The organism is Roseinatronobacter domitianus, assembly GCF_023336755.1.
Taxonomy (GTDB): Bacteria; Pseudomonadota; Alphaproteobacteria; order Rhodobacterales; family Rhodobacteraceae; genus Roseinatronobacter; species Roseinatronobacter domitianus.
In genome coordinates this window covers 57,672-114,439 of record NZ_JALZWP010000005.1, presented here as the reverse complement: position 1 = coordinate 114,439, position 56,768 = coordinate 57,672, and the positions used below count along the sequence as shown (strand labels likewise).

The window sequence follows — 56,768 nt, the reverse complement described above, 5'->3', positions numbered from 1 at the left end:
TTTGGCCAACCTGTTCGATCTGATGCTCGTCATTGATGCGGCGCGTGGCCTTGAAGAAGGGCTGACCAACGGAATTTTCCTGCATGAAATCACGCACGAATTTGCCCTGCTGAATGTCGGTCAGAACCGCTTTCATGCGCGCCTTCGTCTCGTCATAAGGCAGAATGCGCGGGCCGCTGACATATTCACCATACTCAGCCGTGTTGCTGATGGAATAGTTCATGTTGGCGATGCCGCCTTCATAGATCAGGTCAACAATCAGCTTCACTTCGTGCAGGCATTCGAAATACGCCATTTCCGGCTCATACCCGGCTTCGACCAGCGTCTCGAACCCCATGCGGATCAGCTCGACCAAGCCACCGCACAGAACGGCCTGCTCGCCGAACAGGTCGGTTTCGCATTCCTGACGGAAGTTGGTTTCAATAATGCCCGAACGCCCGCCACCGATGGCAGAGCAATAGGACAGGCCCAACTCCATCGCGCGGCCAGTCGCATCCTGATGCACCGCCACAAGGCAAGGCACGCCGCCGCCCTTGGTGTATTCGCCACGCACGGTGTGGCCGGGGCCTTTAGGCGCCATCATGATAACGTCCACGCCGGGCTTCGGCTCGATCAGGCCAAAATGCACGTTCAAACCATGGGCGAACGCAATCGCCGCGCCGTCTTTCAGGTTGTCATGCACATATTTCTTGTAGGTTTCGGCCTGCAATTCGTCGGGCATGGTAAACATGATGAGGTCGCACCAAGCCGCCGCCTCGGCAATGCCCATCACCTGCAAGCCCTCGGCTTCACATTTCTTGGCACTGCTCGACCCTTCGCGCAGCGCGACAGCCACGTTTTTCGCCCCCGAATCGCGCAGGTTCAGCGCATGGGCATGGCCTTGGCTGCCATAGCCCAGAATGGCGACCTTTTTGTCCTTTATCAGGTTCACATCGCAATCGCGATCATAGTAGACGCGCATGGCCGTCCCTCCATTGGTGTTGCATTGTCGCGTAGCATAGGGGTTTTGGCCGAAAATACGTTTCAAACTTCTGATTATTCTGTATATATCTGCAAATATCATTCTTAATATGCAGAAAACTGAAATATCCATGCAAATAGACGATACCGACCGCCGCCTCATACGCCAGCTTCTGGCCAAGCCAATGGCCACGACCGCCGATCTCGCCTCGCGTTCTGGCGTCACAGAGGCCACCTGCTGGCGCCGCCTCGACCGCTTGCGCGCGCGCGGCATTCTGCGCGGACAACACGCGGTCATAGACTGGCGCGCGCTTGGCTTTCAGGTCGAAGTCTCGCTGCGGGTCACCTTGGACAAAACCAACCCGCGCGCCTTTGACGAATTCATCGCGCAGGCCCGCCTTGTCCCTGAAGTTCTTGAAATACAGACCTTTCTGGGCCGGGTCGACCTGCGCCTCAATATTATCGCCCGTGACATGGCGCATTATCAGGACATTTACCGCGACCGCATCTTGACCCTGCCCCATATCGCCGATCTCGAAGCGCTGATGCACCTATCCGACATCAAATCCGACGAAAGCCTGCCAATATGACATTCATCTTGCCCGAAATACTCCGGGGTGAATGGGCCGCGCATGCGGTCCAGAGGGGCAGCGCCCCTCAAGCACGCCGGGTCACACTATGATTGCACTCGATAATCTCGACCGTCAGATGCTGCGTCTTCTGGCCGGGGATGCGACCCTGTCGGCGGGGGCGGTGGGTCGCCGCCTTGGCCTCAGCCAACCCGCTGCGTGGCGCCGCCTGAAGCGCCTGCGCGACGCCGGCGCGATCGCGCGCCATCGGCTCGACCTCGACCTCCCATCTCTGGGCTTCGGTGTGACGGTGTTTCTTGGCATCACCCTCGCTGCCAAGGGTCGTGTCAGCCTTGCAGATTTCGAACGCGCCGTTTCCGCCATCCCAGAGGTGCAGACCGTGCAGCATGTGCTGGGCCTTTATGACTACCGCTTGCGCGTTGTTGCCCGCGACCTGTCGGATTTCGAGCGCGTCCTGCGCCGTCGCATCATGACCTTGCCGGGGGTGGGCGCGGTCGATGCGAATGTGCTTCTGAGCGAAGAACGCCTCCCCGGCCCCTTGTAGGCAATTGACCAAAGCGCGCCCTTGGGGCATGACGCCCCTATGCTGATCTACAAGATATTCCGCCGCCCCGAATGGGATGATCTGAAAGCCAAGGGGGAAACCCTTGGCGCGCCCATCGACCTTGCCGATGGTTTTGTCCATTTCTCTACCGCCGAGCAGGTGATGGAAACCGCTGCCAAGCATTTTGCAGGCCAAAGCGACCTTGTATTGGTCGCGGTCGATCCCGACCAACTTGGCGCGGCGCTGAAATGGGAGGTGTCGCGCGGTGGTGCACTTTTCCCACATCTTTACCGCCCATTAACCATGGCCGATGTCGTCTGGGATACCTCGCTGCCCCTGGGCGCAAGCGGCCATATCTTCCCAGAGGGGCTGATATGAGCGTGCTCGAACGCCTAGGGCTTGCCGCCCTGCGCGCCTTCGATCCTGAAACCGCGCATGGTTTCGCTATCGGGGCACTGCAAACTGGCGTCGCGCCCCTGCCGCGCCCGGTCACATCGCCCCGATTGCACACCCGCCTTGCGGGCCTCGACCTGCCAAATCCCGTGGGCTTGGCGGCAGGTTTCGACAAGAACGCGCAGGCGCTGAATGGCTTGTCGCGCGCGGGCTTCGGCTTTGTAGAGGTGGGTGCAGCCACGCCACGCCCGCAGGCTGGCAACCCGCGCCCGCGCTTGTTTCGGCTGCCAGAGGATCGGGCTGTCATCAATCGTTTTGGCTTCAATAATCAGGGCGCAGAGGTCATCGCCACGCGCTTGGCGGCGCGCCCAAAGGGCATGGTTCTGGGGCTGAACCTTGGCGCCAACAAGGACAGCGCCGACCGCGCCGGCGATTTTGCACAAGTGCTCCGCCATTGCGGCGCGCATGTCGATTTTGCCACCGTCAATGTGTCCTCGCCGAACACCGAGAAACTGCGTGATCTGCAAGGGGCCGCAGCCCTGACGGCGTTGTTGCAGGGCGTGATGCAGGCGCGCGCAGACCTTGCGCGCCCAATCCCGATCTTTCTGAAAATCGCGCCCGATCTGAAAGCGCAGGAACTGGCCGAAATCGCTGGTGTGGCGCAGGAAACCCAAATCGACGCGATCATCGCCACAAACACCACGCTCGACCGCAAAGGTTTGAAAAGTGACAGTGCGGGCGAAAAAGGCGGACTTTCCGGGCAGCCATTGTTCGAAATGTCCACGCGCGTTTTGGCGCAACTCTCAAAGCTGACCGACGGTAAAATCCCCCTCATTGGCGTTGGTGGCGTTGGCAATGCGGAGCAGGCCTATGCCAAACTGCGCGCCGGAGCGTCTGCCGTGCAGCTTTACTCGGCGCTGGTTTATGAAGGGCTGTCGCTTGTTCCTCGGCTGAACCAAGGCCTGCTGGACCTGATGGATCGCGACGGCCATGCAACCGTGGCAGATGTGATCGGCACTGGCCGCGCGGACTGGCTCTAGTCATTCATCCTTGTAAAAATATCCTGGGGTGAATGAGGCCAACGGCCTCAGAGGGGCAACGCCCCTCAAACGCCCTCGGCTACCCGACGCTCAAGCCGTGGATAGAGCGCGCCCAGGAACACTGCGCGCAACAGGTTCAGGAGCATCAGTGCCGACCAGAGCGCGGGATTGCCGTATTCCGGAACAAACACCCAGATTGCGAGCGCATAAATGACCACGGCCAGCACGACGGTATTGCGCATCTCGCGTGTTCCGGTCGCGCCAATGAAAATGCCGTCCAGCATATAGGCAGCGCAGCTTGTCAGCGCCAAGGCCGCGACGAAGGGCAGGTAGGCGATGGCGGCGGCCTGCACATCGACATCACGCGCCATCATTGCGATCACGCTTGGCCCGCCCAGCAGGTAGACCACCGCGATCAGCCCGGCCATGACAAAGCCCCAAAGCCCAGCCCTTAGCCCTGCGCGGCGCATATCTGCCACGGCCCGCGCGCCCACGGCTCGGCCCACCAGCGCCTCGGCGGCGAAGGCGAACCCGTCCAGCCCATGGGAGATAATCATGAGGAATTGCCACAATATCTGGTTGGCCGCCAGCTCCACATCACCAAACCCGGCAGAGGTGAACAAAAACCCTGTCATTGCCCCTTGCAGCGCTACCGAGCGCAACATGATGTCGGAATTGACAGACCACATCCGTTTCAGTCTTGCGCGATCAAAGACGCGCGCCCAGTCGCGCCATTGGTTGCCCGCGAATGCCGCGCGGCACAGCCACAGCCCCAAACCAAGCGCCGTGACCTCGGCGATCAAGGTCGCCGCCGCCACCCCCGGCACGCCCCAGCCCAGACCCAGCACAAACCACAGGCTAAACGTTACGTTCAGCCCACTCATCCACAATTGTAGCGCCAGCACGCTGCGCGTGCGTTCCGTGGCGATCAGCCAGCCGTTCAGCGCATAAATTGCGATGGTCGCGGGGGCGCCCCAGATGCGGATGGACAGGTAGTCGCGGGCCAATGCTTCGACCATGTCGCTGGCGGGTGCGATGAGGAACGCGGCCTCCATCAAGGCGACTTGGCCCAGCACCATGACAAGCCCGGCCCCCAGCCCGATCATCACGCCGCGCGTCAGGATTGCACCGCTTTCCGCCAGATCGCCCGCGCCGGTGGCCTGCGCCACAAGCCCCGTGGTCCCCATGCGCAAAAACCCGAATATCCAGTAAATGCTAGTCAGGATCACCGCGCCCAGACCCACGGCCCCGATCGGCGCGGCCTCTCCCATTTGTCCGATAATGCCGGTATCGACTGCGCCCAATAGTGGTACAGCGATATTGGCCAGCATGATTGGAGCGGCGATGCGTAAGATGCGTCGGTTGGTGATCGGCTGCATGTCAGCCCGTCTGTGGCATCAGGAAATGCCCCGTTGCCTGTGCAAAGAGCCGCGCGCGATTGTCCTGCCATGCTTCGACATGAACGCTGGCATAGCGCCGCCCAGAGCGGTTGACGCGTGCGCGCGCATAGCCGTCGCGCGGCAGGCCCGAGCGCAGGAAATCCACAGTGAAATCAATTGTTTTTGGTAGGCGCGGCAGGTTTTGCGCCATATCTTCCGGGGTCACGCGCCCTGCTTCCAGATCGGGCCAGATGGTGGCCCAGCTTAGTTCGATGATCGCGGCCACTTCCAGAAACGACGCTATCACGCCGCCATGAATGGCGGGTAATTGCGGGTTACCGATCAGCTTGTCGTCATAGGGCAGGATCGCGGTCAGCTCGTCGCCATGGCGCTCAAAGTAGATGCCAAGGAATTGCGCATAAGGCACTGCGCCGACAAGGCTGGCCAGCGCGCTGTCGCGGCGTTGCTTGATGGCCTGCACGGGTTCGGGGGCAGTCATGGCTTAGCCTCTGTTGTGGCAAATGTGAAAGCCCCTGTCGCGCTGGCCAAGGGCGTTTCACCGCCGTCATGGGCGGTGGCGCGCACGAAAGCGACGTTTCGGGTGACATGGTAGCATTCGGCCTTTGCCACGATCCGCGCGCCCGGTGTCGCCGCGCGCATATAGTCTATGCGCAGGTCGATCGTCGCCGTTGTGGTCGCGCCGGGGTAGGACAGCACGGCCGCCCCGCCGCAGGTATCCATCAGCGCAGAGACCGCGCCACCATGGATAACCCCGGTCGCCGGGTCGCCGACGAACCGCGCATCCCACGGCATGGAGATTTCGGCCCGTCCGTTACCCAGGTCGTCCAGCCGCATGGCCAAAGCCTTGGCGAAGGGCAGTGCGTTAATGAAGTTTTGGGCATTCATGGCCATGCTCCGCGAAACCTGACCTTATCTGCACGCGCAAGGCGGGCAAAAGCAAGGGGCAGCGGTTGACGTCACGTTGCCCTTTACGTTAACGTCAACCCATGATGTTCTGTAACTCTTACAGGGTGCGGAGCGTAGGCCTTAGCATGATTGGGATCTGTCACATGCCTGAAGAGTTCATGACCATCCGCCAGATGTGCGCTTTCTTTGGCGTAACGCCCCGCACATTGCGGTTTTATGAGGCCAAGGAGCTGTTGTTTCCGCAGCGCGATGGGCAACATCGTCTGTTTACTCGCCGCGACCAAGCCCGGCTAAAGCTGATCCTGCGTGGCAAACGCTTCGGGTTCAGCCTGGAGCAAATTCGCCAGTTGCTGGAAATGTATGACCGCGACGACAGCGAATTGAAACAACTGCGCAAAACCTATGACATTGCGCAAGAGCGCCTGGCCGATATGGAGCGCCAGCGCGCCGAGTTGGCAGATGCAATTTCAGAGTTGAAGCAAGACCTTGCTTGGGCAGATGACGTGCTGTCTCAGGCCGACCGACCGCGCGCTGCGGAGTAACGCCGCGCATTAAGGGAGAGAGAGAATGCCAAGCTACACGGCCCCTGTGGTGGATATGCAATTCGTGTTGCATGACGTGCTGAACATCGCGCAAAGCGATATCCCCGGCTATGACGATCTGGACCGCGAGACGACTGGCGCAATTCTGGAAGAAGCGGCTAAATTGGCCGAAGGTGCGTTGGCCCCTGTCAACGCCACCGGCGACCGCGAAGGCTGCCGGTTGGAAAACGGGGTGGTGCGCACGCCCACGGGCTTTGCAGCGGCGTTCGAACAGATCAAAGCAGGCGGCTGGAACGGTTTGGACCTGCCCGAAGAATTCGGCGGCCAGAACCTGCCTTACGTCATGAATTCGGCCACGGGCGAGTTTTTCGTGTCGGCCAATATGGCGCTGAACATGTATCAGGGGCTGACGCATGGCGCGATCTCGGCGATTCTCGCGCATGGCTCTGACGCGCAAAAGGCGCAATATCTGCCCAATATGGTGTCGTTGGACTGGACCGGCACCATGAACCTGACGGAACCGCATTGCGGCACCGATCTGGGCCTGATTCGCACCAAGGCCGTCCCGCAGGACGATGGCAGCTATGCCATTACCGGGCAGAAGATTTTCATCTCTGCCGGTGAGCATGACATGGCAGAGAACATTATCCACCTTGTGCTGGCCAAAGCCCCCGGCGGCGGCGCGGGCACCAAGGGCATTTCGATGTTCATCGTCCCCAAGTTCCTTGTCCATGAGGATGGCAGTCTTGGTGCACGCAATGGCGTCAGCGTTGGCAGCATTGAAGACAAGATGGGCATCCACGGCAATGCGACCTGCGTCATGAATTATGACGGTGCCACGGGCTATCTTGTGGGCGAGTTGCACAAGGGCATGCGCGCCATGTTCACCATGATGAACGAAGCGCGCGTTGGCGTGGGGTTGCAAGGTTATGCGCAGGCCGCCGTCGCCTATGAAAACGCCGCGGCCTATGCCAAGGACCGGCTGCAAGGCCGCGACGTGACCGGCACTAAAAACCCCGATGGCCCGGCCGACCCGCTGCTGGTGCATCCCGATATTCGTCGCGTGCTGATGGACCAGAAAAGTTTTGTCGAAGGTGCGCGCGCCTTTACCATGTGGGGTGCCAGCCTGATCGACCGCGCCCACCGTGGGCAGGACCCGCAGGCGGATGGGCTGATCTCGCTCCTGACGCCGGTGCTCAAGGGCTTCCTGACCGACAAGGGGTTTGACATGTGCGTGCAGGCGCAGCAGGTCTATGGCGGGCACGGTTATATCGAAGAATGGGGCATGTCCCAATTCGCCCGCGACGCGCGCATCGCCATGATCTATGAGGGCGCGAATGGCGTGCAGGCATTGGACCTTGTGGGCCGCAAACTGGCGCAGGATGGCGGCAAACATGTCATGGCCTTCTTTGCGCTGGTCAAAGACGAGGTCGCGGGCACGGATGACCCTCGTCTGACCGACCTGCAAGAGGCACTGAAAGCGGCGTCAAAAGACATGCAGGCGGCGGCGATGTTCTTCATGGAAACCGGCATGAAAAACCCCAACGACGCCTTGGCGGGTGCGAGTGATTTCATGCATCTGTTTGGCCATGTCTGTTTGGGGCTGATGTGGCTGCGCATGGCGCGCGCGGCCTATGCGGAGCTGGATGCGGGCACGAGCGATGTGGCGTTTTATGAGGCAAAGCTTGCTACAGCGCGTTATTACATGGTCCGCCAACTGCCCGCCACGGCGCTACATCTGGCGCGTATCCGCTCTGGCGGCGAAACCGTCATGGCGCTGGCAGAGGCTGAGTTCTGAAAGGATTGATTATGCCCAAACGCTTACGGCTGACCCGCCGCTTCAACGCCGCCATGACCGAAGACGGCTACCGCCGCTTGCGCCGTTTTGCGCAGGAAGCAGGGTTGGAGGAAGGCGAGGCGTTGTCCTTCATTTTCGAGAATTTCGATTCCGTTATGGAGGCCGATAATCTTGGGCACCGATTGCGCCTGTTCAACAGTGAGCTGGAGGCGCGCAAGAAGTGACAAGCCTTGGCGCAAACGGACGGGACGGGAGCCTCCGGCGGGAGTATTTTCGGCAAGATGAAGGCAATGCGCCCCGCTCCTCGGCAGATGCGCGTCATCGGACGCGGGGCGACTTCACCTTGCGCGGTCATCGGCTCTCCAGCCTGTCCCGCGCCTTCAGGCTAGCGCATTAACCTTAACGGCCCGTTACCGAGGATGGGCTTCATCTTGCTAAAAATACTCACGACACGACATTGGCCAATCTTGGTCCGAGGAGGGAAACCATGACCGACGCTTACATCTTTGATGTTGTGCGCACGCCGCGCGGAAAGGGCCGCGCAGATGGCAGCTTGCATGAGGTCACATCGGTGCGCCTGTCCGCTGGGGTGCTGGATGCCCTGAAATCTCGCAATGATCTGGACACGCGCGCCGTAGAGGATGTGATCTGGGGCAATGCCACGCAAGTCGGCGAGCAGGGTGGCTGCCTTGCACGCACCGCCGTTCTCGCGTCCGAGTTCGATGAGCAGGTTCCGGGCCTGTCGATCAACCGCTTTTGCGCCAGTGGGATGGAGGCGGTGAACCTTGCCGCCAACCAGGTGCGCGGCGGCGCGGGCGAGGCTTATGTCGCCGGTGGGGTCGAGATGATGAGCCGCGTGGCAATGGGCTCTGACGGCGCTGCGGTGGCGGTTGACCCGAGTGTGGCGATGGAGCGGTATTTCGTACCGCAAGGCATTTCGGCCGATATTATCGCGACTGAATATGGGTTTACCCGCGCTATGGCCGATGCGTTGGCGGTTGAAAGCCAGCGCCGCGCAGCGCATGCGTGGTCCGAGGGGCGCTTTGATCGATCCATCGTGCCAGTGCGCGACATGAATGGCCTGACCATTCTGGAGCGCGACGAATATCTGCGCCCCGGCACCGATATGCAAAGCCTTGGCGCGTTGAAGCCCGCTTTCAAGGACATGGGCGAGGTGATGCCCGGCTTCGACAAAGTGGCGTTGATGAAATATCCGCACCTTGAGAAAATCGAACATATTCACCATGCGGGCAATTCATCTGGCATTGTCGATGGGGCTGCGGGCGTGCTGATTGGTAGTAAGGCCTTTGGCGAAAAACATGGTTTGAAACCAAGGGCTAAGATCCGCGCCACGGCCAAGATTGGCACTGATCCGACGATCATGCTGACCGGTCCTGTGCCTGTAACAGAGAAGATCCTGCGCGACAGCGGTATGCAGATTCCCGACATTGACCTCTTTGAGGTGAACGAGGCTTTCGCCGCCGTGGTGTTGCGATTCATGCAGGCTTTTGAAGTGCCCGACAGCAAGGTGAACGTGAATGGCGGCGCGATTGCCATGGGCCACCCGCTGGGCGCGACCGGGGCCATTATTATAGGCACGCTGCTGGATGAGATGGAGCGCACCGGACAAGGCACTGGCCTTGCCACTTTGTGTGTTGCGTCTGGAATGGGCGCCGCGACCATCATCGAGCGCGTGTAAGGGAGGGGACGATGCAGGAATTTACCTACAAAGCCGATGCCGATGGCGTGGCGACCATCACATGGGACGTGCCGGGAAAATCCATGAACGTGCTGTCGCTGGAAGGGTTCGCGCAGCTCGACAGGCATATTGACACGGCACTGGCCGATGAGGCGGTCAAAGGCGTCATCCTCACATCCGGCAAACCCGATTTTGCCGCTGGGATGGACCTGAATATTCTGGCGACCGGAAAAGGCGTGGTTAATGAAGACCCGGCCAAGCAGATCTTCGAGGCGATCAACGGTATGCATGCGATCCTGCGCAAGATCGAACGTGCTGGCATGGACCCGAAAACGCTTAAAGGTGGCAAACCTATTGTTGCGGCGCTGCCGGGCACGGCGTTGGGCATTGGGCTGGAGCTGCCCTTGGCCTGCCACCGCATTTTCGTGGCGGATAACCCGCGTGCCAAGATCGGCCTGCCAGAGATCAAGGTCGGGATTTTCCCAGGTGCGGGGGGCACAACGCGGCTGGCGCGCAAGCTGGGGGCGATGGGCGCTGCGCCTTTCTTGTTGGAAGGCAAACTGGTCGACCCGAAGCGCGCGAAATCGGCCGGGTTGATTGACGAGATGGTCGCGCCCGAGGACTTGCTTGCCCGCGCGAAAGACTGGGTGCTGGGCGCGAAAGATGCCGATCTGGTCAAACCCTGGGATGCGAAGGGCTATAAAATGCCGGGCGGTGCGCCCTATCATCCGGCGGGGTTCATGACCTTTGTCGGGGCTTCGGCCATGATTAACGGCAAGACGCAAGGTGTTTACCCGGCGGCCAAGGCACTTTTGTCGGCAGTCTATGAGGGGGCATTGGTGCCGTTTGACACCGCACTGAAGATAGAGTCGCGCTGGTTCACAAGTGTTTTGATGAACCCGTCCTCCGGCGCGATGATCCGGTCACTGTTTATTAACAAAGAGGCGTTAGAAAAGGGTGCGAACCGCCCTGACGCGCCCGATGGCAAGGTGCGCAAACTGGGCGTTCTGGGCGCGGGTATGATGGGCGCGGGCATTGCCTATGTGGCTGCCAATGCCGGAATTGAGGTGGTGCTGATCGACGCGGCGCAAGAGGCCGCGGAGCGTGGGCGCGCGCATGCTGAGGGTATCTTGGAGGCTGGCATGAAACGCGGCAAAGTGACGGAGGAGGGGAAGGCACAGGTTCTGGCGCGGATTATTCCAACCACGGATTATGCGGCGTTGAATGGGTGTGATCTGGTGGTTGAGGCGGTGTTCGAAGACCCGGCGGTGAAAGCCGAGGTCACGCAACGCGCAGAGGCCGTGTTGGGTGAAGACGCGATTTTCGCAACCAACACGTCGACCCTGCCGATCACTGATCTGGCACAGGCGAGCGCGCGGCGCGCCAATTTCATTGGCATCCATTTTTTCAGCCCGGTGGACAAGATGGCATTGGTTGAGATCATAAAGGGACGCGAAACGGGCGATCTGGCCGTGGCCAAGGCGCTGGATTTCGTCCGCCAAATTCGCAAGACCCCGATCGTGGTCAATGATGCACGCTTCTTTTACGCGAATCGCTGCATCATTCCTTACCTTAACGAAGGCATGCGGATGGTCCGTGAAGGTGTGGCCCCGGCCTTGGTGGAAAACGCCGCCAAGCTGATGGGAATGCCGCTGGGGCCGTTGCAGCTTGTGGATGAGACGTCGCTTGATTTGGGTGCAAAGATAGCCAGGGCCACCCGCGCCGCGATGGGGGATGCTTACCCGGATGGCGATGTTGACGAGATCATCTTCTGGATGGTCGATCTTGGCCGCTTGGGGCGCAAATCTCGGGCGGGGTTCTATGACTATGATGATAAGGGCAAACGTCAGGGTTTGTGGCAGGGGCTTGCAGCGCAATACCCGCAAGCTGATGACCAGCCCGACCTGACCACAGTGCAGCACCGCCTGATGTTCGCGCAAGCCCTGGAAGCGGTGCGTGCTCTGGAGGAGGGTGTTCTGACCGATATTCGCGAGGGTGATGTCGGCGCAATCATGGGTTGGGGCTTTGCGCCTTGGTCGGGCGGCCCGTTTTCATGGCTGGACATGCTGGGCGCGCCTTTTGCGGTCGCGGTCTGTGACCGGTTGGAAGCGGCGCATGGACCAAGGTTCAAGGCGCCGGATATGTTGCGCGATATGGCAGAAGCGGGGCGCCGCTTTTACCACTCAAAAGCCGAAGCTGCATAGGCAATACGGGCGGCTTAGGCCGCCCGCTCTTGTTTCAGGCTGGCGGCCAGCGCAGTTAGATCCGCATAAGGCAAGCGCGTGTATTCGCGTCTGGCCATGTGAACACTGGCATCGAGCGGCGAGAAATCGCTTTCTGCGCGCGCAGTCAAAAGAGCCATGCCGCAGGTATGGACAAGCTGCTCCTGCGGGAATGTCGGCAAATAGACACGCAGATCGTTTTTCAGCGGCACCCGGTGGATTCCGTCAAACCCCTCCAGCATAAGTGCCTGAACCAGCACGAACGGGTCGCCATATTGCTCCTCGGCGAAATCCGATTCGATGATGATTTCTTGTAGCGGCAAGAGTTCGATCTGGCGGCGATTGCCCAGGACGCCCCGTGGCACGATCATGATAAATGCCTTGTGCGTGGGCAGGTCATGATACGGAATAGTCAGATCGTGAATCCGCGTCACCGGCTGCATGCCATTGTCGAAGGTCAGCACCATATCGCCGGGTTGCAGTGTTTCGATCTTGCGCCATCCGGTGCCGGTGGCCACAAGTGTGCCGGGCAAAAGGCCATCCTCGCGCAACGCCATGGCATACAGTTCTGCGTCCTTTTGCATTGCGGCGGAAATCGCCTTCAAGCTACTCGAGGTGGGCATCAGCTGCGTGTCGCGTGTCATGCGGAACGGGTTAGGGTGTGTCATCACTGGCCTCCGAAGTCAGAACAAGGTTAACAAGCCAAGAAATCATGGCCTTTTCAGGTCGGGGATGCGCCCGAAGCGGGGCATGACCACGGCAGGCCAAGATTTTTTCAATGCAACAGGTTGCGCTCGACCTGCCCTTGCAGTGCGGCACGGAAAACGCCATCGACTTGCGCAATCCGGGGCATCTGATCTGCACCCACGGCTTGCGTCTGAACCCAGTGCCGAAAATCCGTTGCTTGCGCGGATGTCAGGCGCGGGTAAGCGATGGGATTGGTCAGTTGCGTTCGCCGTGTCGTCGCATGGCATGACAGCAAGGCAGAGCCATCCGCATGGATGATCTCTTCGCGGGCAAAAGCCAGCATGTAGCTTTGCACGCCGGGTGCCAACCGGCTGCGCCTGATGCCTTTATAGCCCTCAAGGTATGCAGCTGCGACCAGCATGAAGGAATCGCCAAAATTGGCCTCGGCATAGGGGCAGTCCAGAAGGACAAGCTGGCTGGGCAGCAGGGTGATGGCGTGCCGGTTGCCGATTGCATCCTTGGGCACATGCAGGGCGCGCGCCATGCTGCCTGTGCGCGGGTCCGGGCCGACAGGTGCGGCAAGGACGCTTTCCAGCCTGCGCATGCCACGATCGAAGGTCAGGACCATATCGCCGGGAACCAGCGTTTCGACCGGACGCCAGCCGAAATCGGTTGCGACCAGCCGACCGGATAGAAGGCCCTCGGCCAGGCTGCCAAAATCGGGCAATAGTGCTGCGGGCGTGGTGGCGCTGGGCCAGACCTCGCCGCGATCTTGCATGGTGCGATACCGCGCACAGGAACTGGTAACCGTAAGAAGTGAGGGTAACATGGGAAGTCCTCTCTTTGCGGTTGTGACGCATTTCAGGTTGCGTGCTCACACCATTAACGTGTGTTAACGGACAAAATCGGGGACAAACTGAGGTTTTTTCGCGAATTGTTGTCTTTGTTGTGCCATAAATCGCCCTGCGAGCAGAGGGCCTCTTGCAATTTCAGGTCTGTGTTGGTTACGTCTGCGCAATAATGTTGCGCGCGCTGGGCAGCCTGTTGCCCGGCCTTGGCACAGACCGCAATCAGGAGGCGATGATGGGCTGGCTGACGGATGAAACCGGGTTGGAACGCTGCGCGGCGAATTACACGCCGCTTACCCCTTTGTCGCATCTGCGACGCGCCGCCGACCTGTTCGGCCCCAAAGATGCAATTATCTACGGGTCCGACCGGCGCAGCTATGCAGAATATCATGCGCGGGTGTCGCGGCTGGCGTCTGGGCTTGCGATGCGGGGTGTTGCGCCCGGTGACGTGGTCGCCACGCTCTTGCCCAACGTGCCCGCCCATGCCGAAGCCCATTTCGGGGTGCCGGCCTGCGGCGCGATCCTGAACGCGATCAACACGCGGCTGGACGTGGATACGGTGCATTACATTCTTGAACATGGCGAAGCGAAGCTGCTGCTTGTCGATAGCGCGCTGCTGGAGCTTGGCGAAGCTGCCTGCCAGCGGCTGGCCACCCCGCCGATTTTGGTCGAAGTGCCCGATGCGCAGGCCGGGATTGCCGCAAGTGGTCGGCATCTGACCTACGAGGATCTGCTGGCCGAAGGCGATGCCGGGTTTGACTGGATCATGCCGACCGATGAATGGGAGAGTATTGCGCTCAATTACACGTCTGGCACAACAGGGCGGCCCAAAGGCGTGGTTTATCATCACCGTGGGGCATATCTGTCTACCTTGTCGCAGCCGATGTCTTGGCAAATGACCTTATTCCCGCGCTACCTGACCATCGTGCCGATGTTTCATTGCAACGCATGGTGTCATCCGTGGATGCTGCCTGCGCTGGGTGGGGCCATGCTCTGCCTGCGCGACGTGACAGCCGCTGGGGTTTATGACGCCATCGCAGAAGAGGGCGCGACCCATCTTGCCGGGGCGCCGATCGTATTGCAGACGATCATCCATGCAAAGGGGCATGAACGCAAACCCTTCGACCATATCGTGCGGGTGTTCACTGCCGGGGCGCCGCCGCCCGCTGCAACATTGGCCGCGATCGAACCCTTGGGCTTTGACGTGACGCAGGTCTATGGCCTGACGGAAACCTATGGCCCGGATACCGAATGCCTGTGGCATGACGGGTTCGACCATCTGACAGGCGATGACCGGGCAGAGGTCAAGGCCCGCACCGGTGTCGCCATGCCCTTCATGGACGGGGTGACGGTCATGGACCCCGACACCATGATCCCTATCGCCCGCGATGCCGCCGCCTTGGGAGAGATCATGCATCGCGGCAATGGCGTTATGAAGGGGTATTACAAGAACCCGCAGGCGACCGCCGACGCCTTCAAGGGCGGCTGGTTCCATTCCGGCGATATCGCCTTCATGCACCCGGATGGCTATGTCAAGATTGCGGACCGCGCCAAGGATATCATTATCTCTGGTGGCGAAAATGTTTCCTCGGTCGAGGTAGAGGGCGTGCTGATGAAACACGCCGCCGTGGCGCTGGCCGCCGTGGTCGCCAAACCGGATGAGAAATGGGGCGAGGTGCCTTGCGCCTGCATAGAGCTAAAAGAGGGGCAGGACGTGTCAGAGGCCGATCTGATCGCCTTTTGCCGCGAAAGACTGGCTGGGTTCAAGACTCCCAAGCGCGTGATTGTGCTGGAATTGCCCAAGACCTCGACCGGTAAAATCCAGAAATTCGAGCTGCGCGCACAGGTGCGTGATCTGTAAGCGTCTGGTCATGGCGCGCGGGCTGCGTTACTGAGCCTATATTCCCGAAACAGGCACAGGGTGCCATGACCGCGCTGGACAAGTATCGCAAACTCGAAGGTATCGGCCTGTGGTCAGCGCGGGTCGAAGACCAGCGCCGCGAGGTTGTGGTCAATTTTGGTGATGCGACGCTCGTGATTTCCGACAGCCGTAGTATGCAGGTGCTGTCGCATTGGTCGCTGCCTGCTGTTCGGCGCCGCAATCCGCGTGAAAGACCCGCGCTTTACAGCCCAGAGGGTGACGGCGCAGAAACTCTGGAACTGGATGACGATTGGCTGATCGACGCATTGGAAGCGGTGCAGGCCGCGCTCGCCCCGCCGCGCAGCCTGCGCGACAGGCTGGGCCGCAAATCCTACGTGGTCATTGCAGGGCTTTTGCTTGCGGGGCTGGGGGCGCTGTTTCCACCTGCGCTGGAACGCCACACTGCCACCGTGCTGCCCTGGACCACCCGCTATGAGATCGGAACAGCACTTGTCGAGCACCTGCAAGCGGATGGCGCGCAACGGTGCTCTGCCACACAAGGCCGCGCCGCACTGGAAGCGTTGCAACGGCAGGTGTTGGAGCAGCCCGCCACTGTGCAGGTCATGCGCGACATGCCCGCTGCGCGGGTTGCCCGCTTTCCCGGTGGGGTATTCGTGATCGACGCTCGCCTGCTGGACGCGGCTGAAAGCGCCGAGGCGCTTGCCGGTGCCTTGTTGCTGGCCGAGGCGCGGTCGCGCGTCGGCGACCCTGTTGTGCCGGTTCTGGACCATATGGGCCTGTTCAAGACCTTTGGATTGCTGACATCGGGTGCCGTCCCGAAAGAGGCTCTGGCCGGCTACCCCGAAGATGCCCTGCGCGCTGCGGCCCCGGCGCCAGATGTCGCAGCGCTTCTGGCGCGTTTCGAGGCGCTGGGCCTGTCTGCTCGGGCCTTCGCTGACAATGCCGAACCGCTGGACCCGGATGCCGGCCCTGTTCTGCCGGCTTTGCGCGCAGGCGATCCGATGGCGGGCGAGGCACCCTCGCGCGCGTTGCTCAGTGACGGGCAATGGGTCAGCTTGCAGAATATCTGCACGTTCTAGGGGTTTTGGGGCGTGATGGTCCTACGAACTTTCCCTTTTCAAACATTTGGCCGCTAGCTGCTGACATCTTCAATCGCGCGCACGATCAGATCCAGACAGCGTGGCGATGAAAAGCGGTGATCTTCATCCTTCACCAGTTCCAGCCGCATGTCGGGACATTTCGCGTGGTCCATCAGCTTCAGCGGAACAGAGGTCGCCACCGCCTCATCCTTGGTGCCCTGCAACAGCCGCACCGCGAAGGGCAGGGGCAGAGGGCTGGGCAGCACAAGCTGGTCGCGCCCATCCTCGAACAGGCGGCGGGTCAGAGTGTAGGGCGCGTCATAGTCGTTTGGCAGGGTGGTCTGGCCCTTGTCCATGATCTCGGCCCGCTGGGCATCGGTCAGGCCGGGCCACATGCTGTCTTCGGTAAAATCAGGCGCGGCGGCTATGCCGACCAGTGCATGCACCCGCTCTGGCATGCTGCGCGCCAACAAAAGCGCGATCCAGCCGCCCATGGATGACCCAACCAGCACTTGCGGTCCCTCTGTCAGCGCGGTGACGGCGGCCGTTGCATCCGCCGCCCAATCGCCAATGCAGCCATCGGTGAAGGCGCCAGAACTTTCCCCATGCCCGGAATAGTCGAAGCGCAAAAACGCGCGGCCCTGTGCGCGCGCCCAGTCCTCTAGCCAGACCGCTTTGGTGCCGGACATGTCCGACATGAACCCGCCCAGAAACACAATTCCGGGGCCGTGCCCTTCAGTCTTGTAATAGGCCAGTTTGCGGCCTTGCGCTGTGTCCAGATGTTCAACCATCGCCCAATTCCTTCAATCCGTAAGCCACCCAAGCGCCGCCCGTTGCCATCAGCGCGAACAGGGCCAGCGTCAGTTCCGCCCCGCCCAGTGCGGCCAAAGCGCCGAACACGCCGCTGGCCAGCAGGATCACCCCGATAACGGTGTTTGCAATCGCGGTATAGACGGCGCGGCGTTCAGGTGGGGCCATGTCCACGATATAGGTCGAGCGCCCCAGCCGCACGCCTTGATGCGCGATCATCAGCCCGAACAGCGCCAGCGGCATGGCCCAAAGCGTGCCCGCCAACCCAAGTGCTGCGAAGATTAGCGCAAGAACCATGGACGTCGCCCCGCTGACCCCCGTCAGCACCAGCACCATGCGCGAGGAGCGATCAGCCAGCCGCCCCCAGACATAGCTCGACACCAGCGCGGCGAGGGCAGAGGCCAGCACCAACGCGCCCAAGCCTTGCAGCGCGTCGTTGCCCGAGGCCAGCACCACGAACCACGGCGGTGCCAGTGCGGTCGCGGTCAAAAGCCCACGCGCCACGATAAACCGCGCAAGGCCGCGATCTTCGCGCAGGTAGCGCAGGTTCGCCAGCGCCGCTTCCGCGCCATTGCCGCCGCCCTCGGTTGCGCCTGCGTCCTCGCGCAGCCCCGCGAATACCGCGCCCGCCAGAACCCATGCCAGCGCGGCGGCGAACAGCGCGCCGGTGACGATGGCAAAGCGCGCCTCTGCTAGCCAGATCAGCGAAAGCGCAAAGGCCAGTGCCACGCCTGCCGCCCATGTCCCTGCCAGCCCGGTGACGGTTCCGCGTTGGCCCTTGGCGACGGTCTTGCCCAGCACGTCTTTATAGGCGACCGACGCCACAGAGCGCGACACCGCCAATACCGCCAGCCCCAACAGGATCAACCCGCCCGCCGTGCTGCCCGTGGTTGTCATCGCGGCCAAAGCGATCATGGCGGCCCCCACGCCTTGCCCCAAGCCTGCCGCCGCCCACGCCCATTTGCGCCGCGCCATGGCGCGAATACGTGCGGCGGTGAACAGTTGCGGCAACAGCGCGCCCGCCTCGCGGATGGGCACCAGAAAGCCGATCATGGCAGCGGGCGCGCCCAGATGCGTCATCAGCCATGACAGCACCAGTTTCGGGTCCACCAGCCCATCGGCGGATTTGTTCAGGCCCAAGGCAATCGCATGGCGCAAGAAACTGCCGGGCTGCACCTTGCAGGCGGCGTCGGAAATGTCGCGGCAGACGCGGCCCTCATCTTCAGAGGACAGCATGTCATAAGCGCGTTGCACGGCGGGGCGGGTCATCTTTCGTCCTTGCTGTTTCTGCTAACTTGACTTTCCGCGCGGCCAAGGTCAAACCCTTCGCCACATATAACCCGCAACCGGGCGTTCCGTGGGCGCCAAACAGACGAGGACCGGCTTATGGCCCAGATTTCCCTGACATTTCCTGATGGCAATGCGCGCGACTATGATGCGGGCGTGACCGCTGCCGAAGTGGCCGACAGCATTTCCAAATCGCTGGGCAAGAAGGCCATTTCCGCCACGGTGAACGGCGCGCATTACGACCTGCAATGGCCGATCATGGCCGATGCCAGCATCGCCATTCACACGATGCAGGATGACGCGCAGGCGTTGGAGCTGATCCGCCACGATCTGGCGCATATCATGGCGCGCGCAGTGCAGGAAATTTGGCCGGACGTGAAGGTCACCATCGGCCCGGTGCGCGACAAGGGCTGGTTTTATGACTTTGACCGCGCAGAGCCGTTCGTGCCCGAAGACCTCGCGCAGATCGAAGAGCGGATGCGCAAGATCATCAACGCGCGCGAGGCCGTGCGGACGGAAGTCTGGGACCGCGCCCGTGCGATCCAGCACTACAAAGACGCGAATGAGCCGTTCAAGCTGGAACTGATCGACCGCATTCCTGAAAATGAGCCCTTGCGGATGTATTGGCATGGCGATTGGCAAGACCTGTGCCGTGGTCCGCATTTGCAAAACACGGGCCAGGTTCCGGGCGACGCGTTCAAGCTGATGAGCATTGCCGGGGCCTATTGGCTGGGCGACAGCACGCGGCCCATGTTGCAGCGCATCTATGGCGTGGCGTTCAAAAACCGGGCTGATCTAAAGGCCCATCTGACCATGCTGGAGGAGGCCGCCAAGCGTGACCACCGCCGCTTGGGCCGCGAGATGGACCTGTTCCACATGCAAGAAGAAGCGCCGGGCCAGATTTTCTGGCACGCGAATGGTTGGAGCATATACACCACGCTGCAAGATTACATGCGCCGCCAGCAGCGCCGCGGCGGCTATGTCGAGGTGAACACGCCGCAAGTGGTGAACCGCAAGCTGTGGGAAGCGTCAGGGCATTGGGACAATTACCAGGAAAATATGTTCATCGTCGAAGTGGACGAGGAGCATGCGCGCGAGAAAACCATCAACGCGCTGAAACCGATGAACTGCCCGTGCCATGTGCAGATTTTCAACGTGGGCCTGAAAAGCTACCGCGATCTGCCCTTGCGCATGGCCGAATTTGGGTCGTGTAACCGGTATGAGCCATCGGGCGCGCTGCATGGCATCATGCGGGTGCGCGGCTTTACGCAGGATGACGCGCATATCTTCTGCATGCCAAGCCAGATCGAAGCGGAATCGACGAAATTCATCGAGTTCCTGTCGGGGGTCTATGCCGATCTGGGGTTTACCCAATGGCGGATCAAACTGTCCACCCGGCCAGAGCAGCGCATCGGGACCGAAGAAAGCTGGGATTACGCAGAGGACGCGCTGGCCAAGGCCGTGATAGCGGCGGGTCACGCTTACGAGATTTTCGAGGGCGAGGGCGCGTTCTACGGCCCCAAGTTGGAATTCGTGCTGACTGACGCCATCGGGCGCGACTGGCAATGCGGCACGCTTCAGGTGGACCCGAACCTGCCCGAACGGCTGGACGCCAGCTATATCGGCCAAGACGGCGAAAAGCACCGCCCTGTCATGCTGCACCGCGCGGTTCTGGGGTCGTTCGAGCGCTTCATCGGTATCCTGATCGAGAACTTCGCGGGCAAGCTGCCCTTGTGGCTGGCCCCGCGTCAGGTGGTGGTTGCATCTATCGTGTCGGATGCGGATGAGTATTGCCGCGAAGTGGTCGCCGCCTTGCAAGCCGCCGGGCTGCGGGCAGAGTTGGACCTGCGTAATGAAAAGATCAATTACAAGGTCCGTGAACACTCATTGGGCAAGGTGCCGGTCATTTTGGCCATAGGCGCGCGCGAGGTCGAGGAACGCACTGTGTCCGTGCGCCGCTTGGGCGATAATCGGACCCAGACGCAGGCGCTGGATGCGCTTGTCGCGGATTTGGTGGCCGAGGGCACGCCGCCTGACCTGCGTTAAGTCTTACCTCTGGCGCAGGCGTTCCAGAATTGGCCCGTCCAGCACGCGGGCCAAGGCCGCGCCTATGCCCAGCGCGGTCAGGTCTGCCAGCCAATCCATGCCGCCCCCTGCAAGGGCGGTCAGGCCAAGGCGTGCGACGACAAGAACCGCAACCAGAAACAGCGCGGGGCGTGTGCCCATCAGCGCGGCATAGGCTCCGGCCAGCGCAAAGATGATCGGGTAGCCGCCGATCAGCCACGCGCCGGGGTCTGCCACAAGCCCGAAAGCCACGCCGCCTGCGGCTTGGGCAAGCGTCAGCAGCACCAAAACCCGCAGCGATCCCAGCCGCTCGGCGCAGGCTTTGCCCAATGCGGCGGTGATGACGACCACAAGCGCGGCCTGCATTGGGCCAAGGTGAACGAAGCCATAGACAAGGTAGCGCCAAAGCCCTTCGGGGGGATACTGCCCGCTTTCCCACATCCAGCCCTGCAATTCGGGGCTGATACCAAAGGCCACCAGCGCCTGTGCGCGCCAGCCAGCGCTACCGGCCCAGTTGACCAGCCCATGCGCGCCAGCCCACAAGACCAATTCCACCCCGGCAATTGCAAGCGTCAGCAGCCACACCGCCCAAGGGAGCGGGTTCAACAGGGGTGCGGGGTGGGACTCGTCGCTCACGGATCGGCCTTGGTTGACGTTATCGGCCCCCAAGGCTAAGCGATTGCCAACAGCTTTTCCAGCACGGAGCGCCGCCTCATGTCCGATACGCCCAAGGCTTTTCCGCCGCGCATTTTTTCCGGCATCCAGCCCTCGGGCGGGTTGACGCTGGGCAATTACCTTGGTGCGCTGAAACGCTTTGTTCAGGCGCAGGACGATGGCACCGAAACCATCTACTGCATGGTTGATCTGCACGCGATCACGGTCTGGCAAGACCCCGCGAAGCTGCGCCACGCCACGCGCGAACTGGCCGCCGGGTTTATCGCGGCGGGCATCGACCCGGCGCGGTCCATTCTGTTCAACCAAAGCCAAGTTCCTGCCCATGCGGAATTGGCATGGATTTTCAACTGCGTGGCCCGCATGGGCTGGCTGAAGCGGATGACGCAGTTCAAGGACAAGGCGGGTAAGAACGCCGAAAATGCCAGCGTCGGCCTGTTTGCCTATCCGGCGCTGATGGCGGCTGATATTCTGGCCTATCACGCCACGCATGTGCCTGTGGGTGAGGATCAGAAACAACATCTGGAACTGACGCGCGACATTGCCGCCAAGTTCAACCATGATTTCGGGGTCGAGTTTTTCCCGATTGTGGAGCCTGTCATCGAAGGGGCGGCGACCCGTGTCATGTCCTTGCGCGATGGCACAAAGAAGATGTCAAAATCCGACCCGTCGGATATGAGCCGCATCAACCTGACTGATGACGCCGACGCGATTGCGCAGAAACTGCGCAAGGCGCGCACGGACCCGGAACCTTTGCCCGATACGCTGGACGCGCTGGCAGAACGCCCAGAGGCGCGCAACCTTGTAAATATCTATGCCGCTTTGGCCGATATCACCCCAGAGGATGTGATCGCGCAATATGCCGGGCAGGGCTTCGGCACGTTCAAACCGGCGCTGGCTGATCTGGCGGTGGACAAGCTTGCCCCCATCAACGCGGAGATGAGCCGCTTGATGCAGGATGTGGCGGAAATTGACCGGATATTGGGGGATGGTGCCGCGCGGGCGAACGCGATAGCCCAGCCGATTCTGGAACAATGCTATGACATCGTGGGCCTGATCCGCGCGGCCCGGTGAACTGGTCGCGCCGCCCTTGCTTTGGGCGCGCGGGGCACTTCCACACGCGATGCAGAGGCGCAACAGCCCTGCTTCCCCACGCGGTCGTGACTTGCTATTCTAGGCGCATCGGCGGCATTGATGTTTCAAATGCGATAAAAGGAATATGGCATGACTGACAAATTAACGCGTCGCGCACTTCTTGGCTCTGGGGCCATTGCTCTTGGTGGCTTGGCGACACCGTCAATCTTGCGTGCTCAGGCGGTGCCAGAGTATGAGGCCGAACAGAATATCCGCACCGCGCCCCGCAACGTGATGGGCTTTCGTAACCACCACTGGAAGGATCATTTCCAGTCGCTGCGCAAAGGCGCCATCCTGTGTGACACCTATTCGCGCGCGCTGCATTACTGGTCCGAGGATGAAAGCACCTACCTTGTGCATCCCTGCTCGGTGCCGATGTCGGAGGAGTTCACGCGCCGGGGCTACACCGAAATCACGCTGAAGCGGTTCGAGCCGACATGGATTCCCACCCCTTCCATGCGTGAGCGTGACCCGTCCTTGCCCGCGCGCGTCGAAGGTGCGGACCCGCGTAACCCGCTTGGGTCACGTGCGCTGAACCTAAGCTGGCAGTATTACCGCATTCATGGCATCGACAACCCCGCCAAGATCGGGCGTCGGGCATCGAATGGCTGTTTCGGTATGCTGAACCCGCATGCTGAAAATCTGTATGAGATCGTCGAGGTCGGCACGCAGGTCCGGGTTATCTAAACCGGTTTTGTGCAACATCTAAGCCCCGGTTTTTGGCCGGGGCTTTTTCATGCGTTATACCACCGCGCGCACCAGCCGCGCGCGGGCCTCTGGCAAGGGTTTGTCCATAGCGCGCGCCAGCCAGTCGGTCAGGAAATGGCCGCTTAGTGCCAGCGCCGCGTTCAGCCCTTCGGCATCAAGCCCACCGTCTTCATGCAGGCCCGCCGGAAAGGGCAGCAGGCGCGCGGCGTAATCGCCTGCACCCTCTGCCGTGACCGCGCGGCCCGTGCGCGGGCTGACATAGGCCAGCCCCTCTGTCGCACCCGTGACCGCGCATTGCGCAAGGTCCAGCCCGTAGCCGGTTTCCTCCAGCAAAGTCAGCTCCCAAAGCGCATAGTCATGCAGCCAGCCGGGATGTCCCAACCGGTCTAGCACCGCGACCGTGTGCCGATAGAGTTCGGGATAGGGCTGGCGTTCGGGCAGGGCGTAGCGGGTCAGCGCGCACACTGCACCCAAGCCCAGCAGCGCCAGCCGGTCGGACAGCAACGCGCCCGCGCGCCCGCGCAAGGGTTCCACGGTGAAACTGCCCAACTGGCTGTCCAGACGCGCGCGCCATGTCGCATCCAGCTGCGCGCCCGGTTGCAACAGTGGCGCCATCTTGCGCGAAGCCCCGCCACGCAAAGCCCCGCCATGGCGGCCATGCAGCCCGCTGAACAGCTCGATCAGCGCGGTGCCTTCGCCCAAGGGGCGGCTTGCCAGAAGGATACACTCGTCGCGCCATTCCATGCTGCAAGGGTTGGCCTAATCCGCCGCGCCCGGCAAGGGGTCATGCCGCCAGATAAGCCGCACAACCTGTCAGGGCGGCGAAATCATCCTCGACCAAGGCCACAGGGAACTGTGCCACCAGGTCGGAAAACCGGCCCATATCGGTGAAGGCCGCATCATAACCGAAGCGCGCCATAAATGGCGTGAACGCCCGCGCAACGCCACCAATGTAATATATGCCGCCAAAGGGCAGCGTGGTCAGGGCCAGATCGGCGGTGTATTGCGCCAGAAGGCGGACGTAATGGCGGCCGACACTGGTGGCCAGCGTGGTGCAGGCGCCCATCTCGTCCATGATTGCGCTGGCGCCAAGGGCGGGGGCACCGCCCGCGCGCTCTGCGTGATAAGCATAAAGCCGTTCCAGCCCGGACCCGGCCAGCACATCCTCGACCGACGCAAAGCCGCGTCGCGCAACAAGCCAGCGGGCAAGCTGCTGATCTTCTTCATTCTGTTGCGGCAAGTGAATATGCCCGGCTTCGGCGGGGGGCACGATATACCCCGCGCCCGCAGGGTAAACCGGTGCGGCATTCACACCCGTGCCAAGCCCGATGACCAGCCGCGTGCCGCCTTCGGGCTGGCCTTCGCGGATCTTCCGCAGGTGTTCGGCAGGCAAATGCGGCAGGGCGTGGCCTTGCGCCTGCAGGTCGTTCAGAAGGGCGACATGTCGAATACCGGTCATGCGGGCCAGTTCATCCGCCTGCATGGTCCAGCCCAGATTGGTCATCGCACCCGAGGCACCGCGCACCGGCCCGGCCAGCGCAATCGCCGCGCGCGCGGGCAGGCTGCGATGTTTGGACAGGTATTCGGCCAGCACCGTTTCCAGCCCGGAATGCTCGGCATTGCGGAAACGTTCGGTCGTGCCCGCGATAAGCGTCGTGCCGCGCGCGAGTGCCACGCGCGTATTTGTGCCGCCAACATCAGCGACCAGAACCGGAGCGTCTTTATCTGCCATGTGCTACCCTTGGGCTGCGCGCCGGCGCGGCTTATGTTCGCGCTAACGCCTGTTGCAATGCCTGATAAGACGCTTTTGGGCGGCGTTGCAAGCTCTCGAAATCGACATGCACCAACCCGAAACGCTTTTCATAGCCAAGGGACCATTCGTAATTGTCCAGCAACGACCAGATAATATAGCCCTTCAGCTTCGCGCCTTTGGCCATCGCTGTTTTTGCCGCGTCGAGATGTGCGTTCAGATAGGCAATGCGGGCATGGTCGGGCTGCTCTGGTGTGTCGGGGTTCGCCATGCCGTTTTCTGTAACGTATAGCGGCAGAGTCCCGGCATATTCGCCCACAAAATGTAGGAAATGTGCAAGTCCGTTGGGGCAGATCTCCCACCCCATCTGGGTTTTCGGCAAGTCGCCCACATGTTCGGACAGTTGCGGCCATGCGCTGGCTGGGTCATGCGCGATGCGTTTGCAGGTATAATAATTCAGCCCCAGCCAATCAAGTGGTTGGCGGATTGTGGCCATGTCGTCTTGCCAGCCTTTGGGCATGTGGGGGGCAAGCCCCTCCAGCACATCAGCGGGGTATGCGCCTTTGAACATGGCCCCAATGAACCAGCGATTGTAAATGCCATCGTAGAGCTGCGCCGCGCTGCGGTCGGCGTCGCTCTCGCCAAGGGGCAGGGCGTATTCGAAATTGCACACCGCGCCCAAATTGCCCATACCAAGCCCGCGCATGACCTGCGTGGCGCGCCCATGGGCCAGACCGATATGGTGCATGGCGCGGGCGGTAGCGCGGATGTCGCGCAGGCCGGGCGCGTGCGCGCCCATGAAATGCGACAGCCAGCCCACGCACCAAGGCTCGTTTATCGGGGCGGCCGACCAGATCCGGTCGCCGATCCGTTCGCACAGGATCTGCGTGTAATCCGCGAACCAGCCCGCGATGTCACGGTTGCGCCAGCCGCCCAGATCGGCCAGCGCCGAGGGCAATTCCCAATGATACAGTGTCAGCGCGGGCTTGATGCCGCGTTCCAGCATCCCGTCCACGAGCCGGTCGTAATAATCAAGACCCTCGGTATTCACCGCCCCGCGCCCGTCGGGCAGCACGCGCGCCCAAGATGCAGAAAAGCGGTAAATGTCGAACCCGGCAGCGGCGATCAGATCCAGATCCTGCTCCCACATGTGGTAATGATCGCAGGCGCGGCCCCCGTGTTCGGCACGCACCACATTGCCGGGCGTGGCGGCGAAATCATCCCAATGCGTGCGGCCGGCACCGCCAAAGCCGTGCCCTTCTATCTGATAGGCAGACGTTGCCACACCGAACAGGAAATCGTCGGGGAAATCGGCGCGCGTATGCGTGAAGTCGGTCATGTGCGATGTCGTCCTGTGCTGTCGCCCAGCACCAGCCGGGTTTCCATAAGATGTGTGATCGGGCCTTGATCCGGATCGCGGACCAAGGACAACAACATGTCTGCCGTCTTGCGCCCCGCCGCGCGGACCGAGGAGCAGGTGGCGGTGAATTGCGGAACCTCCAGCCCATTGGGCATATAAGACAGGTCGTCGTCATGGGTGACGACGGACACGTCGCGGCCCAGTTTCAGCCCGGCGTCGGTCAGGGCGCGGCGCAGCCCGTAAGCCACGATCATCGAAGACGCAAGAAAAGCTGTGGGCGGGTCGGGCAGGCGCAACAGCTCTCGACCAGCCTGATGGCCATACGGCTCTGTCATTTCAGCACTGCGCATCAAGTCGGGGCAGGGGACAATTCCAGCCACGGCCAATGCGTCCAGATAGCCCGTGCGTCGGCGCAGCGCGAAATCCATCGATTCCAGCCCGTTCACAAGCGCGATGCGGGTATGCCCCAGTTCCAATAGAAATTCCGTTGCGCGCCGGAACGACCGGCGGTTGTTGATGTCCAGCCAAGAATACGGGGTCTGCACCCCAGAACTGCGGCCATGCACCATGAAGGGCAGGCCCAGATCCTGCAACAGCGTGATGCGATCATCATGCAGCCGGGGACCGTGAACCAACAACCCGTCCACCGACCCGCGCGCGACAATGTTGCGATAGGCGTTTTCTTCCTCGTCATCGGGAACAACACTTAGGACCATGTCATAGCCGGCGCGGGAATAGACCTCTCCGGCACCGGCAATGAAATCGGCAAAAACCGGGTTCACAATCTCATGGCTGGTCGAGATGGGGATGATATGCCCGATCGCGCGCGATTGCCCGGTGGCCAGACTTTTGGCGCGCGTGTTGGGATGATAATTTGCCGTGCGCGCGGCATCGAGCACGCGCTGACGCGTTGCCTGGTTCACCTCTGGGTAGCCATTCAGCGCGCGGCTGACGGTGGTCGGCGATAGCCCGAGGCCAGAAGCCAATTCCTTGAGTGTGACGCCCATGATTTGTTCAAACCGTGTTGAAGATCGTCGCGGAAGCTAATCCGAAACGGTCTGAGATGAAAAGATAAATATTCATTGTGTAAGATGCTGCACCTGCGAAATGGCTATAAAAACAAGGGTTTTCATGAAATTCCCAATTGACAGGTTGCATGTGATGCGTAAGTGTCGCGCTATCCAAAGCGGTTTGAAAAATTGATTCCAAACTGCTGGGATGCTGGTCAGCACTTGATGAATAATTGTGCACAACACACCGTCAACCTTGGGAGGATGACAATGAAATCCAGACTTTACGCAGGCGTGGCCGCGATTGCGCTTGTCGCATCTGGCGCCACGGCGCAGGACCTGATGGTCGCACCGGGAGAGGGGGCGTTCACTTGGGACAGCTTTACCGCTTTTGCAGATTCGACCGATCTTTCGGGGCAAACCGTGACGATCACTGGGCCTTGGACGGGGAATGAGGCCGAGAAGGTCAACAAGATTTTCGACTATTTCGAAGCGGCAACCGGGGCGGCCGTAAACTATTCAGGCTCTGACAGCTTTGAGCAAGACATCGTGATTTCCACGCGCGCGGGAAGCGCGCCGAACCTTGCCGTGTTTCCCCAGCCGGGTCTGGCCGCAGATATGGCAAGCCAAGGTCTGCTGACGCCGCTGCCAGAGGGCACGGCAGAGTTCGTGGCCGAGAACTACGCCGCCGGGCAAAGCTGGGTCGATCTGGGCACCTATGCGGATGCCGATGGCAACGACCAGCTTTATGGGCTGTTCTACCGCGTCGACCTGAAATCTTTGGTCTGGTATTCGCCCACGGCCTTTGACGAAATGGGCTATGACATTCCGCAAAGCATGGAGGAACTGAAGGCGCTGACCCAACAGATCGTCGATGATGGCGGCACCCCGTGGTGCATTGGTCTGGGGTCAGGTGCGGCGACGGGCTGGCCCGCGACCGACTGGGTCGAGGATATGATGCTGCGCACCCAGCCACCTGAAGTCTATGATGCGTGGGTGTCGAACGAAATGCCGTTCAACGACCCGGCGGTGATTGGCGCAATCGAGGAGTTTGGCTCTTTCGCGCGGAATGATGCTTTCGTTCAGGGCGGCGCACAGGCCGTGGCCACGACCGATTTCCGTGACAGCCCCGCGGGCTTGTTCGCGATTCCGCCTGCCTGCTATATGCACCGTCAGGCGTCTTTCATCCCGGCCTTCTTTCCCGAGGGCACCGAGGTGGGCGCGGATGTAGACTTCTTCTACTTCCCCGCATTCGAGGAAGCTGATCTTGGCCGCCCGGTTCTTGGCGCGGGCACCTTGTTCGCGATCACCGACCCGTCGGACGCGACCACCGCAATGCTGGAATTCCTGAAGCTGCCGATCGCGCATGAACTGTGGATGGCACAGGGCGGCTTCCTGACCGCGCATGGTGGCGTGAATCTGGAAACCTACGCGACCGATTCCGAGCGCGCGCAGGGTGAGATTCTGGCAAACGCGACCACCTTCCGCTTTGACGCGTCTGACCTTATGCCGGGTGAGATTGGGGCGGGTGCTTTCTGGACCGGCATGGTCGATTACGTCACCGGCGCGAGCGCCGAGGACGTGGCGGCCACTATCCAGGAACGCTGGGACACCATCAAGTAAGCGATCCGTTTGCAGCGACTCCTCGCCGGTTTCGGCGGGGGGTTCCCCAATATCCCCCGACATTCGATCCGAACGCGCAATGCGCAGGCAGGGAGCATCGCCATGACACCAGTCTTGCAGGGCCTATTGACCATCATCATCGGTGTGGGTGGCTGCGTGGGGTATTTCTACGCGTCAAACATCATCCTTGATAAGGTGATCTTTCCGGCCAAGGGACCGCAGACAGGCCGGAATATAAACCGTGCAAATAAGGTCCGGCCTTGGTTGTTCCTGTTCCCGGCCATGTTCGCGCTGGGCCTGTATCTGGTCTACCCTGTTGTCGGGTCGTTCTATCGGTCTCTGTTCAACCGCGCGGGGGACGAGTTCATCGGTCTGGGCAACTACGCCAACCTGTTTGCCGAGGAAGCCTTCCGCACCGCAGTGTTCAACAACCTGCTCTGGGTGCTGGTCGTGCCCGCTATGGCAACCTTTCTGGGGTTGTTGGTGGCGCAACTGACCGACCGTATGGCTTGGGGCAATATTGCCAAATCATTGATTTTCATGCCGATGGCAATTTCCTTCGTCGGTGCGTCACTGATCTGGAAATTCGTCTATTCGGCCAACCCCGACATTGGCATCATCAATTCCATCCGGGACTCGATGGGGCTGAGCCCGGTGGACCCGCTGCAAATACCGTTTTGGAACAATTTCTTCCTGATGTTCATCCTGGTCTGGATTCAGACGGGCTTTGCCATGGTCATTCTGTCGGCGGCGCTGCGCGGTATCCCGGAAGAAACCATAGAGGCCGCGATCATCGACGGCGCGAACCCGTTCGAGGTCTTTTTCCAGATCAAGGTGCCGCAGATCATGGGCACGATCGTCGTGGTCTGGACCACGATCACCATTCTGGTGCTGAAAGTGTTCGACATTGTCTACACCATGACCGGCGGCAATTTCGACACCGAAATCCTGCCCAGCTACATGATGTCCTTCATGTTCCGCGATGATGGGCGCGCGACCGCCGTGGCTTTCGTGATTATGCTGCTGGTTCTGCCGGTGATGATCTGGAACATCCGTCAGGCGCGCAAGGAAATGCGCTGACTGGCGCGAGGGAGAGTTAACCAATGGACAATATCGCAGGTCAGAATCAGGGTGGGAAGATTGCGGTCAATATTACCGTCATCATCCTTGTGCTGCTGTGGCTTTTGCCGACGATCGGGCTGTTCGTGTCGTCCTTTCGTGAGCGCGACCAGATCTCGAACTCCGGCTGGTGGCAGGCACCTTTCTCGGTCGATTTGAATTTCCGGGCGCGGGTTGCTGCCGACGGGGCGCGCCAAGAGGGCGATTTGTATGTGTTGGAGGGCAACCTGTTCGACGACCCCGAGATTGCAGAGGCTTTCCCCGATGGCAATGGTTCAGTCTCGGCTTTCGGCACACGGGCGGTCGCACCCGACGAATTCGCGCCCGGCACCGCGACCGAGTTGCGCAGCGGCGGCACGTTGACGGTTCAGGCCGATGGCAGCTTCCGCTTGGAAAGCGCCGAGCCGATAGACCGCGGGCCGACCGTTTATATTGCCGCTGAAACACCGCCGCGTTTTACGTTGTTAAACTATGATACGGTGTTGAACGCCAACGGCATGGACCGCGCGTTCATCAACACGCTGACCGTGACCATCCCGGCCACGATCATACCGATCCTGATCGCGGCCTTTGCGGCTTATGCGTTGGCTTGGATGGATTTTCCGGGGCGCGGAGTGTTGATCGCCGCCGTGGTGGGGCTTCTGGTGGTGCCCTTGCAGCTTGCGCTTGTGCCGCTGCTGAGTCTGCATACAAGTATTGGTATAGGGCAAAGTTTTCTGGGGATATGGCTTGCCCATACCGGCTTTGGCTTACCCTTGGCGGTGTATTTGTTACGCAATTACATGGTGGGCCTGCCTCGTGACATCATCGAAGGTGCCAAGGTCGATGGTGCGACCGATTTCCAGATCTTCACCAAGATCATCCTGCCGCTCAGTTTCCCGGCACTTGCCTCTTTCGCGATCTTCCAGTTCCTCTGGACATGGAACGACCTGCTTGTGGCCAAAGTTTTCTTGCCATCTGGCGCGGAATCGCAGGTCATGACCGTGAAGATCGCCGACGACCTTCTGGGGTCGCGGGGGGGAGATTGGGGCATCTTGGCCACGGCGGCCTTTGTCTCGATTGCGGTGCCGCTGATCGTCTTCTTCACAATGCAACGCTACCTCGTGCGCGGCCTGTTGGCCGGCTCGGTCAAGTAAGGAATATAACGTGACTGCTAATGCAATGTTGCAGCCCGATCATGGGCTGGAACTAACCCCCGATTGGTGGCGCGGTGCGGTGATCTACCAGATCTACCCCCGCAGCTTTCAGGACAGCAACGGCGACGGTATTGGCGATCTGTGCGGCATCGTGCAGCGCTTGCCCTATATCGCCAGCCTTGGCGTGGACGCGATCTGGATCAGCCCGTTCTTCACCTCTCCGATGAAGGATTTCGGCTATGACGTGTCCGATTACTGCGACGTGGACCCGATGTTCGGCACATTGGCCGATTTCGATGCGATCATTACCACTGCGCATGGGCTGGGCATAAAGGTTCTGATTGACCTTGTGCTGTCGCATTCGTCGGACCAGCACCCGTGGTTCAAAGAAAGCCGCTCGTCGCGCGACAACCCGCGCGCAAATTGGTATGTCTGGGCTGACCCGAAACCTGATGGCACGCCGCCCAATAACTGGCTGTCCATCTTCGGTGGGTCCGCCTGGGCATGGGATGCGACGCGCCTGCAATACTATCTGCACAATTTCCTGACCTCTCAGCCGGATCTGAACTTTCACGAACCCGCTGTGCAACAGGAATTGCTGGACGTGACCCGGTTTTGGCTGGAACGCGGGGTAGATGGCTTCCGTCTTGATACGATCAACTTCTATGTCCATGACTACCAGTTGCGCAACAACCCGCCGCTGCCGCCGGAACAGCGCAACGCGAATATCGCGCCGGCGGTGAACCCCTACAACCATCAAGAACATCTCTATGACAAGAACCAGCCTGAAAACCTGGAATTCCTGCGCCGCTTCCGCGCGCTGCTGGACACATATGGCGCCGCCGCCGTGGGCGAAGTGGGGGATGCGCAGAAGGGTCTGGAAATTCTGGGCGAATACACCTCTGGCAATGACAAGGTGCAGATGTGCTACGCGTTCGAATTTCTGGCCGCCGACCAGCCCTCTGCCGCGCGCATTGCCGCCGTTTTGCGCCATCTGGATTATGTCGCGCCCGAAGGCTGGGCCTGCTGGGCGTTTTCCAACCATGACGTGATGCGCCATATTTCGCGCTGGGACATGTCGCCCGCCGCCGTGCGCGCCTATGCCACGCTGATGATGTGCCTGCGGGGATCTGTCTGCCTGTATCAGGGCGAAGAACTGGGCCTGCCCGAGGCGGAACTGGTGTTCGAAGACCTGCGCGATCCTTACGGAATTCAATTCTGGCCCGAATATAAAGGCCGCGATGGGTGCCGCACGCCGATGGTCTGGGAGAAATCTACCCTGAACGGTGGCTTTTCAACCGATGTGCCATGGCTGCCCGTGTCGCGCGAGCATATCGGCCTGTCGGTCGATGCGCAGGAACGCGCGCCCGATGCGCTGCTGCACCATTATCGCCGCGCCATAGATTTGCGCCATGCCCACCGCGCGCTCGCGCGCGGGGCTATGCGTGATCTGCATGTGTCGGGCGATACGCTGTCCTTCATCCGCGAGGAGGCGGGTGAAACGATGTTCTGCGCTTTCAACCTTAGCCACGAGCCGACCACGCTGTATTTGCCGGACGGAAACTGGATCACGGTGGGGCAAGAGCTGAATTCTTCCGGTGCCGGAGAGGATGGGCTGGTGCATCTGGGACCATGGCAGCCCTGCTTGTTGCTGAAACGATAAAACGAGGGGGAGGAACCCATGGCCGATCTGAAACTGACCGATGTCGAAAAAGCCTATGGCGAGGTCAAGGTGTTGTCGGACATCAACCTTGATATCCAACAAGGTGAGTTGATCGTGTTTGTCGGGCCTTCGGGCTGCGGCAAATCCACGCTTCTGCGCATGATCGCGGGGCTGGAAAAGATCACCGGCGGCACGCTGGAAATTGACGGCATGGTCGTCAATGACATTCCGCCTGCGCAGCGCGGTATCGCCATGGTGTTCCAATCCTACGCGCTTTATCCGCATATGACGGTGCGCGACAATATGGCCTTCGCGCTGAAAATCGCCAAGAAAACCAAGGCCGAAATAGACGCCGCCGTGAATAAAGCGGCGGATATTCTGCAACTTGGCCCGTATCTGGACCGTTTGCCCAAGGCGCTATCAGGCGGGCAGCGACAGCGGGTGGCGATTGGCCGCTCCATCGTGCGCGACCCGAAGGTCTATCTGTTCGACGAACCGCTCTCGAACCTTGACGCGGCGCTGCGCGTGGCAACCCGGATCGAGATCGCGAAGCTGAAGGAATCCATGCCCGAATCCACAATGGTCTATGTCACCCATGACCAGGTGGAAGCGATGACATTGGCCACCCGCATCGTTGTGTTGGCTGGCGGGGGCATTGCACAGGTCGGCACGCCATTGGAGCTATATGACCGCCCCAATGGTGAATTCGTGGCGCAGTTCATCGGCTCTCCGGCTATGAACCTGCTGCCGGGCGAGGTGGTGGAAACCGGCGCGCAAACCCGCGTAAAGCTGGATGGCGGCGGTGTGGCCACCGTGCAGATCCCGACCACAGATGCCGATAAGGGGTTGAAGGTTAATCTGGGTGTGCGCCCGGAAGACCTGATCGCCAGTGATGACGAAGATTACCTGTATCAGGGCGAGGTTGATCTGATCGAAGCTTTGGGCGAATTGACGGTTCTTTACTTCAAGCCGGACGCGCCCGATGCGAACCCGGTCCTCGCCAAGCTTGCGGGCACGCATGCCGACCTGCGCGGCAAGACTGTGAAGCTGAAAGCCGACCCGGCCAAACTGCACCTGTTCCACAACAAGGTATCGTTGCTGTATCGGTGATGATATTTGGCATTTAGAAAACCGCGCAAGGCATTGGCTTTGCGCGGTTTTTCCTAGGTTTGTGCGGCCAGATCAGGCCGTGCGAAATTCGCGCAGCAAAAAGTCCGGGACATGATCGCCCATGCCCACCGGCCCGTCATTGCGGTTGCGATTGTCGCGGCGATCATTGTCGCGCCGATTGTTGTCGCGGTCACGCCCTCTACCGCGGGCCGGGCGCTCTTGCTGCGGTGCGGGTGCCGACTCCACCTCTGGGGCGACTTCCGGGGCTGCCTGCGGTTCGGTTGGAGCAACAGCTGTGTCCGCTTGCGCCTCTGCGTTGTCATTCGCGGGTTTGCGCGCACGGCGGGTGCGCTTGGGCTTTGGCGCATCCTCTTCAGCCACTTCTGCGGGGCGAGTAGACGCCAGACCCATATCGGGGGCAGTGCCGCGGGGCAGGGGCTTTTGCAGTAGCGCCTCTATCCCGTCCAAGTATTTCTGATCGGAGGGAACCATCAACGAAATTGCCTTGCCCAACCGCCCTGCGCGGCCGGTGCGGCCAATGCGGTGAACGTAATCCTCTGGGTGGGATGGCAGGTCGAAGTTGAACACATGGCTAACCGAAGGAACATCCAGCCCGCGCGCGGCCACGTCCGATGCGATCAACAAGCGCAACTCACCGTTGCGGAACTTTTCCAGTGTCCGGGTGCGCACGGATTGGTCCAGATCACCATGAATTGGTGCCGCATCCAGCTTGTGCTTGATAAGCGACTTTGACAGCACATCGACATCTACCTTGCGGTTACAAAAGATGATCGCGTTTTCAAGCGTGTCGCCTTCGGCCTCAATAATCTTGCGCAAGGCTTCGCGCTTGGCTTTGGCCGCTGCATCGCGGCGCGTTGCCTGCAATTCGATCAGCTCTTGCGTGATGGTTTCCGACGCCGTCGCCTGACGCGCGATTTCCACACGGGCGGGGTTCGACAAGAAAGTGTTGGTGATCCGCTCTATTTCCGGCGCCATCGTCGCGGAATAGAAGAATGTCTGTCGTGTGAAGGGTGTCAGGTTGAAGATGCGTTCGATATCGGGAATGAATCCCATATCCAGCATCCGGTCGGCTTCGTCGACGACCATCACTTCAACCCCGGTCAACAGCAGTTTGCCGCGCTCGAAATGGTCCAGCAACCGGCCTGGGGTGGCGATCAGCACATCAACGCCGCGGTCGATCAGTTTGTCCTGTTCGCCAAACGCCACACCGCCAATGAGCAGCGCCTTGGTCAGGCGGGTATGCTTGGCATAAGTGTCGAAATTCTCGGCCACTTGGGCAGCCAGTTCGCGCGTAGGCGCCAGCACCAAGCTGCGCGGCATCCGCGCACGGGCACGACCACGCCCAAGGCGCGTTATCATCGGCAGCGTGAAAGAGGCGGTCTTGCCGGTTCCGGTCTGGGCAATCCCCAGCACGTCCCGGCCTTCAAGCGCGTGCGGAATGGCTTCTGCCTGAATCGGGGTCGGCGTGGTGTAGCCAGCTTCAGCAATGGCTTTGAGGACCTTGGGGTCCAGCTTAAGGTCGGAAAAAAGGGTCATATGCGTCCATCTGATACGGCATCGGGCCGTTATCGGTTTTTGGGACGCCTTTACGCCGCGCCCCGCTCACATCCACGTCGGAACCGACGAGATGCGCTGCTGATAGCGTAAAACAAGGGATTGGTCAATCTTGGCCGGCGTTCGGCCCAAACGGCTGCAAGCGTGCATGAAAAACTGCACCACTTGGCATATCATCCTGTTGCAGAGGGCTTTAAAGCAAGCTAATGGATGCGCAGCCGACCGTGCGGGTGTGGCGGAATGGTAGACGCAGAGGATTCAAAATCCTCCGCCGCAAGGCGTGGGAGTTCGAGTCTCCCCACCCGCACCAAGGCTTCCCAATTCTTTATAGGCGTGCCTTGATCCGTCGCTGCCTGCAATGTGCAGGCGGTTTGGCGTAGGCTACGGCCTATGCAGATAAGGCGGTTTAGATATGAAAAAGCCGCGCTTGGGGCGCGGCTTGATGCGTTTAGCATGACGTCAGACTGCTTAAGCGCCAGAGCTTTTGCGCTGATCGGTTGCTTTCTTCACAGTTTCAGACATTGCGGATTTGGCAGGGCTAGGGGCCGATTGTGCTGGGGCGGCGGCCGCTCGCGGCTCTGCGCTCTGGCCGCGATTTGTTTGCAGTGGATCGTCTTGGCGCTGCACCGAACCCTCGAAATGCGCACCCGATTCGATCGCGATTGTTTTGTGGATGATGTCACCCTCGACCTGCGCAGAGGAGGTGAGGCGCACTTTCAGACCGCGCACACGCCCGATGACGCGGCCATTGATGACGATGTCATCTGCAACAATCTCTCCGCGAATGGTGGCGGTTTCGCCCACGGTCAGCAAATGCGCGCGGATATCACCATCGACGATACCTTCGACAATAACATCACCGGTTGTCTTGATATTGCCGGTGATCGTCAGATCAGAGGCCAGCACAGAGGCCGCTGGCTTGGCTTTGGTGGATTGCGCCGGTGCACTGTCAGCACTTGACTGGCGCAGAAAAGACGGGGTCGATTCCGGCGCGGAAGGGGCCGCCGGGGCCGGAGTGGTTGCAGCCTTCGGGCCAGGTTCGTTGATACGGCTCTTAGAAAACATTTTGTCCAGCCCTTACATAGGTGATCGGATTTACAGGTTGACCGTTGACGCGCACCTCGTAGTGCAGATGAACGCCGGTCGACACGCCAGTGGTGCCCATACCACCAATCTTTTGCCCGCGCGAGACCCTTTGTCCCTCACGCACGTCGATAGAGTTCAAATGCGCGTAATAGGTTTCCAGCCCGAAATCATGCTGGATGATGACGATATTGCCATAACCACTCATCCGGCCAGCCTTTTTAACGACACCATCGGCGGTCGACAGGATCGGCGTTCCGCGTGCCGCGGCCCAGTCAATGCCGGTATGCATCTTGGTGCGCCCGCTGACCGGGTGCCGGCGCATCCCGTAGTTAGAGGTCAGGCGCACGCGGCTGGCGACGGGATGGGCAATCGGCAGGCGGTCCAGCCCGCGGCGATAGGCCTGCACGGTGTTCAGCTTTTCCAGCACGCTGTTGGCGCGTGAAATATCCGGGCTTGCCGCCATCGCACCGGAGGTAGAGACAGAGATCGGTCGCAGCGATGCGCTCTGCGAACTTGCACCCTGACGAACCAGACGGCGAATCTGATCGGGTGAGATATTCGCCGACCGGAACACGCGCTCCAGTGGGCCGATGACAGAATCAAGAGCTTCTTCCAACTGGCTAAAGATGACGTGGTTGCGATCTTTGAGAAGCTCGTTTTCCAGCGCCAGCATCTGCGCCTGATTCTGGTTTTGCTCGGCGGCCACGCCTTGGGTGTGCAGATCCTGCCCCACGCCATCCATTGCCACCAAAAGGTAATCCAGCATGTCCTGCACGTCGCGCTCGCGGTCGGCGGCGGTGCGCGCGGTGCCGGTTTCGGCTTCTAACGTGCGCTGCGCCTCTGCCATCTGCTTGCGGGCATCGTCACGTTCACGCACCACGCGCGATACGGTGGCTTGCACGGTGTCGATACCCTTCTCCAGCTCCATCCGGCGCTGTTCAGAGGCAAGCAGTTGCAACTGCATATCTGCGATCCGCGCCATCGCTTCGCCGAACCGGCTCTGAGCGGCCTCTGCCGATTGGGCGTGGCGATCGCGTTCCTGTGCCATCTGGTTCAGGCGTTGTTCGTAAGTGGCCTGTTCGCGTTGCGCTTGTTCGCGCAGCGTGCCGGACCCGACACTGTCCATCAGCAGAATAGAAGTGGCCAGCACGCCCCAAGCGAAGAAACCTGTGACCGTCGCGATCCCGAGTAGCTGCGTCATAGGGCGCAACCGCACGAAGCGCGTGGTGTTGTCGGAACGCAGGAACAGGCGTTGTTCCGGCAGCCGCCGCTCCAGCCGCTGGTTCAATCTTACGAGCTGTCGTCTCAACTTTGCCATCCCGTTTTGGGTCATTTTTTATAGGCGGGGTCTGCAACAACGAACGGAACTCAGCGCATACAGGCACAATACTCGGAAAATACCCCGGTTAATTTGCTCTAATCGGGGGGGCGCTTCGCTGCAATCCATTAATGAACTGTTGCACAGGCCGCCCTGCTCCAAAGTGCAGAATCAGCGATTTTCCGCCGATATTGCTACAAGAACGCCCGCGAAGCGCTTGAAGATAAAGCACATCCGCAGCTAATGGGCGCTATTCCGCCGGTTCGGTCAACGGCCAGTAGAAATCTGGTGGCAACCCGGCTTGCGCGCGTTTTTCTTCGTTGAAGGGTGGTTTCAGCGGTCCGTGGAAATAGCGGCGGACAAGGTCCAGGAACACTGGCTGCGGGTCCAGACCTTGCCTGCCGCACAGGTAATTGAACCATTTAGAACCATAGGCGACATGGCCAACTTCCTCTGCATAGATGGTTTGCAGTGCCGCGACCGTCTGCGTGTCCTGCGCTCGCTCGAACACCTCTATCATGCCCGGTGTCACATCCAGCCCGCGCGCTTCCAGCACCATGGGCACCACGGCCAAACGACCAAGGATGTCCTCTGCCGTGTCTTCGGCGGCGCGCCACATGCCGGCATGGGCAGGCAAGGCACCGTAATGGCTTCCATGTGTTTCCAGACAATCACCCAGAAGGTTGAAATGCTTGGATTCCTCATCCGCCGCTTTCACCCAGTCATCATAGAAGCCCAAGGGCATCTCATGGCCCGGAAAGCGCGCGATCATGTCCCAATGCAGATCGACCGCGTTCAGTTCTATATGCGCAATCGCGTGCAGCAGTGCTGCCCGGCCAGCCGGGCTACCGGGGCGGCGACGCGGCACATCGCGCGGGTCCAGAAGGTCGGGTTTTGCTGGCCGGGCCGGGCGCAATGGCGGCGCGGCCTGTCCCAAAGGCATTGGCGCGCCGGCCTTGCGCGCGGCGAACCAAGCCCGCGCATGGGCATGGCTAAGCGCGGTTTTCGCGCGGCCATCGGCGGTGGTCAGCACCTCCACCGCCATATCGCGCAAAGTTTTCGTCATGCGCCGCGCACGGCTTCCAACACCTCGGCGGCATGGCCTTTGGCCTTCACCTTGCGCCAGATATGCGACAGGCGCCCCTCGGCATCCACCACGAATGTCGCGCGCTCAATGCCCATGCTGGTTTTGCCATACATGCTCTTTTCCACCCATGTGCCGTAACGCTCGCAGGTATCGCTATCGGCATCCGACACCAGCATCACGCCCAGATCGTGCTTGGCGATGAACTTGTCATGCTTGGCAACGGTATCTTTAGATATCCCGATGACAATGGCGCCCGCAGCCTCGAACTCGCCGGCCAAGGCGGTGAATTCAAGCCCTTCGGTCGTGCATCCCGGCGTGTCGTCGCGCGGGTAGAAATACAACACGACCTTGGAGGGTTTCAGAGCAGAGAGCGTCACCATCTCGCCGCCATCGCGGGGCAGGGTGAAATCGGGAGCAAGATCGCCTGTGGCCAGCATGGGGCATTCCTTATCACGGTTGCGTTGTCCCTGTTGTAGCGGGCTGCGGGGCAAGTTAAAGCCCCCTCGACCCCAGAACCCGGACGCGCGCCCATGAAACTTTCGGATTTCGATTTCGACCTGCCAGAAAGCCTGATTGCCACACGGCCCGCGCGGCCCCGGTCCTCGGCCAAGTTGCTGGTTGCGCAGGGCGACCGGATCGAGGATCGCCATGTGCGCGACCTGCCCGATGTTTTGCAGGCCGGCGATTTACTGGTCCTGAACACGACCAAGGTGATCCCCGCGCGGCTGACCGGACAGCGCCACCGCGACAGCGCGCAAGGGCCAGTGGTCGCACGTGTGGAAATTACGCTCACCGAACCGCAACCCGATGGGTCGTGGCGCGCGCTGGCAAAACCCCTGCGCAAGCTGGCACAGGGCGAAGACATTGTCTTTGCTGCGGGGCTTGTGGCGACAGTTGCAGAGCGCGGCACGGATGATGTGCGACTAAGTTTCAATCTGGATGGCCCCGCTTTCGATACGGCGCTGGAGCAAGCCGGCCAAATGCCACTCCCCCCGTATATAGAGGCGCGCCGCAAAGCCGACGAGCAGGACCGCACCGATTACCAAACGGTTTTCGCGCGTGAGGCGGGCGCCGTTGCGGCCCCCACGGCGTCTTTGCATTTCGACGAGGATTTGCTGGCACACCTGCGCGCGCGCGGCGTGGAATTTGCCGAAGTCACGCTGCATGTCGGGGCAGGCACATTTCTGCCGGTGAAAACTGATGACGTGACCGACCACAAGATGCACGCAGAATGGGGGCATGTGGGCGCGACCGCGAGCGCCCAGATCGCCCGCGCCCGTGCAGAGGGGCGGCGCGTGATCCCGGTGGGCACCACCGCTCTGCGTGTGATCGAGACTGCAGCCACCGGCCCCGGCCAAATTGCGCCCTATACCGGCATGACCGATATTTTCATCACACCGGGCTTTCGCTTTCAGATCGCAACCGGGCTGATGACCAATTTCCATCTGCCCAAATCGACGCTGATGATGTTGGTTGCGGCGATGATGGGGCAGGACCGGATCAAGCGGATTTATGCCCATGCGACCGAACACGAATATCGGTTTTTCTCATACGGAGATTCCTCGTTATTATTACCCGAAAATCTGTCATAAACGGTGCTGTAAATCTTCGGAACCCGCACGGTGCCGGGCGCGGCTTACTAGGTAGAAAGACCCCGGATGATAAAGGTTTTCGCAGGCTCTTGGGCGCTGCTTCTTGGTATTATGCTGCTAATGGTCGGCAATGGTGTGCAGGGCACCTTGTTGGGTATTCGCGGTGATATAGAGGGTTTTACCACCGGCCAGATGTCGATCGTCATGTCGGGCTATTTCGTGGGCTTTCTGCTGGGGTCGCGAATGGCTCCGGAATTGATCCGCCGGGTTGGGCATGTGCGGGTCTTCGCGGCGCTTGGTTCGCTTATTTCGGCGGTTCTGGTGCTTTATGCCGCGATCCCGGAATGGATTGTCTGGGCGTTGTTGCGGGTGCTGATCGGGTTCTGCTTTTCGGGTGTCTATGTCACTGCGGAAAGCTGGCTGAACAACTCGACCACGAATGAAACGCGCGGGCAGACCTTGTCGCTGTATATGATTGTGCAGATGTTGGGCATCATCTCTGCACAGGCGCTGATAAACTTCGCGGACCCGGCGGGGTTCTTGCTATTTGTTATCCCTTCGGTGCTGGTGTCGCTGGCCTTCGCGCCGATCCTGTTGTCGATCAGCCCCGCTCCACCTTTCGACACCACCAGGTCGCTGTCGATCCGTGCGCTTTATGATGTGTCGCCGCTGGGTGTGGTGGGCATTTTTCTGATGGGCGGTGTGTTCTCGGCCTTGTTCGGGATGACGGCTGTCTGGGGCACCCAAGCGGGACTGAGCGTGTTGGAAATTTCCATCTTCACCGCCGCGATCTATTTTGGCGGGCTGGTGTTTCAGGTGCCGATTGGCTGGCTGTCAGACCGGATGGACCGGCGTAAACTGGTCATCGCGGTTGCCATGATCGGTGCGGGGGCCGCAGCCTTGCCTGTGTTGGTGCCAATGCCGTTCTGGGCGCTTGTGATCGTGGCTTTGGGCATTGGTGGCGTCTCTAACCCGCTTTATGCGCTGCTGCTGGCCTATACCAACGATTATATGGAGCAAGACATGATGGCGGCGGCCTCTGGCGGGCTTTTATTCGTCAATGGTATGGGCGCGATCATCGGTCCGCTGGTGATCGGGCGCATGATGGGGGTGATCGGGCCGGACGGATTTTTCCTGTTCATCGGCGTTCTGACCGCAATTCTGGCCGTCTATGCCGCTTGGCGGATGACCCAACGCGCGTCTACTCCGGTGGCAGAAACCGGGCCTTATGCGCCGGTCTCTCCTGTGGTGTCTGCCGCAACGGTGGAAGCGGTCTATAATGATCTGACTGAACAGGCGGAAAATGCGACCAGTGACACAACAACTTTGTAACAAATTAAGCAGAATCACGCCTTGATTTGAAATATTGTTACAGAGGTGTTGTCAGGTTGGGCAAAGCCTGCGAACCTAGTTTAATATGAAGCAATCTGGATTGGCACAATGTCGACAGTGGAAGATGTCATCGCATTCTGGGTAGATGAAGTTGGCCCGGAGGGCTGGTATGCGCAAGATGCCGCGCTTGATGCCAAGATACGCGACCGCTTTCAGGGGTTGTGGGAAAAGGCGCGGGCCGGACGGTTGTGCAACTGGGCGTCTTGCCCCAAAGGGTGCCTTGCCTATTTGATCGTCACCGATCAGTTTCCGCGCAACATGTTCCGGGACGATCCGCGCGCCTTTGCCACCGATGAATTGGCGCGCAAGGTCGCAGCACGCGCTTGTCACCTGCGCTTCGATGGGAAGATCGCGGAACCCGCGCGGCAATTCTTCTACTTGCCGCTCATGCATTCTGAAAGCCAGATGGATCAGGATCGCGCGGTCCGCATGTTCATATTGCGTATGCCAGAAACCGGTGCGCAGAACCTGCTTCACGCGCGCGCGCATCGGGCTGTCATTCGCGAATTTGGGCGTTTTCCCTACCGCAATGACGCGCTGGGACGGGTGACAACCTCTGCCGAGCAAGCCTTTTTGACGGGCGGCGGTTATGGTCTTGCAGTCCGGAAATTACAGGACGCCGCCTGAGCGCGAGCCATGCGCTCTGATCATGGCGGGATTTCGGCCTTTGCGTTGCGGGAATGGGAAATTTAGTTTAATGCCAAACTAATTTCGCGCAGTGCTTTAGGAGGAGAAACTCGCATGGCGGCCAAGACGTTCGACGTTGTTGTAATCGGGGCGGGCCCCGGCGGGTATGTGGCCGCGATCCGTGCGGCCCAGCTTGGTCAATCCGTGGCCGTGGTAGAGCGTGAGCATCTGGGCGGCATTTGCCTGAATTGGGGCTGTATTCCGACCAAGGCTATGCTGCGTTCTGCCGAAGTGTTCCACCTGATGCACCGCGCCAAAGAGTTTGGCCTGAGCGCCGACAAGATCGGCTATGATCTGGACGCTGTGGTCAAGCGCTCGCGCGGGGTCGCCGGTCAACTGTCGGGCGGCGTGGGCCACCTGCTGAAGAAGAACAAAGTAACGGTCATCATGGGTGCGGCCAAACTGGCAGGCAAAGGCCGTGTAACCGTCACAACCGATAAGGGCACAGAGGAGCTGGCGGCGAAAAATATCGTGCTGGCGACCGGCGCGCAGGCGCGCGAACTGCCGGGCCTGGAAGCCGATGGTGATCTGGTCTGGACCTATAAACACGCGCTGACACCGAAGCGGATGCCGAAAAAACTGCTGGTCATCGGCTCGGGCGCGATCGGGATCGAATTTGCCAGCTTCTTCAACACGCTGGGCGCGGATGTGACCGTGGTCGAGGTGCAGGACCGCATTCTGCCGGTGGAAGATGCCGAAATCAGCGCTTTCGCCAAGAAGCAATTCGTGAAGCAGGGCATGACGATCATGGAAAAAGCCATGGTCAAGAAGCTGGACCGGAAAGCGCCGAAAGTGACCGCCCATATCGAACGCGGCGGCAAGGTTGAACAGCATGAATTTGACACGGTGATTTCCGCCGTGGGAATCGTGGCGAATACCGAAAACCTTGGGCTGGAAGAGGCCGGCGCGAAGATTGACCGTTCCTTCGTCGTGACGGATGCGTATTGCCGCACGGGTGTCGAAGGTCTGTTCGTGATCGGTGATGCGACGAATGGTCCTTGGTTGGCGCATAAAGCCAGCCATGAAGGCGTGATGGTTGCCGAACTGATCGCGGGCGGCCACCCCCATGCAGTCGATCCCGACAGCATTGCAGGCTGCACCTATTGCCACCCGCAGATTGCCAGTGTCGGGCTGACCGAAGCGCAGGCGAAGGACAAGGGGCTGGACATAAAGGTCGGCCGCTTCCCCTTCATGGGCAACGGCAAGGCGATTGCGCTGGGCGAACCCGAGGGCATGATAAAAACCGTGTTCGATGCGAAAACCGGCGAGCTTTTAGGCGCGCATATGATTGGCGCAGAAGTGACCGAGTTGATACAGGGCTATGTTGTGGGCCGCCAGTTGGAGACCACGGAAGAAGACCTGATGGCGACGGTGTTCCCCCACCCAACATTGTCCGAGATGATGCATGAATCTGTGCTGGATGCATATGGCCGCGCGATCCATTTCTGAGCGGTTCTGACCAAACGGAGCGGCCTTGCGGCCGCAAGCCCATGTCCAAAGCCCGCGACTGCGTCGCGGGCTTTGCGGTTGGTAGTCGTGGCCGACGGTCAGCGCACCATCGCGCCGCCCGACAGTTGCCAATCGTGCAGCGTGCCAAGGTTATGGACCTCGGTAAAGCCATTGGCGCGCATCACATCCGCCGCGCGCGCCGACCGCGCGCCTGACGCGCAGTAGAGCGCTACCGCCTTGCCCGTGTCCAGATTGCGGTTGAAATGGCCACTTGCGGGGTCGGTCTGCGCGCCGATCTGGCCCAATGGTATGTGCAGCGCGCCCCTGGCCTTGCCGGTTTGACGCAACTCTCCGGCTTCGCGGACGTCGATCAGGGTGAGCGTGCCGGCCTTGACGCGGGCAACTGCCTCTGACGGATTGATCCGTGCGGGGCGGGTTTTGGTGAGGAATCCGAACATCTGTGCGGCCTTTCTGAAGCGATTTGTGATTAGATTGGCGCTGACGAAGAGATTTGCAAGAAATCAATTCACTTTATTGAATGTTAAGATGTGCCTCGGTGCACAAAGCAAGAAATATATCGCTGCAATACTGTGCGTTTACCTTTTGTTCACATTATTCGATTGGAGACTCAGTCGCGCGCCGCTATCTTGCAGCCCAAAGCGCGAGAGGAATGGCTATGGCCGAGCAGAAATTTATCGAGGTGCGCGGCGCGCGCGAGCATAATCTGAAGAATATCGACGTGGATCTGCCGCGCGATCAGCTTGTGGTTATCACCGGGCTGTCGGGGTCGGGCAAGTCGTCTTTGGCGTTCGACACGATCTATGCAGAAGGCCAGCGGCGCTATGTTGAAAGCCTGAGCGCCTATGCGCGCCAGTTTTTGGACATGATGCAAAAGCCCGATATGGACCATATTTCGGGTCTGTCGCCTGCGATTTCCATTGAGCAGAAGACCACCAGCAAGAACCCGCGCTCCACCGTTGGCACGGTGACGGAAATTTACGACTACATGCGCCTGCTATTCGCACGCGCAGGCACGCCCTATAGCCCCGCGACCGGCCAACCCATTGAAGCGCAGCAAGTTCAGGATATGGTCGACCGGGTCGTGGGCTTGGAAGAGGGCACGCGCGCCTATCTGCTGGCGCCCATCGTGCGCGACCGCAAAGGTGAATACCGCAAGGAATTTCTGGAATTGCGCAAGCAGGGGTTCCAGCGAGTCAAGGTGGATGGTCAGTTCTACGAGCTGGACGAGCCGCCCACGTTGGACAAGAAATTTCGCCACGACATTGACGTCGTGGTGGACCGGATCGTGGTGCGCGAGGGGATCGAGACGCGGCTTGCCGATAGTTTCCGCACAGCACTCGATTTGGCCGATGGCATTGCCGTGCTGGAAGAGGCCAAGGAAGACGGCGCGCGCCTGACGTTTTCCGAAAAATTCGCCTGCCCGGTCAGTGACTTTACCATTTCAGAGATCGAGCCGCGCCTGTTCTCTTTCAACGCGCCGACTGGCGCATGCACTGAATGTGACGGGCTGGGCGTGGAACTGTTCTTTGACGAACGGCTTGTTGTGCCGGACCACGCTTTGAAACTGTATGATGGCGCGATCGCGCCATGGCGCAAAGGTAAGTCGCCTTATTTTCTGCAAACGATTCAGTCGCTTGCCAAGCATTATGAGTTTGACGCGAAAACCCCGTGGAAGGATTTGCCTGCCCATGTGAAGCAGGTCTTGCTGTATGGTTCTGGCGGTGAGGAACTGCCCTTCCGCTATGACGAAGGCGGCCGCGTTTACAACGTGACCCGTGCTTTTGAGGGCGTGATCCCCAATATGGAACGCCGTTACCGCGAGACCGACAGCGCTTGGGTGCGCGAGGATTTCGAGCAATACCAGAACAACCGTGCCTGCGGTGCCTGCGGCGGCCATCGGCTGCGGCCAGAGGCTTTGGCTGTCAAGATCGGTGGTCTGCACATCGGGCAGGTTACAGAGATGGCGATCAAGGACGCGCTGGACTGGGTCCAGACCGTGCCCGACGCGCTGACAAAGCAAAAGAACGAGATCGCCCGCGCTATTCTGAAAGAAATCCGCGAACGCTTGGGCTTTCTCGTAAATGTGGGGCTGGATTACCTGACGCTTGGCCGCCACGCAGGCACGCTGTCGGGTGGCGAAAGCCAACGCATCCGGCTGGCCAGCCAGATCGGCAGCGGGCTGACCGGGGTGCTGTATGTGTTGGACGAACCCAGCATCGGCCTGCACCAGCGCGACAATGACCGACTGTTGGTCACGCTGCGCAATCTGCGTGACCAAGGCAACACCGTGATCGTGGTCGAGCATGATGAAGAAGCCATTCGCACCGCCGATTTCGTGCTGGATATTGGCCCCGGTGCGGGGGTGCATGGCGGGCAGATCGTGGCGCAGGGCACGCCCGCGCAGATCATGGCCGACCCGGCCAGCGTGACCGGCCAATACCTGACCGGCGTGCGCGAGGTGGCGGTGCCGAAAACCCGCCGCAAGGGCAATGGCAAGAAGATCAAGGTCGTAAAAGCCAACGGCAACAACCTGCAAGATGTGTCGGTGGATTTTCCGCTTGGCAAGTTTGTCTGCGTCACGGGCGTGTCGGGGGGCGGCAAGTCTACCCTGACGATTGAAACATTGTTCAAGACGGCCTCTATGCGGTTGAATGGTGCGCGCCAGACGCCGGCACCTTGTGAGACGATCAAGGGGTTGGAGCAGTTGGACAAGGTCATCGACATCGATCAGCGGCCCATCGGGCGCACGCCGCGCTCGAACCCGGCGACCTATACCGGTGCCTTCGGCCCAATCCGCGATTGGTTCGCGGGCCTGCCGGAATCGCGGGCGCGGGGGTATAAGCCGGGGCGTTTTTCGTTCAACGTGAAAGGTGGTCGTTGCGAGGCCTGTCAGGGTGACGGCGTCTTGAAGATCGAGATGAACTTCTTGCCCGATGTTTATGTGGAATGCGAAACCTGCAAGGGCAAACGCTACAACCGCGAAACGCTGGAAGTGCTGTTCAAGGGCCAATCCATCGCTGATGTGCTGGATATGACCGTCGAGGAAGCGCAGCGTTTCTTCGAGGCGGTCCCAAGCATCCGCGAGAAAATGGATGCGCTGATGCGCGTGGGTCTGGGCTATATCAAGGTAGGTCAGCAGGCGACGACCCTGTCAGGCGGTGAGGCGCAGCGCGTTAAACTGTCCAAGGAATTGGCGCGGCGCTCTACCGGGCGGACCTTGTATATTCTGGACGAACCGACCACGGGCCTGCATTTCGAGGATGTGCGCAAACTTTTGGAAGTGCTGCATGAACTGGTCGATCAGGGCAATACGGTCGTGGTGATCGAGCACAATCTGGACGTGGTGAAAACCGCCGACTGGATTATCGACATCGGCCCCGAAGGGGGCGATGGCGGTGGGCAGGTGGTCGCGACGGGAACGCCCGAACAGGTCGCCAAAGTCGAGGAAAGCCACACCGGGCGCTACCTTGCGCCCTTGTTGAAGCCGAAACGGGTGGCGGCGGAGTAGGGCGGTGATCCTGACGCGGAGCAAGGGCGAAGCCCGCCGGGTCATCGGCGGGCAGTCCTGCGGCCTGCCGATTGGCGCCTAGCTTTGCTGTTTTATGGGCATGGCCAGCATAAACCGTTATAGATCGGCGGTCGGATCGGCAGTCCCTGGCCCGCCGATGACGCGGCGGACTTACCGGGAGAGCGCCTCCTCCAGCCCTGCGACAACCTCTTCCACACTGTCACAGAGCGTGAAAAACCCGCGCAGGCTGGGATCGGCAAAGCCTTGGGCGATGATATGATCCACCAGCCCGGCCAAAGGTGTCCAGTAATCGCCAGTGTTCAGGATGAAGATGGGCCGTGCATGCAGGCCCAACTGCCGCCATGTCAGCACTTCGAAGAATTCGTCCAAAGACCCCGCGCCACCGGGTAGCACGACCACGGCATCGGAATTGCTGAACATGACTTTCTTGCGTTCGTGCATCGTCTCGGTCACGACCAGCGTGCCAAGATCGCGCTTGGCGACCTCGCCTTGCATCAGATGGGTGGGGATCACCCCGAAACTGTCGCCCCCCGCGCCAATGCAGGCGCGCGCGACCTCTCCCATCAGGCCAACATCACCCGCGCCGTAAACCAGCCGCCAGCCATGCCCGGCAATTGCGCGGCCCATGGCTTGTGCCGCGCCGACATAGGCCGCGTCCGCCCCGGCACGCGCGCCACAGAATACACAAATGGATGGGGTTGGGCTTGACATAAGGGGCAGACCTTGTAGCGAAATGTTTTGCTAGCAGGTAACTGGCTTGGTAGCTTTGTGCAAGCGGTGGGCTTGTCCTTGGCCCTGCGCCGCTGGGGGTGTGACATGTTGAAGTATTTTCCGAAGGACGTGCTGGCGCAATGGGCGGTCGGGTCCGCGGCCGTGGCTGGAGCCGCCGGCGTTGCTTATGTCGTGGTCTTTCCACCGCAAGACGCCCCGCAGTTGCCGCGTCCGGAATTCGATCTGACGGCCCCAGCCGTGTCTGAACCACCGGCGCCGGATATCGCATCCGATGTAGAGTTGGTTGCGCTTGACGTTATCCGCGATGCCGCGCCCCAATTCGATATTGTCCGTGTGACCGACTTGGGAAATGTGCTGGTGGCAGGCAAAGCCCCGCCGCGTGTGCAGGTGGCCGCCCTGATCGATGAAGCGCAGGTTGCCGACACTGTCAGTTCTGGCGGCGGCGAATTCGTGATGATGTTTGACGTCGAACCAAGTCGGACACCGCGTGTTCTGGAGCTGGAGGTGCGTTTGCCCGAAGGCGGGCGTGTGCGCTCTGCCGATACGTTGATGCTGGCCCCAAGTTCTGCGGCCATGGCCAATGTCGATACAGATGCGCCCGCCGGTATGGTCGCGCGCGAGGTTGCGACCACGCCGCTTTTCGGGGCACCGGCCACGCCAACGCGCCCGGCTTTGTCTGCCGAAAGTGAAAGCGTCGCACCGCAGAATGACACAGCCGCCCCGGACTTGCCCAACGCCTTGGCGCGCGCGCAAGAACCCGGCACGGATGCGGCACCGCTGGCTTTGTTGTTGCGGGCAGATGGCGGTGTGCAGGTGTTGGGCAACGCGCCCCGCGTGCCGCAAGCGGGGGGCGCACAAGACGGCGTGGTCATTGATAGCGTCGTCTATGACCGCGAGGGCGAGGTTGTCATGGGCGGGCGCAGCGGGCGCGGGCTTGCGGATATCCAGATTTATATCGACAACCAGCCAATTATCCGCACCCGCGCTGACGCCGATGGCGCTTGGCAGGCGCAGCTTGCCGGCATTGACCGTGGCGTTTACCGCTTGAGGGTCGATGAACTGGACGCGGCCGCGGGTGTGACATCGCGAGCCGAAATTCCGTTCGAGCGTGTGACCCCCGAACTGGCGCGCGAGGCAGCCGGGCCTCGGGCGCTGATCGTCCAGCCGGGCAACACGCTATGGGACATGTCAGAGCAGAAATACGGCGATGGCCGCCGCTTCATGCGGATATTCGATGCCAATCGTGACCAGATCCGGGATCCGGACCTGATCTATCCGGGGCAGGTTTTCGTCGTTCCGGAGGAGGGCGCGCAATAGTGCGGCTCTGGCAATTGGCAGCGCTTGGGCCTAGATAGCACATAGCCAGCCAGAAAGCCCGCCATGACCGCGCAAGACACGTCCCAGACAAATTCTACCCCGCAGCCAACAGCCACGGAGGCCGCGCGCGAACGCGCAAGCGGCTTGCGCGTAATCCGGCGGGTGGTGCCTTATCTTTGGCCCGAGGGTCAGGATTGGGTGAAATACCGCGTTGTCGCCGCTCTGACCATGCTGGTTCTGGCCAAGGTCGTCGCGGTCGGCACGCCGTTTTTCTACAAGGCTGCCGTGGATGCGTTGGGCGGCGAGGGCACCGGTTGGCTTCTGGCCGTGGGCGCGGTTGGGCTGACTGTAGCGTATGGCGTGGCGCGGCTGATGGAAATCGGCTTTCAGGAATTGCGCAACGTGCTGTTTACCCGCGTTGGCCAGCGCGCATTACGGCAATTGGCGCTGGAAACCTTCAGCCATATTCACCGCCTGAGCCTGCGCTACCACATCACCCGCAAGACCGGTGGGTTAAGCCGGGTGATCGAGCGCGGCGTCAAAGGCGTGGATTTCCTGCTGCGCTTCATGCTGTTCTCGATCTTTCCGCTGATCCTGCAACTGCTGATGATCGCGGCGATCTTCTTCTGGCTGTTCGACTTGCGCTACCTGGCCACGGTGGTCGTGACCATTGCGCTTTATGTCTGGTTCACCTTCAAGGTTACGGAATGGCGCGTCAAACAGCGCCGCGAGATGAATAACCAAGATACCGACGCCAACCAGAAAGCCATCGACAGCCTGCTGAATTTTGAAACCGTCAAGTATTTCAACGCGGAAGGCATGGAAGCCCGGCGCTATGATGCGGCCATGCAGAAATACGAAGTTGCGGCGGTGCAAACCAACTACTCTCTGGCCTTTCTGAATTTCGGTCAGGCTGTGCTGATTACCGGCGGTCTGGTGTTGGTCATGGTCATGGCCGCGATGGGCGTGCAGTCGGGCGATCTGACCGTCGGGGATTTCGTGATGGTCAACGCCTACATGATCCAGATCACCCTGCCGTTGAATTTTTTGGGCACGGTTTACCGCGAAATTCGGCAAGCTTTGGTTGATATGGGCGATATGTTCGACCTGCTGGATCAGCCCACCGATGTGCGCGACGCCAAGGATGCGCCGCCCTTGGCCGTGGGTGGGGCCGAGGTGGTTCTGGACAATGTGAGCTTTGCCTATGACCCGGCCCGGCCCATTCTGCACGGCGTCAGCCTGACCGTGCCTCCGGGGCAGAGCGTGGCGATTGTTGGCCCGTCCGGATCTGGAAAATCCACGATTGGACGCCTTTTGTTCCGGTTCTATGACGTCACCGGCGGGGCTTTGCGCATTGACGGACAAGACCTGCGCGACGTGACGCAAGACAGCTTGCACGCCGCGATCGGGGTTGTCCCGCAAGACACGGTGCTGTTCAACGATACCATCGCCTATAACATCGCCTATGGCCGCGAGGGCGCCACCCGCGCCGAGGTCGAAGCGGCGGCCGAAGCCGCGCGCATCCATGATTTCATCCTGTCCCTGCCCGAAGGCTATGACACGGCCGTGGGCGAGCGTGGGCTGAAACTGTCCGGCGGCGAAAAGCAGCGCGTCGGCATTGCCCGCACGCTTCTGAAAGACCCGCCCATCTTGCTGCTGGATGAAGCGACGAGTGCGCTTGATACGCAGACCGAGCAGGACATTCAGGAAAGCCTGCGCCGCGCCGGGCAAGGGCGCACGGTGCTGATGATCGCGCATCGCTTGTCCACTGTCGTAGAGGCCGACCGCATTGTGGTGCTGGAAGCGGGCCGGATCGTGGAAGACGGCACGCATGAGGGGCTTCTGGCGAAGGGCGGGCGCTATGCCGCGATGTGGGCCCGCCAAAGCGCCGAAGCTGACGGGTCTTGACCCGAACGGGGGAAACGCGCGACCACCGGCCCCCGCGAAGGCGGGGGCGCGCTGGCCGCGCGTGCCCGTGCCGGGCGGTGCACGGCCCCGATGACGGCTTTGGGCGACTGAGGGTGGTGTCGTGGATATTTTTGCAAGGATGAAGGCATGAGCGCGTTCGATGTGATCGTCCTTGGCGCAGGGGCCGCAGGCATGTTCGCCGCCATCGAGGCCGGGAAGCGCGGGCGGCGGGTGTTGGTATTGGACCACGCCAAGGCACCGGGCGAGAAAATCCGCATTTCTGGCGGGGGGCGGTGTAACTTCACCAACCTGCATATCGCGCCAGAGCGCTTCTTGTCAGACAATCCGCGTTTCGCGTTGTCGGCGCTGAAACGCTACACGCAATGGGATTTCATTGATCGCGTGTCGCGCGCAGGGATTGCCTGGCATGAAAAGACCCTTGGGCAGTTGTTCTGTGACGGTTCTGCGCGCGAGATTATTGCGATGTTGCGCGCGGATATGGACGCCGCTGGCGTGACGCTGGTTCTGGGGGCCGAGATTGGAGCGGTTACGCGCGCGCAAGAGTTTCATGTCGCCAGCAGCGCAGGCGCATTCCATGCACCGCGGCTGGTTGTGGCCACAGGCGGCAAATCGATCCCGAAGATGGGGGCGACAGGCCTTGGTTACGCGCTGGCCCGGCAATTTGGACTGGGGCTGGTCGAGACGCGACCGGGCCTTGTTCCGCTGACCTTTTCGGGCGACATGCTGGAAGAGACGCGCGCATTGGCCGGGTTGGCGGTGCCTGCCACAGTTCGCCATGGCAAGACCGCTTTCGAGGAGGGGTTGCTGTTCACGCATCGTGGCTTGTCGGGCCCGTCGATCTTGCAGATTTCCAGCTATTGGCGTGAAGGCGAGGAGATCACGGTCGATCTGGCGCCGGGGGGCGAGATTGCGACGGCATTGGCGGAGCAAAAGGCGCAGGCCGGGCGGGTCGAGGTGCAGACCGCGCTGGCCCGCCATCTGCCAGAGCGGTTGGCGCGCGCGGTTGTTGCGCGGGCGGGCGTGTCAGGGCGCTTGGCCGATCAGACCGGGCGCGGGCTGGGCCGACTGGCCGCCGAGGTGCAAAATTGGCAGATCCGCCCCGTGGGCAGCGAAGGCTACCGCACGGCCGAAGTCACGCTGGGCGGTGTGGACACGCAAGACCTGGATGCGCGCAGCATGGAGGCGCGCAATGTGCCGGGTCTACATTTCATTGGCGAGGTCGTGGATGTGACCGGCTGGCTGGGTGGCTACAATTTTCAATGGGCGTGGTCATCGGGTTGGGCTGCGGGGCAGGCGGTTTGACCTGCCCCGGCCTGATTTAGCCGGAAACCTGTTCGCGTAGCACCGATCCGGTCATGGAGGCAAACAGATAAATCCCCGCGAATAGCAGGAAAGCCAGTGACGAATTGGCCAGTTTGCGCGGGTAGACCGCTTCATCGGAGGCGATGGGCTCAACCGTCAGAGCAAGGTAGCGGACCTGACGGCTGACTTCCATACGGGCGGATTCAAGTTGTTGCATGGCTTGCGCGCGCATCATCTCGCGGGTCTGCACTTCGGCCTCTGCCATGATGAGCTGACTCTGGATCGAGGCCAAGGACGCATCGCCGCCGGAGCCTTGTGTCATAGAATTGCGCAACCCGGTGATTTGTTGTTGCAAGGCATCGGCCCGGCGTTCCAGTGGGCGTAACCGCGCCGGGTTTGGGCGTGCATTCGTGCGCATTTCCTGAATGCTGAGTTGTGTTTGCGTCAACTCGGTTTCCAGCGCCACAATCTGCTGCGAAATAAGCTGCACCTCGACCTCGCCCGACAGGACCGAGGATTGCTCTTGTAGCGCGACGATGTCCTGTCGCGCGACGATGAGCGCGGCTTGCGCTTCCTCAAGGCTTTGGCGGGCCTCGCGCATCTGGCTATCGCGCAGACGCTGGGTCATCATATCGACATGCTCTTCGGCATAGGTCAGAAGCGCGCTGGCGAAGCGCTCGCTATCCTCTGGCGTGGCGGCGATCACCTCCATCCGGACCACGCCTTCGGTTGGGTCGTAGCTGATCCGGACATGCCGCCCATAGGTCTTGAACGCATCGTCATTCGAGGCATCGGGCGGTAACTTGCGCCATATATCCAGCTCGGGCTGGCTGAAATGCGCGCGAAAGCCTTCTTCCTCGTTCAATCGCAGCATAGCCCCGCGCGATTGCAGGAAGCTCTGGACCGAGGCGGCCTCTTGCTGGCCACCCAGACCCATACCGGCGGCAGAGGGTAACATAGAGCCCAGATCAGCCCCCATGGAAGGGCCGGAATCAGCCTGTTGAATAACGAACTCGGCTTCGGTCGCATACATTGGCGTGGCGATCATGTAGAAATAATAGGTCGCCAGAAATGTGGGGAAGGTGACGAAGGCCAGAATGCGCGCGCCCAAAAGCAACAGCCGCTTGCGGCGGCGTTTAACGATTTCGCGCTGCATTTTTTTCAATTCGCGCTCGCGTTCGGCGGCGATCTTTGCCATCCGCTCTTGCGCGGCAGACACCGAGTCGTCGGCCTTGGCTGGCGCGGTTTGTGCTGCGGTGGTCAGCGCGCGGCTGGTATCGTCAGCTTCCTCGTTGCGCACAAGTTCCAGCATGGTCGCGCGCGAGAATGGATCGACCCCGATCTTGCGCAGGGCAAGGACCGCCTCATAGGCAGAGCCTGCCCGAATGCCATGCTTTTGCGCCACGCGCATGGCCATGCGCAACTGGCGGGCGGTCAGCCCTTCTTGGCGGATGATGTCGAGCTCGGATTCGGACTGCTGGCTATTGTCCGGTTCCGCCGCCGGGGCGCTTGGCGATATGTCGGAACTGACTGGCTCACTGGCCCCCGCCGTTGTAGTCCGCACGCGCTTTTGCAACACGATTCGCGGTTTGGCAGGTGGTGCAGAGGGCGCCGCGGCAGAGCGCTGGGGCGGGGTTTCGGGTTGTTCAGGTGTTGCGGCGGGTGCGCGGGATGCGGCCATGTCAGGCCCGTCTTGTGGAGATTTTGCCGTTCCGCCGGAGCCTTGGCGCAACCGAAAGCGTTTGGATTTAACCGGCGTAGTCATAAAGCTCTTTCGCCTCTTCCAGCGTATCGAAGAAATATAGCTTGCCATCGCGCAGGACGGCAGCGGAATTGCAGAATTTCTGCAAGATGTCGTGTTGGTGCGACACGATCACCAGGGTCGAGCGTTCGAACCTTTCGCGCATGACGGCCCCGGCGCGTTTGTTGAAGGCAACATCGGTCGTCGTCGGCATCCCCTCGTCGATCAGATACAGGTCGAAATTCATCGCCAGCATCAGCGCCAGCGACAGGCGCGCGCGCATGCCGCTGCTATAGGTGCCGATGGGCATGTCGAAATATTCACCAATATCGCACAGCCAGCGGCAGAAAGCTTCGACATAATCGGCATCCAGCCCGTAAATGGCGGCAATATAGCGCACGTTTTCTGTGCCGCTGTGCTTGCTGACCAAACCACCCATAAAGCCAAGAGGAAAGGAAACCGAGCAATTTCGGTGGATCGCACCATCATCGGGCCGTTCCAACCCGGCCATCATGTTGATGACCGTGGTCTTGCCGGAGCCGTTCTTTGCCAGCACGCCAAGGTTCATCCCTTGCCGGATCGAGAAGCTCGCCTGTTCGAGGATGACTTTGCGCTGGGTTCCGGTCCAGAAGGACTTGCTGACATTGACGAAATCCAGCATTGCGCGATGTCACTCCGGGTTCAACCTGCCTTGTGGGCCGGGCATGACAGGAACAAGATCTGTCATCATGCCGAAGCACCACACTGTTTCTGTTTTATCAACAGAATGCGGCAAAATTGCGTTATGATCCAATCACGAATACGGAGCCAGACGCGATCTGGGGGTGTTTACCGGCCCCAGCTACGGACCACGCCGCAATCCATATGCACAAAGTTGGACCCGGAGTAGCGCCCAACGCCACCTGCTTTGCAGGCTGCGGCGGCGCGGGCGATTTCGCTGACGGATCGCGATTGCAGCCGCACATCTGCGGCCTGGCCTTTCAAGTGCAGCGAATTGCGGGCGACCCCGCGCGACCTGGCGCGCAGCATGGCGTTGGTTTCAGGCGACCGATAGCCGGACAGCAACATGTAAGGTTCGTCCACATCCAACAGGTTATGTGCCGCTGCCAAAATGTCGACGGTGCGTTCGTCTATTTTGTGAACCTTGTTATTCCGCCAGTCGCGGAAGAAGTGATTAATCTCTGCAATTGCTTCGGGAATGTATTTTCCGTCGATGCAATAGATGATGTTGATCTTTTCGCCGGTGCGGCCAGAGTAGAAATGCAGCTTGCGGATGTCGCCTGCCCCGCGTGCATAGGCGGTGGCACCCGGAAATTGCGGGGCTGCGGCGACCATCGTGGCAGCAAAAGCCCCCAAAAGCGCGCGCCGGGTCATGGTGGTGCCGGTGGCATGTGTCATGGTGACACTCCTCGGTTTCGGGGTCGGGCGGCGAAAGGCACGCAACGCGCCACGACCCTTGCAAATCTTGTTTGACTATGGGCTTGCCACAAATAATTTGCCCGACCAAGACATTCGGCGCAAAGAATCGGGGCGAATGCTGGTGATGGGCAGAAATCCGCCAAAAATGTGACTGACCGTCGGGGCTGGTTTTGACCTCTCATGCAACCAGTTTGCATCAAGTTTCTTAAAAAACACTGTTTCGCGGCGTTTTCCGTCTCGCAGCCTTGTGACTGGACGTGATCGGCAATAATTTGCCAAACTTGGGTGGGGTCAGTGTTCGGAGAGTTTCATGCTGAATTTCAAAGCGTCATTAGGGGTTTCCCGTGCCGTGGCGGTGGGTGCCACCGCGTTTCTTCTGTCGGGCACCGCTGCGGTCGCGCAACATTTTCCCGCATTTCAACAAGCCGTTGCCGAGGGCGTATCGGGCAATCCCGGTCTGTCAGAATTTTACCGGACTGCCAAATACGACGATTTGTGGACTGGCGCGGACGACGCGGCACGACGCACTGCCTTTCTGACAGCCCTGACCCGCGCG

At 60.7% G+C, this 56,768-nt stretch carries 51 protein-coding genes and 1 tRNA gene (2 of these 52 cut by a window edge); 29 read left to right on the top strand and 23 right to left on the bottom strand.

Annotation, left to right across the window (positions count from 1 at the left end; translation table 11 throughout):
• Positions 1–961 carry the 5' portion of a ketol-acid reductoisomerase gene (ilvC, locus tag M3N55_RS06990; RefSeq protein ID WP_249057782.1) on the bottom strand. 62 nt of this gene lie to the left of the window's left edge, so the window shows 961 of its 1,023 coding nt (coding positions 1–961); its start codon is at positions 959–961; its stop codon lies off the left edge, out of view.
• Positions 962–1,091: 130 nt separating this feature from the next.
• Between ilvC and M3N55_RS06985 the strand changes: the two genes are divergently transcribed.
• The 4 genes from M3N55_RS06985 to M3N55_RS06970 all read left to right on the top strand — a co-directional run bounded on the left by M3N55_RS06985 (position 1,092) and on the right by M3N55_RS06970 (position 3,527).
• On the top strand, positions 1,092–1,550 hold the full coding sequence (locus M3N55_RS06985) for an Lrp/AsnC family transcriptional regulator (RefSeq protein ID WP_249057780.1): 459 nt from the start codon (positions 1,092–1,094) through the stop codon (positions 1,548–1,550).
• A gap of 88 nt (positions 1,551–1,638) precedes the next feature.
• Positions 1,639–2,094, top strand: a complete 456-nt coding sequence (locus tag M3N55_RS06980) for an Lrp/AsnC family transcriptional regulator (RefSeq protein WP_249057779.1) — start codon at positions 1,639–1,641, stop codon at positions 2,092–2,094.
• A 39-nt stretch (positions 2,095–2,133) separates the two neighbouring features.
• The gene (locus M3N55_RS06975) at positions 2,134–2,472 is read left to right on the top strand and encodes a DUF952 domain-containing protein (protein ID WP_249057777.1); all 339 of its coding nucleotides are present in this window, start codon (positions 2,134–2,136) and stop codon (positions 2,470–2,472) included.
• The gene (locus M3N55_RS06970) at positions 2,469–3,527 is read left to right on the top strand and encodes a quinone-dependent dihydroorotate dehydrogenase (RefSeq protein ID WP_249057775.1); all 1,059 of its coding nucleotides are present in this window, start codon (positions 2,469–2,471) and stop codon (positions 3,525–3,527) included. Before M3N55_RS06975 ends, M3N55_RS06970 begins: the two co-directional genes overlap by 4 nt.
• A 65-nt stretch (positions 3,528–3,592) precedes the next feature.
• Here the strand turns inward: M3N55_RS06970 and M3N55_RS06965 are convergent, their stop codons facing one another.
• From M3N55_RS06965 to M3N55_RS06955, 3 genes are read right to left on the bottom strand one after another with little or no spacing between them, the layout of a single operon-like run.
• On the bottom strand, positions 3,593–4,906 hold the full coding sequence (locus tag M3N55_RS06965; RefSeq protein WP_249057773.1) for an MATE family efflux transporter: 1,314 nt from the start codon (positions 4,904–4,906) through the stop codon (positions 3,593–3,595).
• 1 nt (position 4,907) lies between these two features.
• On the bottom strand, positions 4,908–5,405 hold the full coding sequence (locus M3N55_RS06960) for a PaaI family thioesterase (protein ID WP_249057772.1): 498 nt from the start codon (positions 5,403–5,405) through the stop codon (positions 4,908–4,910).
• A complete protein-coding gene (locus M3N55_RS06955; RefSeq protein ID WP_428982624.1) occupies positions 5,402–5,812 on the bottom strand; it encodes a PaaI family thioesterase in 411 nt (136 codons plus the stop codon). Before M3N55_RS06955 ends, M3N55_RS06960 begins: the two co-directional genes overlap by 4 nt.
• Positions 5,813–5,976: 164 nt before the next feature.
• Between M3N55_RS06955 and M3N55_RS06950 the strand changes: the two genes are divergently transcribed.
• From M3N55_RS06950 to M3N55_RS06930, 5 genes are all read left to right on the top strand, one after another.
• The gene (locus tag M3N55_RS06950) at positions 5,977–6,375 is read left to right on the top strand and encodes a MerR family transcriptional regulator (protein ID WP_249057768.1); all 399 of its coding nucleotides are present in this window, start codon (positions 5,977–5,979) and stop codon (positions 6,373–6,375) included.
• Positions 6,376–6,400: 25 nt separating this feature from the next.
• A complete protein-coding gene (locus M3N55_RS06945; protein ID WP_249057765.1) occupies positions 6,401–8,173 on the top strand; it encodes an acyl-CoA dehydrogenase C-terminal domain-containing protein in 1,773 nt (590 codons plus the stop codon).
• A gap of 11 nt (positions 8,174–8,184) precedes the next feature.
• On the top strand, positions 8,185–8,397 hold the full coding sequence (locus tag M3N55_RS06940; RefSeq protein ID WP_249057763.1) for a hypothetical protein: 213 nt from the start codon (positions 8,185–8,187) through the stop codon (positions 8,395–8,397).
• A 263-nt stretch (positions 8,398–8,660) separates the two neighbouring features.
• Positions 8,661–9,872: an acetyl-CoA C-acetyltransferase gene (locus M3N55_RS06935; protein ID WP_249057760.1), complete on the top strand. Its 1,212-nt coding sequence runs from the start codon at positions 8,661–8,663 to the stop codon at positions 9,870–9,872.
• An 11-nt stretch (positions 9,873–9,883) separates the two neighbouring features.
• Positions 9,884–12,076 carry a 3-hydroxyacyl-CoA dehydrogenase NAD-binding domain-containing protein gene (locus tag M3N55_RS06930; RefSeq protein ID WP_249057758.1) on the top strand — a complete coding sequence of 731 codons (2,193 nt, stop codon included), beginning with the start codon at positions 9,884–9,886 and terminating at the stop codon, positions 12,074–12,076.
• Positions 12,077–12,090: 14 nt separating this feature from the next.
• Here the strand turns inward: M3N55_RS06930 and M3N55_RS06925 are convergent, their stop codons facing one another.
• Together M3N55_RS06925 and M3N55_RS06920 are read right to left on the bottom strand one after the other, a co-directional pair.
• Positions 12,091–12,762, bottom strand: coding sequence for a Hint domain-containing protein (locus M3N55_RS06925; RefSeq protein ID WP_249057757.1), 672 nt, complete (start codon positions 12,760–12,762; stop codon positions 12,091–12,093).
• Positions 12,763–12,869: 107 nt separating this feature from the next.
• Positions 12,870–13,610 (bottom strand): Hint domain-containing protein, encoded by a 741-nt coding sequence (locus M3N55_RS06920; RefSeq protein WP_249057755.1) that lies wholly within the window; start codon positions 13,608–13,610, stop codon positions 12,870–12,872.
• 254 nt (positions 13,611–13,864) lie between these two features.
• Between M3N55_RS06920 and M3N55_RS06915 the strand changes: the two genes are divergently transcribed.
• Entirely contained in the window at positions 13,865–15,490 is a 1,626-nt protein-coding gene (locus tag M3N55_RS06915; protein ID WP_249057884.1) for an AMP-binding protein, read from the top strand.
• Positions 15,491–15,555: 65 nt separating this feature from the next.
• Entirely contained in the window at positions 15,556–16,590 is a 1,035-nt protein-coding gene (locus M3N55_RS06910) for a hypothetical protein (protein ID WP_249057753.1), read from the top strand.
• Between the two features lie 53 nt (positions 16,591–16,643).
• On the opposite strand, the gene M3N55_RS06905 is transcribed toward M3N55_RS06910, so the two are convergent.
• Complete coding sequence (locus M3N55_RS06905; protein WP_249057751.1) at positions 16,644–17,381, bottom strand: alpha/beta hydrolase; 738 nt, start codon at positions 17,379–17,381, stop codon at positions 16,644–16,646.
• Positions 17,374–18,669 carry an MFS transporter gene (locus M3N55_RS06900; RefSeq protein WP_249057749.1) on the bottom strand — a complete coding sequence of 432 codons (1,296 nt, stop codon included), beginning with the start codon at positions 18,667–18,669 and terminating at the stop codon, positions 17,374–17,376. The genes M3N55_RS06905 and M3N55_RS06900 overlap by 8 nt, the downstream gene beginning before the upstream one ends.
• 117 nt (positions 18,670–18,786) lie before the next feature.
• Between M3N55_RS06900 and thrS the strand changes: the two genes are divergently transcribed.
• Positions 18,787–20,733: a threonine--tRNA ligase gene (gene thrS, locus M3N55_RS06895; RefSeq protein ID WP_249057748.1), complete on the top strand. Its 1,947-nt coding sequence runs from the start codon at positions 18,787–18,789 to the stop codon at positions 20,731–20,733.
• A 3-nt stretch (positions 20,734–20,736) separates the two neighbouring features.
• On the opposite strand, the gene M3N55_RS06890 is transcribed toward thrS, so the two are convergent.
• Positions 20,737–21,387, bottom strand: coding sequence for a rhomboid family intramembrane serine protease (locus M3N55_RS06890; protein ID WP_249057746.1), 651 nt, complete (start codon positions 21,385–21,387; stop codon positions 20,737–20,739).
• 78 nt (positions 21,388–21,465) lie between these two features.
• Here M3N55_RS06890 and trpS point away from each other — a divergent pair, with 78 nt between their 5' ends.
• Positions 21,466–22,497: a tryptophan--tRNA ligase gene (gene trpS, locus M3N55_RS06885; RefSeq protein WP_249057744.1), complete on the top strand. Its 1,032-nt coding sequence runs from the start codon at positions 21,466–21,468 to the stop codon at positions 22,495–22,497.
• Positions 22,498–22,647: 150 nt separating this feature from the next.
• Positions 22,648–23,244 (top strand): L,D-transpeptidase, encoded by a 597-nt coding sequence (locus M3N55_RS06880; protein WP_249057742.1) that lies wholly within the window; start codon positions 22,648–22,650, stop codon positions 23,242–23,244.
• A gap of 54 nt (positions 23,245–23,298) precedes the next feature.
• Here the strand turns inward: M3N55_RS06880 and recO are convergent, their stop codons facing one another.
• From recO to M3N55_RS06860, 4 genes are read right to left on the bottom strand one after another with little or no spacing between them, the layout of a single operon-like run.
• Positions 23,299–24,009 (bottom strand): DNA repair protein RecO, encoded by a 711-nt coding sequence (gene recO / locus M3N55_RS06875; protein ID WP_249057740.1) that lies wholly within the window; start codon positions 24,007–24,009, stop codon positions 23,299–23,301.
• 40 nt (positions 24,010–24,049) lie between these two features.
• The gene (locus M3N55_RS06870; protein ID WP_249057738.1) at positions 24,050–24,997 is read right to left on the bottom strand and encodes a glucokinase; all 948 of its coding nucleotides are present in this window, start codon (positions 24,995–24,997) and stop codon (positions 24,050–24,052) included.
• Between the two features lie 31 nt (positions 24,998–25,028).
• Positions 25,029–26,354 (bottom strand): GH1 family beta-glucosidase, encoded by a 1,326-nt coding sequence (locus M3N55_RS06865; RefSeq protein ID WP_249057737.1) that lies wholly within the window; start codon positions 26,352–26,354, stop codon positions 25,029–25,031.
• Complete coding sequence (locus M3N55_RS06860) at positions 26,351–27,382, bottom strand: LacI family DNA-binding transcriptional regulator (protein WP_249057735.1); 1,032 nt, start codon at positions 27,380–27,382, stop codon at positions 26,351–26,353. The genes M3N55_RS06865 and M3N55_RS06860 overlap by 4 nt, the downstream gene beginning before the upstream one ends.
• A 273-nt stretch (positions 27,383–27,655) precedes the next feature.
• Between M3N55_RS06860 and M3N55_RS06855 the strand changes: the two genes are divergently transcribed.
• The 5 genes from M3N55_RS06855 (at position 27,656) to M3N55_RS06835 (ending at position 34,036) form a co-directional block, all read left to right on the top strand.
• Positions 27,656–29,008: an ABC transporter substrate-binding protein gene (locus M3N55_RS06855; protein ID WP_249057733.1), complete on the top strand. Its 1,353-nt coding sequence runs from the start codon at positions 27,656–27,658 to the stop codon at positions 29,006–29,008.
• 102 nt (positions 29,009–29,110) lie between these two features.
• The gene (locus M3N55_RS06850; protein ID WP_249057731.1) at positions 29,111–30,088 is read left to right on the top strand and encodes a carbohydrate ABC transporter permease; all 978 of its coding nucleotides are present in this window, start codon (positions 29,111–29,113) and stop codon (positions 30,086–30,088) included.
• A 23-nt stretch (positions 30,089–30,111) separates the two neighbouring features.
• A complete protein-coding gene (locus M3N55_RS06845) occupies positions 30,112–31,263 on the top strand; it encodes a carbohydrate ABC transporter permease (RefSeq protein ID WP_249057729.1) in 1,152 nt (383 codons plus the stop codon).
• A gap of 25 nt (positions 31,264–31,288) precedes the next feature.
• Positions 31,289–32,926 carry a beta-galactosidase BglA gene (bglA, locus tag M3N55_RS06840; protein ID WP_249057883.1) on the top strand — a complete coding sequence of 546 codons (1,638 nt, stop codon included), beginning with the start codon at positions 31,289–31,291 and terminating at the stop codon, positions 32,924–32,926.
• Between the two features lie 18 nt (positions 32,927–32,944).
• Positions 32,945–34,036, top strand: a complete 1,092-nt coding sequence (locus M3N55_RS06835) for an ABC transporter ATP-binding protein (protein ID WP_249057728.1) — start codon at positions 32,945–32,947, stop codon at positions 34,034–34,036.
• Positions 34,037–34,108: 72 nt separating this feature from the next.
• Here the strand turns inward: M3N55_RS06835 and M3N55_RS06830 are convergent, their stop codons facing one another.
• Positions 34,109–35,593: a DEAD/DEAH box helicase gene (locus tag M3N55_RS06830; protein WP_249057726.1), complete on the bottom strand. Its 1,485-nt coding sequence runs from the start codon at positions 35,591–35,593 to the stop codon at positions 34,109–34,111.
• A 244-nt stretch (positions 35,594–35,837) separates the two neighbouring features.
• On the opposite strand from M3N55_RS06830, the gene M3N55_RS06825 reads away from it, so the two are divergent.
• Positions 35,838–35,921: transfer RNA gene (locus M3N55_RS06825), tRNA-Leu, on the top strand.
• A 158-nt stretch (positions 35,922–36,079) separates the two neighbouring features.
• Here M3N55_RS06825 and M3N55_RS06820 read toward each other — a convergent pair.
• The 4 genes from M3N55_RS06820 to M3N55_RS06805 all read right to left on the bottom strand — a co-directional run bounded on the left by M3N55_RS06820 (position 36,080) and on the right by M3N55_RS06805 (position 39,539).
• Positions 36,080–36,676 carry a bactofilin family protein gene (locus tag M3N55_RS06820; RefSeq protein ID WP_249057724.1) on the bottom strand — a complete coding sequence of 199 codons (597 nt, stop codon included), beginning with the start codon at positions 36,674–36,676 and terminating at the stop codon, positions 36,080–36,082.
• The gene (locus M3N55_RS06815; protein ID WP_249057722.1) at positions 36,666–38,015 is read right to left on the bottom strand and encodes a DUF5930 domain-containing protein; all 1,350 of its coding nucleotides are present in this window, start codon (positions 38,013–38,015) and stop codon (positions 36,666–36,668) included. The genes M3N55_RS06820 and M3N55_RS06815 overlap by 11 nt, the downstream gene beginning before the upstream one ends.
• 250 nt (positions 38,016–38,265) lie before the next feature.
• Entirely contained in the window at positions 38,266–39,081 is an 816-nt protein-coding gene (locus M3N55_RS06810; protein WP_249057720.1) for a ferritin-like domain-containing protein, read from the bottom strand.
• Complete coding sequence (locus tag M3N55_RS06805) at positions 39,078–39,539, bottom strand: peroxiredoxin (RefSeq protein WP_249057719.1); 462 nt, start codon at positions 39,537–39,539, stop codon at positions 39,078–39,080. The genes M3N55_RS06810 and M3N55_RS06805 overlap by 4 nt, the downstream gene beginning before the upstream one ends.
• A 93-nt stretch (positions 39,540–39,632) precedes the next feature.
• On the opposite strand from M3N55_RS06805, the gene queA reads away from it, so the two are divergent.
• From queA to lpdA, 4 genes are all read left to right on the top strand, one after another.
• A complete protein-coding gene (gene queA / locus M3N55_RS06800) occupies positions 39,633–40,694 on the top strand; it encodes a tRNA preQ1(34) S-adenosylmethionine ribosyltransferase-isomerase QueA (protein WP_249057717.1) in 1,062 nt (353 codons plus the stop codon).
• Between the two features lie 66 nt (positions 40,695–40,760).
• The gene (locus tag M3N55_RS06795) at positions 40,761–42,026 is read left to right on the top strand and encodes an MFS transporter (RefSeq protein ID WP_249057715.1); all 1,266 of its coding nucleotides are present in this window, start codon (positions 40,761–40,763) and stop codon (positions 42,024–42,026) included.
• 108 nt (positions 42,027–42,134) lie between these two features.
• Positions 42,135–42,713, top strand: coding sequence for a DUF924 family protein (locus M3N55_RS06790; protein ID WP_249057714.1), 579 nt, complete (start codon positions 42,135–42,137; stop codon positions 42,711–42,713).
• 114 nt (positions 42,714–42,827) lie between these two features.
• The gene (lpdA, locus tag M3N55_RS06785; RefSeq protein WP_249057712.1) at positions 42,828–44,222 is read left to right on the top strand and encodes a dihydrolipoyl dehydrogenase; all 1,395 of its coding nucleotides are present in this window, start codon (positions 42,828–42,830) and stop codon (positions 44,220–44,222) included.
• Between the two features lie 98 nt (positions 44,223–44,320).
• Here lpdA and M3N55_RS06780 read toward each other — a convergent pair whose 3' ends face one another.
• Positions 44,321–44,680: a rhodanese-like domain-containing protein gene (locus tag M3N55_RS06780; protein ID WP_249057710.1), complete on the bottom strand. Its 360-nt coding sequence runs from the start codon at positions 44,678–44,680 to the stop codon at positions 44,321–44,323.
• 218 nt (positions 44,681–44,898) lie between these two features.
• Here M3N55_RS06780 and uvrA point away from each other — a divergent pair, with 218 nt between their 5' ends.
• Entirely contained in the window at positions 44,899–47,751 is a 2,853-nt protein-coding gene (uvrA, locus tag M3N55_RS06775) for an excinuclease ABC subunit UvrA (protein ID WP_249057708.1), read from the top strand.
• A 171-nt stretch (positions 47,752–47,922) separates the two neighbouring features.
• On the opposite strand, the gene M3N55_RS06770 is transcribed toward uvrA, so the two are convergent.
• Positions 47,923–48,483, bottom strand: coding sequence for an LOG family protein (locus M3N55_RS06770; RefSeq protein ID WP_249057707.1), 561 nt, complete (start codon positions 48,481–48,483; stop codon positions 47,923–47,925).
• Positions 48,484–48,588: 105 nt separating this feature from the next.
• On the opposite strand from M3N55_RS06770, the gene M3N55_RS06765 reads away from it, so the two are divergent.
• The 3 genes from M3N55_RS06765 (at position 48,589) to M3N55_RS06755 (ending at position 53,052) form a co-directional block, all read left to right on the top strand.
• Positions 48,589–49,821 carry a LysM peptidoglycan-binding domain-containing protein gene (locus tag M3N55_RS06765; protein WP_249057705.1) on the top strand — a complete coding sequence of 411 codons (1,233 nt, stop codon included), beginning with the start codon at positions 48,589–48,591 and terminating at the stop codon, positions 49,819–49,821.
• Between the two features lie 63 nt (positions 49,822–49,884).
• The gene (locus M3N55_RS06760) at positions 49,885–51,729 is read left to right on the top strand and encodes an ABCB family ABC transporter ATP-binding protein/permease (RefSeq protein WP_249057703.1); all 1,845 of its coding nucleotides are present in this window, start codon (positions 49,885–49,887) and stop codon (positions 51,727–51,729) included.
• Positions 51,730–51,876: 147 nt separating this feature from the next.
• Complete coding sequence (locus tag M3N55_RS06755) at positions 51,877–53,052, top strand: BaiN/RdsA family NAD(P)/FAD-dependent oxidoreductase (protein WP_249057701.1); 1,176 nt, start codon at positions 51,877–51,879, stop codon at positions 53,050–53,052.
• A gap of 16 nt (positions 53,053–53,068) precedes the next feature.
• Here the strand turns inward: M3N55_RS06755 and M3N55_RS06750 are convergent, their stop codons facing one another.
• The 3 genes from M3N55_RS06750 to mepK all read right to left on the bottom strand — a co-directional run bounded on the left by M3N55_RS06750 (position 53,069) and on the right by mepK (position 56,191).
• On the bottom strand, positions 53,069–54,733 hold the full coding sequence (locus M3N55_RS06750; protein WP_249057700.1) for a KpsE/RkpR family capsule polysaccharide export protein: 1,665 nt from the start codon (positions 54,731–54,733) through the stop codon (positions 53,069–53,071).
• Between the two features lie 67 nt (positions 54,734–54,800).
• Complete coding sequence (locus M3N55_RS06745) at positions 54,801–55,454, bottom strand: ABC transporter ATP-binding protein (protein WP_249057699.1); 654 nt, start codon at positions 55,452–55,454, stop codon at positions 54,801–54,803.
• Between the two features lie 167 nt (positions 55,455–55,621).
• Positions 55,622–56,191 carry a peptidoglycan L,D-endopeptidase MepK gene (gene mepK, locus M3N55_RS06740; protein ID WP_249057696.1) on the bottom strand — a complete coding sequence of 190 codons (570 nt, stop codon included), beginning with the start codon at positions 56,189–56,191 and terminating at the stop codon, positions 55,622–55,624.
• Between the two features lie 331 nt (positions 56,192–56,522).
• Between mepK and M3N55_RS06735 the strand changes: the two genes are divergently transcribed.
• A protein-coding gene (locus tag M3N55_RS06735; RefSeq protein WP_249057694.1) for a L,D-transpeptidase family protein crosses the window boundary here: on the top strand, positions 56,523–56,768 show its beginning. 1,347 nt of this gene lie beyond the right edge of the window; only the first 246 of its 1,593 coding nucleotides appear in the window; it begins with the start codon at positions 56,523–56,525; its stop codon lies beyond the right edge, outside the window.

Bases quoted from the DNA above. Each gene is read 5' to 3' on its own strand.
- M3N55_RS06985 (WP_249057780.1), top strand. From the start codon at position 1,092: ATGCAAATAGACGATACCGACCGCCGCCTCATACGCCAGCTTCTGGCC.
- M3N55_RS06980 (WP_249057779.1), top strand. From the start codon at position 1,639: ATGATTGCACTCGATAATCTCGACCGTCAGATGCTGCGTCTTCTGGCC.
- M3N55_RS06975 (WP_249057777.1), top strand. From the start codon at position 2,134: ATGCTGATCTACAAGATATTCCGCCGCCCCGAATGGGATGATCTGAAA.
- M3N55_RS06970 (WP_249057775.1), top strand. From the start codon at position 2,469: ATGAGCGTGCTCGAACGCCTAGGGCTTGCCGCCCTGCGCGCCTTCGAT.
- M3N55_RS06965 (WP_249057773.1), bottom strand. From the start codon at position 4,906: ATGCAGCCGATCACCAACCGACGCATCTTACGCATCGCCGCTCCAATC.
- M3N55_RS06960 (WP_249057772.1), bottom strand. From the start codon at position 5,405: ATGACTGCCCCCGAACCCGTGCAGGCCATCAAGCAACGCCGCGACAGC.
- M3N55_RS06955 (WP_428982624.1), bottom strand. From the start codon at position 5,812: ATGAATGCCCAAAACTTCATTAACGCACTGCCCTTCGCCAAGGCTTTG.
- M3N55_RS06950 (WP_249057768.1), top strand. From the start codon at position 5,977: ATGCCTGAAGAGTTCATGACCATCCGCCAGATGTGCGCTTTCTTTGGC.
- M3N55_RS06945 (WP_249057765.1), top strand. From the start codon at position 6,401: ATGCCAAGCTACACGGCCCCTGTGGTGGATATGCAATTCGTGTTGCAT.
- M3N55_RS06940 (WP_249057763.1), top strand. From the start codon at position 8,185: ATGCCCAAACGCTTACGGCTGACCCGCCGCTTCAACGCCGCCATGACC.
- M3N55_RS06935 (WP_249057760.1), top strand. From the start codon at position 8,661: ATGACCGACGCTTACATCTTTGATGTTGTGCGCACGCCGCGCGGAAAG.
- M3N55_RS06930 (WP_249057758.1), top strand. From the start codon at position 9,884: ATGCAGGAATTTACCTACAAAGCCGATGCCGATGGCGTGGCGACCATC.
- M3N55_RS06925 (WP_249057757.1), bottom strand. From the start codon at position 12,762: ATGACACACCCTAACCCGTTCCGCATGACACGCGACACGCAGCTGATG.
- M3N55_RS06920 (WP_249057755.1), bottom strand. From the start codon at position 13,610: ATGTTACCCTCACTTCTTACGGTTACCAGTTCCTGTGCGCGGTATCGC.
- M3N55_RS06915 (WP_249057884.1), top strand. From the start codon at position 13,865: ATGGGCTGGCTGACGGATGAAACCGGGTTGGAACGCTGCGCGGCGAAT.
- M3N55_RS06910 (WP_249057753.1), top strand. From the start codon at position 15,556: ATGACCGCGCTGGACAAGTATCGCAAACTCGAAGGTATCGGCCTGTGG.
- M3N55_RS06905 (WP_249057751.1), bottom strand. From the start codon at position 17,381: ATGGTTGAACATCTGGACACAGCGCAAGGCCGCAAACTGGCCTATTAC.
- M3N55_RS06900 (WP_249057749.1), bottom strand. From the start codon at position 18,669: ATGACCCGCCCCGCCGTGCAACGCGCTTATGACATGCTGTCCTCTGAA.
- thrS (WP_249057748.1), top strand. From the start codon at position 18,787: ATGGCCCAGATTTCCCTGACATTTCCTGATGGCAATGCGCGCGACTAT.
- trpS (WP_249057744.1), top strand. From the start codon at position 21,466: ATGTCCGATACGCCCAAGGCTTTTCCGCCGCGCATTTTTTCCGGCATC.
- M3N55_RS06880 (WP_249057742.1), top strand. From the start codon at position 22,648: ATGACTGACAAATTAACGCGTCGCGCACTTCTTGGCTCTGGGGCCATT.
- recO (WP_249057740.1), bottom strand. From the start codon at position 24,009: ATGGAATGGCGCGACGAGTGTATCCTTCTGGCAAGCCGCCCCTTGGGC.
- M3N55_RS06870 (WP_249057738.1), bottom strand. From the start codon at position 24,997: ATGGCAGATAAAGACGCTCCGGTTCTGGTCGCTGATGTTGGCGGCACA.
- M3N55_RS06865 (WP_249057737.1), bottom strand. From the start codon at position 26,354: ATGACCGACTTCACGCATACGCGCGCCGATTTCCCCGACGATTTCCTG.
- M3N55_RS06860 (WP_249057735.1), bottom strand. From the start codon at position 27,382: ATGGGCGTCACACTCAAGGAATTGGCTTCTGGCCTCGGGCTATCGCCG.
- M3N55_RS06855 (WP_249057733.1), top strand. From the start codon at position 27,656: ATGAAATCCAGACTTTACGCAGGCGTGGCCGCGATTGCGCTTGTCGCA.
- M3N55_RS06850 (WP_249057731.1), top strand. From the start codon at position 29,111: ATGACACCAGTCTTGCAGGGCCTATTGACCATCATCATCGGTGTGGGT.
- M3N55_RS06845 (WP_249057729.1), top strand. From the start codon at position 30,112: ATGGACAATATCGCAGGTCAGAATCAGGGTGGGAAGATTGCGGTCAAT.
- bglA (WP_249057883.1), top strand. From the start codon at position 31,289: ATGTTGCAGCCCGATCATGGGCTGGAACTAACCCCCGATTGGTGGCGC.
- M3N55_RS06835 (WP_249057728.1), top strand. From the start codon at position 32,945: ATGGCCGATCTGAAACTGACCGATGTCGAAAAAGCCTATGGCGAGGTC.
- M3N55_RS06830 (WP_249057726.1), bottom strand. From the start codon at position 35,593: ATGACCCTTTTTTCCGACCTTAAGCTGGACCCCAAGGTCCTCAAAGCC.
- M3N55_RS06820 (WP_249057724.1), bottom strand. From the start codon at position 36,676: ATGTTTTCTAAGAGCCGTATCAACGAACCTGGCCCGAAGGCTGCAACC.
- M3N55_RS06815 (WP_249057722.1), bottom strand. From the start codon at position 38,015: ATGGCAAAGTTGAGACGACAGCTCGTAAGATTGAACCAGCGGCTGGAG.
- M3N55_RS06810 (WP_249057720.1), bottom strand. From the start codon at position 39,081: ATGACGAAAACTTTGCGCGATATGGCGGTGGAGGTGCTGACCACCGCC.
- M3N55_RS06805 (WP_249057719.1), bottom strand. From the start codon at position 39,539: ATGCTGGCCACAGGCGATCTTGCTCCCGATTTCACCCTGCCCCGCGAT.
- queA (WP_249057717.1), top strand. From the start codon at position 39,633: ATGAAACTTTCGGATTTCGATTTCGACCTGCCAGAAAGCCTGATTGCC.
- M3N55_RS06795 (WP_249057715.1), top strand. From the start codon at position 40,761: ATGATAAAGGTTTTCGCAGGCTCTTGGGCGCTGCTTCTTGGTATTATG.
- M3N55_RS06790 (WP_249057714.1), top strand. From the start codon at position 42,135: ATGTCGACAGTGGAAGATGTCATCGCATTCTGGGTAGATGAAGTTGGC.
- lpdA (WP_249057712.1), top strand. From the start codon at position 42,828: ATGGCGGCCAAGACGTTCGACGTTGTTGTAATCGGGGCGGGCCCCGGC.
- M3N55_RS06780 (WP_249057710.1), bottom strand. From the start codon at position 44,680: ATGTTCGGATTCCTCACCAAAACCCGCCCCGCACGGATCAATCCGTCA.
- uvrA (WP_249057708.1), top strand. From the start codon at position 44,899: ATGGCCGAGCAGAAATTTATCGAGGTGCGCGGCGCGCGCGAGCATAAT.
- M3N55_RS06770 (WP_249057707.1), bottom strand. From the start codon at position 48,483: ATGTCAAGCCCAACCCCATCCATTTGTGTATTCTGTGGCGCGCGTGCC.
- M3N55_RS06765 (WP_249057705.1), top strand. From the start codon at position 48,589: ATGTTGAAGTATTTTCCGAAGGACGTGCTGGCGCAATGGGCGGTCGGG.
- M3N55_RS06760 (WP_249057703.1), top strand. From the start codon at position 49,885: ATGACCGCGCAAGACACGTCCCAGACAAATTCTACCCCGCAGCCAACA.
- M3N55_RS06755 (WP_249057701.1), top strand. From the start codon at position 51,877: ATGAGCGCGTTCGATGTGATCGTCCTTGGCGCAGGGGCCGCAGGCATG.
- M3N55_RS06750 (WP_249057700.1), bottom strand. From the start codon at position 54,733: ATGGCCGCATCCCGCGCACCCGCCGCAACACCTGAACAACCCGAAACC.
- M3N55_RS06745 (WP_249057699.1), bottom strand. From the start codon at position 55,454: ATGCTGGATTTCGTCAATGTCAGCAAGTCCTTCTGGACCGGAACCCAG.
- mepK (WP_249057696.1), bottom strand. From the start codon at position 56,191: ATGACACATGCCACCGGCACCACCATGACCCGGCGCGCGCTTTTGGGG.